This is a genomic window from Campylobacter concisus (assembly GCF_001891085.1).
GTDB classification, from domain to species: domain Bacteria; phylum Campylobacterota; class Campylobacteria; order Campylobacterales; family Campylobacteraceae; genus Campylobacter_A; species Campylobacter_A concisus_O.
The window spans coordinates 1-57671 of record NZ_JXUP01000004.1 but is presented as its reverse complement, the minus strand read 5'-3'; the positions used below and the strand labels follow the sequence as shown (position 1 = coordinate 57671).

Here is a 57671-nt window from a genome sequence, read left to right as displayed (position 1 = left end):
AGAGTGGCTCATGGATACAAATGAGCCGGGCTGGTAGCTGGTCGAAGAGTGGCTAAATAAGCTAAGAACGAGTGGAAATTTTGCCCAGTGATAAGGGCGGGGCGCAAAGCGAGCTTTTAGGACTTCTCAGGTAACTACTTATTCACCGATGGGAGCACTTGTTTATGGGTGTGGTGGCATCGTGATAGACGGAGGTTAGCTACGCCTACTTGGCTCAGGATGCGAGCAGATGAAGCGGGGAATACAGCTTTAACCTTGGCAAGAGCTTTAGCGAAGCAGGGCAGATGTCTAGCAATTTGCTCGCGGCAAACGATGTTTTGGATGGATTTTTCGCGATAAACGGCGGTGCCTTTGGTGGCAAAGCTGGCAATGTCTTTTACTGCGTGCCAGATAGCGGCAAATGGGAGGATGCACAGCTTGGCTACTCGTAGTTTTTACTGGGTGCTTTGCGACGATATATCTAAATTTTACAAGCTTTGTCACTAGGATGGCTGGCCTGAGGATGTAAGAAATTTTAGCCTTGATAAGGTGATGTTTGCATTGCTGCCGATACTTTGGCAAGACACCAACGTAAGTCTAAGACTAAAAAATATGAAAAAGGATGATATTTGCATGAATGAATTTTTCATTTTTGCCTTCAATGGCGTCTAGTAAATTTATATGATACTTCCAGCAGATCCAAGAGTTTTGCTCTATCTTATTTAAAATTTATAAAATTTTTTCATAATCTACTTAAGAGTGTTTATAAAAACAATTCTGAGCGCTAAAAAAAGCAAAATTTATTTTAGATTTCTTAAGCATTTCTTGATAAAAATTATCTACAAAATTTAAGAATTTTTATACTTATAATAATTTTTTATTAAAAATTAACCTTATTTACTATCTTGATAAAATTATATAATTTTGTCCTTTATCTCAATATTTAATTAATTTATTAGATAATTAAAATTTAAAAATAGTTTATATTTTTGCCAAAAAAATCAAAAATTTATCCAAAATTTATACTTAAAATTATAATATTCAATCTCAAAATTATGCTATAAAATTAAAATAGTAATTTTAATAACCAAAATAGGAGAAAATATGAGATTTAAAAGCTTATTTAAACTCTCTCTTGCAGCAAGCATAGCAGTTTGTGCAAATGGGGCAGACGAGAGCGTATTAAGCGGAGTTGAGGTAACAAGTAGCAGTGGCGGATACGGCGTTGATGATATCAAAATTTCAACTAGAAACGCTGGCCTAGTAAAAGACGTGATGAGAGATATTCCTGGTGTTTATGTTGGCGGAACAAACGGCATGAATCAAAAAATTTACATGAGGGGCGTGAGCGACCGCGGTCTAAATATCACGATAGATGGCGCGAAGCAAAACGGAAATACATTTCACCACAACGCTGACTTGCTGATCGATCCAGATCTTATAAAAGCTGTTGATGTCGAGGTTGGCTCAAGATCAGTGGTAAACGGCTCAGGTGCACTTGGCGGTTCGGTCGCCTTTAAAACGGTTGATGCAAAAGACTTGCTTGATGATGGTGAGATCATCGGCGCAAAGATAAAGACAGGATACGCCTCAAATAACAGCGAATTTTCTCAAGGTCTTATGCTCTTTACTGCACCGGTTGAAGGGCTTGATTTTATAGCCGCTATTAATCACAAGGGCTACGACTACGGCAAAAGTGGCAACAAAGCAAAGATAGGTGGCGATGGCAACGACCTTAGCTATCTTTTAAAGCTTGGTTATAGCTTCCTTGATGCGCATAGAATTTCTATCTCAAGAGAGCATAATGAGTTCAAGGGCATTTATCCATTTAGAGCAGAATTTGGTAGCTGGCATAATGGAGTAAATGTTGATGACTACCGCAAATATGAGCGTGATACGATAACGCTAAAGTATGAGTATAAGCCAAGCGATCTTTTGAATTTAGAGGTAACGGCATATAATACCGAGCACAAAAAAGATGACCCTATATTAAAAATTTTAGGCGTAAAGACAAATGGCATAAATGCAAAGGCTAAAAGCGTAGTCGAGAGTGGCGCTTTGACACAGACTTTTAGATATGGCGCTGAGTTTTACCAAAGTAAAAATTTTAACAAACCAGACAACCACTACCCAGAAAAAGTAAATAACTACTCAATATATGCAGAAGATGCGCTAAATTTTAGCTCGCTAACTATCATTCCAGGTATCAGATATACGCACCATGAGCTAAAAAGCTATGATGGCAGGGCTGGAAATGTAAAGAGCTATACCTATAAATACAATGAATTTACCCCAGCGCTTGCGCTTGATTATGAGATCATTAAAGGGCTTAACGCATTTGCAAGCTATGCAAGAGTCTTTAGAGGGCCTGACGTTATGGAGTCGATGTATGCTAGTAGGGCAAAAAATTTTGAAGCAAATAAAGATCTAAAAGCAACGACTGGTAATAGCTATGAAACTGGTCTTAAATATCATGGCGACATAAATGAAGCTAGCTCATATAGCCTCTCTGCAAAATACTTCAGACAAAATATAAAAACTTAATCGTAGATAATGGCTCTTATGTGACTGGAACGCCGCCAAATGAAATAACTATATCCAGACGTATAAACGCTGGTGGAGCTGATATAAGTGGCGTCGAGCTACTTGCAAGGCTAAATTTAGACGCACTAAGCCTAGCTGCTAGCTACACTCATCAAAATGTAAAATACAAAGATAGGGTCGCTAAGGCAAGCGGTGGCTACTATACCTCAAATATCATTGGTTACCGCGATCAGGGCGATAAATACACATTTAACGCAGAGTACGCATTTTCAAGGATCGATACGCTAATAGGCTACAACCTAATCTACTTTGCTTCAAAAAATACCGTCTCAGCTGGCGACGATAAAAATGTCAAGATACCAAGCTACGCAGTTAGCGACATCTACGCTACCTATGCGCCAAGTAGCGGTAAATTTAAAGGGCTTGAAGTAAATGCGGGAATTTATAATCTATTTGACAAAGCCTATGTTTCTCAATCTCAGAGACTTTTTGACAACGAAATAACTTATGACTGGGAGCCGGGTAGAAATTTCAAAGTAAACGTATCTTATAAATTTTAACTTCAAGGCAAGGTGAGAACCTTGCCAAATTTCACTTTTATATAAAAATTCTAGCTTTTTTAACTATGCTGTTTGTTTTAAAATTAATATAGTATCATTTTGGCGACTAAACTTTTTTGGGAGAAAAAATGAGGCAGAAGCACTTTGAAGTGGTAATTGTCGGAGCAGGCATTAGTGGGACGGCGCTCTTTTATGAGTTGGCTGCATTTAGTGATATAAAAAAGGTCGCACTTTTAGAAAAATATGACGGCGTAGCTACTCTAAATTCAAACGGCAAAGGCAACTCACAAACCATTCATTGTGGTGATATCGAGACAAACTATACACTAGAAAAGGCAAAAAAAGTCTCTCGTGTGGCAAATATGCCAGTAAAATATGCTCTAAAATACAATCTTGATGGCAAATATATGTTCGCTCATCAAAAGATGGCACTAGCTATCGGAGATGCCGAAGTAGAGTGCATGAAAGAGAGATATGAGAGTTTTAAAGAGCTTTTCCCTTATCTTGAAATTTATGACAAAGAGAAGTTAAAGCAAATCGAGCCAAACGTCGTTTTTGACGCAAATGGCAATGAGAGGCCAGAAAATATCATCGCCATAGGTACGCAAAATGGGCAGTTTACGACGATGGACTTTGGCGGCTTAGCAAATTCACTCGTGCAAAATGCGCTAAATTTAGGCGCAGATGGTTATGAGATCAGCCTAAACTCAGAAGTAACTGATATAAAAAAGGCTGGCGATACATTTCACATAAAGATAAATGATGGCGAAGTGATCACTGCAAACTACGTCGTAGTCGATGCTGGAGGCCACTCGCTATTTTTGGCTCACAAAATGGGTTATGGGCTTCATCTTAGCACACTGCCCGTTGCTGGAAGCTTTTATTTCGCAAAAAAACGCCTGCTAAACGGCAAAGTTTATATGGTGCAAAATGATAAGCTACCATTTGCCGCGCTTCACGGCGATCCAGATATCCTAGCTAATGGAAATACCCGCTTTGGACCAACAGCTCTAGTCATACCAAAACTAGAGAGATATCACGGCTGTTCAAGCTTTTTTGACTTTTGTAAATGCCTAAAATTTGATAAAAACGTCTTTGAAGTCTTTACAAATCTCTTAAAAGATAGCGACATTAGATCTTATATTTTAAGAAATTTCTTATTTGAAGTGCCATTTATCAATAAAAAAGAATTTGTAAAAGATGCTAGAAAGATCGTGCCAAGCCTAAGTGAAAACGATCTTAGCTATGCTGTAAATTTTGGCGGCGTAAGACCGCAAGTTATCGACCGTAATAAAAAGTGCCTTGAGCTTGGCGAGGGCAAGATAAGCACAGGCGAGGGCATAAGTTTTAATATGACTCCAAGCCCTGGGGCTACTAGTTGCTTTGAAATAGCAAGAACTGATATGATCGAAGCCTGTAAATTTTTAGGTAAAAATTTTAACGAAGAGAAATTTAGCGCCGAGTTTTTTGGGTAAAAATGGGAGTGTTTGATATTTTTAAAAAAGGTGCGGATATGCCAAAAACAGCGCAACAAAGAAAAGATGAGAGCATAAAAATTTTAAAAAAAGAGGGCGTGGCTGTGCTCGAGAGTCTGCCACTAAGGTATGACAATAGTGAAGTTACGCCAAGAAGCGTTGATGAGATCATTGCTCGTGCGGTTTGCTCATTTACGGCCATTATGTGTGCCTGCACGATCCGCGACAATGGCCACTTAAGTGAAGATGAGATAGCCTGGGCTAAAGACTTTTTGGGCGATTTTTATGATGACCTAAGTGCAAAAGAAAAAGAGGTCGTAGAGGGCAGGGCTGATATAAATTTGGCCGTAAATATGGGCTGGAAATATGAGTCGCTTTGGATCTTGCTTTGGGCGCTTGGCATTGCCGAAGATATCGGTAAGATGGATAAAATTTGCGACTGCGATTTTGTGATGGATGTCTTTAGAGAGGGTGGGTTCAAAAATCGCTCAAAACTACGCAGTTTGGATGAAATTTTAAGCAAGCTTGACCTAGTTTATCGCTATCACTGGGCGTGTGTTGATGCAAGGATAAACGGTAAAAAGGTTGCCGGACTTGACGAAGAGGTCGTTATGGAGAGACGTGCAGGGCTTGAGTGGCTATGTTGCAAAGGTTGGGAGAACGACGACTTAAGAGCTGAATTTAACGCTTGGGACTACCCTGATCTAAATACGTAAATTTACATTTTTGCACTAAAATAAGCCAAAAATGAAAGGAAAAATATGAAAATTTTAGTAACTGGAACAGCTGGATTTATAGGATTTCACCTTGCAAATGCCCTTGTAAAAAGAGGCGACGAGGTCGTCGGATATGACGTGATAAATGACTATTACGACGTAAATTTAAAGCTTGCACGCCTAAAAACGGCTGGCTTTGATACGAGCGAGATAGACTATGGCAAGCTTATCACCTCAAAAACGCATCCGAATTTAAAATTTATAAAAGCAGATCTCGCTGATGAAAAGACGATGAAAAAGCTTTTTGATAAAGAAAAATTTGACGTAGTAGTAAATTTAGCCGCACAAGCTGGCGTTCGCTACTCGCTCATAAACCCAAAAGCCTATATAGACAGTAATATCACGGGCTTTGTGAATATCCTCGAGTGCTGCCGCCACAATGAGATCAAAAACCTAGTCTATGCAAGCTCTAGCTCGGTTTATGGACTAAATGAGAACATGCCATTTTCTACGCACGAGGCGGTCAATCACCCAATAAGCCTCTACGCAGCGACTAAAAAGAGTAACGAGATGATGGCACATACTTATAGTCATCTATTTAACGTGCCAACGACTGGACTTCGCTTTTTTACGGTGTATGGACCATGGGGACGCCCTGATATGGCGCTATTTTTGTTTGTTGATGCTGCGCTTAAAGATAAGAGTATCGACGTCTTTAACTACGGCAAGATGAAGCGCGACTTTACCTACGTGGACGATATCGTAAAGGGTATCATTAAGTGCATAGATAATCCTGCTAAGCCTAATCCAAACTGGGACGCAAAGCATCCAGATCCTGCCACTTCAAAAGCGCCGTTTAAGGTCTATAATATCGGTAACAACAGCCCAGTCGAGCTCATGGACTACATCAAGGCGGTTGAGATAAAGATCGGCCGCGAGATTAAGAAAAATTTTCTCCCACTTCAAGCAGGCGATGTGCCAGCAACATTTGCTGATGTGAGCGATTTGGTGGCTGACTTTGACTACAAGCCAAATACAAAAGTAAACGACGGCGTGGCTAAATTTGTTGAGTGGTACTGTGAGTTTTACGGAGTTAAGATTTAAGGGACGCAGATGAGGCGATGTGGATGGGCAAAAGGCGAGCTTGATATAGCTTACCACGATAATGAGTGGGGCAAAGTCGTAAAAGATGATAGAAAATTTTTCGAAATGATAGTTCTGGAGGGCTTTCAGGCGGGACTTTCGTGGCATGGAGTGCTTCAAAAAAGAGAGGCCATGAGAGAGGCGTTTGATGGCTTTGATCCAGAGAAGATCAAGCATTACGGCGAGGCTGAGATAGCTAAATTTATGCAAAATGAGAGGCTGATTCGTAACCAATTAAAACTAAAATCACTTTCTGCAAATGCCATTGCATTTTTATCCGTAACTCAAGAATTTGGTAGTTTTTATGACTATTTGTGGGGGTATTTGCTAAGAAAATTTGATCCCAAATTTGACGGCAAGCAGATCATAAATCACTATCAAGATATCAAACAAGTGCCAGCCACTACGCCTATGTCAGACTTTGTGGCAAAGGAGCTAAAAAAGCGAGGGTTTAAATTTTTAGGCTCTGTTAGCACCTATGCATTTTTGCAAAGTGTGGGCGTTGTAGATGATCATATGGACTATTGCTTTTGCAAGGCAAAAGCTTGATTAGAATAATTTTTGTGGCTTTAGCCCTTTTAAATTTTGCATTTTCTCTTGATTTGCTGCGCCTTAGCGAGTATAAAGATCAAAATGTTAGTGGCTGGCTAGCTAGCGAGAAGCTTGATGGCGTGCGTGCCTACTGGGACGGAGAGAATTTACTATCAAGACAGGGCAAAAAGCTAAATGCACCGCTAAGTTTTACTAAAAATTTCCCAAAATTTGCACTCGATGGCGAGCTTTACGCAAAGGAGCTTAAGTTTGAAGAAATTCAAGCGACCGTTATGGATAAGCTGCCCGATGAAAAGGCGTGGAGAAGGCTTAAATTTCACGTTTTTGATGTGCCTGAGGCAAGTGGTGGTTTGCTTACCAGACTTGAGGTTTTGGCTAAATTTCTAAAAAATGAGCCAAATAACAATTTAATCATCATAAAACAGATAAAGATGCGTGATAACGCCCAGTTTTTGAAATTTACTGAAAGTATCATCGCAAAAGGCGGAGAGGGATCAGTCGTGCGTGAGCCAAATGCGCCATACGAGAGAAAACGAAGCAAAAATGCACTTAAATTTAAGAAATTTAAAGATGCCGAGTGTGAAGTGACCGCTATAAACAAAGGCAGCGGTAAATACGCTAACCTTGCTGGCTCGCTTACTTGCAAGGCGCTTGGCGGTAAAGATAAAGAAGAAAAAGCTAGCGAGCCAAAATCTGGCACTATCTTTAAAATAGGCTCAGGACTAAGCGATGAAAAGCGCCAAAATCCCCCAAAGATAGGCTCTATCATTACATATAAATTTCAAAATTTAACAGCCAAAGGCAAGCCAAGATTTCCAATATTTTTAAGGGTTAGAGAAGATTAAAATTTATTCAAAAGCCTTGCTTTACTTTTGCTTTACCCTATTTTTGATAAAATTAACCACTTTTTACGAAAGGCTTAAACTTGAAAATTTTAGTAACAGGTGGTGCTGGATACATCGGCAGCCACGTAGTAAAAGCACTTTTAAAGCAAGGCAATGATGAGATAACCATCATCGATAATCTCTGCAAGGGCTCACAAAAAGCACTTGAGGTGCTCCAAAAAATCGGAAATTTTAAATTTATAAACGCAAATTTAGAAGATGATCTAAGTGAAATTTTTGAAAATGGTAAATTTGATGCGATCATCCATTTTGCAGCGTTTATCGAGGTTTTTGAGAGTATGAGCGAGCCACTAAAATACTATCTAAACAACACCGCAAACGTTGCGAGGGTGCTAAGATACGCAAAAACTTATAATATAAATAAATTTATATTTAGCTCAACTGCCGCAGTTTACGGCGAGCCAGACGTGGCGGAGGTGAGCGAAACAACGCCTACAAATCCGATAAATCCATACGGCAGAAGTAAGCTTATGAGCGAGCAGATCATCAAAGATTATGCCTCTTCAAATGAAAATTTTAAATTTGCGATTTTACGTTACTTCAACGTAGCAGGCGCAGACGAAGAGGGGTTAATCGGTCAAAACTATCCAAATGCCACGCACCTTATCAAGGTGGCTGTGCAAACTATACTTGGCAAGCGCGAGAGTATGGGTATCTTTGGCGATGACTACGCGACAAAAGATGGTACATGCGTTAGAGACTACATTCACGTTAGTGACCTAGCAGACGCCCACATAAGTGCGCTAGAGTATATCGGCCAAAATGGCAGCGAAACTTTTAACGTGGGATACGGCAGAGGATTTAGCGTAAAAGAGGTCATCGAGACCGCAAAAGAGGTGAGTGGAGTAAATTTCAAAGTGCTAAATGCGCCAAGAAGAGACGGCGACCCAGCTATTCTTATCTCAAACGCAAGCAAACTGCGCTCGTTAACAAGCTGGAAGCCAAAAAGAGACGATCTAGCGCTCATCATAAAAACCGCCCTTGAGTGGGAAAAGAAAATTTAAGGATAAACATGAGGGTAGCAGTAATTGGAACCGGATATGTTGGACTAGTAAGTGGTGCATGCTTTGCTAAAATGGGCAACAGCGTGATCTGCGTCGATGTCGATGAAAAAAAGATCGAGGCGCTAAAAAACGGTATCGTGCCTATATATGAGCCAGGGCTTGCTGATATCGTGAGTGAGTGTTACAAAAATGGCTCGCTTAAATTTAGCACGCAGATAACTGAGGCGCTAGAGCATGCAGATGTGCTATTTATCGCGGTTGGCACGCCTATGGGCGCTGATGGGCAGGCGGATTTAAAATATGTGCTTTCAGTTGCTAAATCGATTGGAGAAAATTTAAGCAAACCGCTAATCGTAGTCGATAAATCAACCGTTCCAGTAGGCACAGGAGCTAAGGTGCACGAGGTGATCGAGGCTGAGCTTAAAAAGAGAAATGTAGAGGTTAAATTTGAAGTAGTCTCAAACCCAGAGTTTTTAAAAGAGGGTGCGGCAGTCGAGGACTTTTTAAAGCCAGATCGCGTAGTTATCGGAGCTAGTAGTGAGTGGGGCTTTAGCGTGATGAGGGAGCTTTATGAGCCGTTTATGAAAAATCACGACAGGCTCATTTGCATGGACGTAAAATCAGCCGAGATGACAAAATACGCTGCAAATTCGATGCTGGCAACCAAAATAAGCTTTATAAACGAGATAGCAAATATCTGCGAACGCGTGGGTGCAGACGTAAATTTAGTACGAAAAGGCATCGGTAGCGACTCAAGGATCGGATATAGCTTCATCTATCCCGGCTGCGGATACGGTGGTAGCTGCTTTCCAAAAGACGTCGAGGCGCTTATCTATACCGCCAGACAAAACGGATTTGAGCCAGAGCTTTTAAACGCGGTTGAGTCAAGAAATAAGGCTCAAAAAAGAGTTCTGTTTGATAAAATTTATAACTTCTTTGGCGGCGATCTAAAGGGCAAGACGATTGCGCTTTGGGGGCTTGCGTTTAAGCCAAACACAGACGATATGCGCGAGGCTAGCTCGATAACTTTGATAAAGCTTTTGGATGAAGCTGGCGCAAAAGTGGTCGCTTACGATCCAAAAGCAAGCGAAGAAGCTAAAAAATATATGCCAAATTTAGATATAAAATACGCTAAAAATAAATATGACGCGCTTAATAACGCCGATGCTATGGTGCTTGTGACTGAGTGGAGTGAGTTTAGATCGCCTGATTTTATGGAGATCAAAGAGAGGCTAAAAAAATGCTGTCATATTTGACGGGCGCAACCAATACAACGCTAAAATTTTAGCCGAGCATGGATTTAAGTATTTTCAAATCGGAGTAAAGGCATGAGAGAATTTTTACTTTTTATCGTATCTTGCGTACTTCCGTTTGCGCTTTTTGCAGGCGAAAACGCGCCAAAAACCGAGGAAAATATCTTTGAGCTACCTATCTCGAAGATGCCACCTGATTATTTTAAATACGAAGTCGCATTTTTTAAAGAGATAGAAATCGACTGCAACTTCGCCTTTTTACTCGGCGGAAAGCTCGAGGAAAAAGAGGACGCGCGCGGGATTTATTACGAATTTAGCGGCGGCGACGAGCTAGCGCAAACGATGATGCTCTGCAAGGACGGAAAGAAAAAGAGGCGGGTTTATTATGAATTCACTAAAATTTTACCAGGCGTTAGCCCTATTAGAATCATAACTCCAAAAGGTGTAAGTGCGGAAATAAGAATGTATGAACGCGTAAAAAAGATAGAAGCAAAAAAGAAAGGAAAAAGTAAATGAAAATAGCAGTAGTAGGACTTGGATATGTTGGACTTCCACTCGCAGCAGCTTTTAGTGAAAAGTACGAGGTTGTAGGCTTTGATGTAAATGCAAAACGTATAGAGGAGCTTAAAAATGGCTACGATAGAACGCTTGAACTTAGCAACGAGCAGATGAAAAAAGCAATCGATAATGGCATGAAATTTAGCCTAAATTTAGACGATATTAGAAGTTGCAACTTCTTCATCGTAACCGTCCCAACTCCGATAGATAAAAATAAACGACCCGATCTAACCCCAGTGGTAAAAGCAACCGAGAGCGTAGCAAAAGTGCTTAAAAAAGGCGACATCGTTGTTTATGAAAGTACCGTTTATCCAGGCGTTACAGAAGAAATTTGCGTGCCACTTCTTGAAAAAAGTGGGCTTAAATTTAACAAAGACTTCTTCTGCGGCTACTCTCCAGAGCGTATAAATCCGGGTGACAAAGAGCACACTGTAACTAAGATCAAAAAAATCACAAGTGGCTCAACCCCAGAGATCGCTGACAAGGTTGATGAAATTTATCGATCGATCATCACAGCTGGCACTCATAAGGCCTCAAGTATCAAAGTAGCCGAGGCTGCAAAGGTAATCGAAAACACTCAGCGTGATATAAACATCGCCTTTATAAACGAGCTTGCGATGCTGTTTGAAAAGCTTCATATCAACACCATTGACGTGCTTGAAGCTGCTGGCACGAAATGGAATTTCTTAAATTTCCGTCCAGGTCTAGTTGGCGGACACTGCATCGGAGTAGATCCATACTACCTCACTCACAAAGCTCAAGAGGTAGGCTATCATCCTGAAATGATCCTAGCAGGCCGTCGTATCAACGATGATATGGGCAGATACGCAGCTGATCAGGTTATAAAACTAATGATAAGAAAAGGCGTGCTTATCAACAAAGCCCGCGTGCTTGTTCTTGGTATGACATTTAAAGAAAACTGCCCAGATATAAGAAATTCTCGCGTTATAGACGTGGTTGATGAGCTAAAAGACTTTGGCTGCAAGGTCGATGTGACTGATCCTTGGGCTGATAGTGCTGAGGTAAAACACGAGTACGGCTTTGATCTAGTAAAAGAGTATAACCTAGATGACTACGACTGCATCGTGATCGCCGTAGCTCACAATGAGTTTAAAAAGCTAAATTTAAAAGGCCATTTAGTTTATGATATAAAAAATATCTACCCAGAGGCTGACGCTAGACTGTAAGGAATTTAGTGCACAAAGTAAGCATGAATTGTAAAATTTTACTTATATTTCTGGCTGCTTATCTGTTTGGATTTGCGGCTAGGATGCTCTGGGTATTGTGGGCAAAGGATATGCCAGAGTTTTACTTTAATGGCGAATTTATGCTTACGACAAATGACGCATATTATTACGCAGAGGGCGCTAGAGATATGCTGGCTGGCTTTCATCAGCAAAATGACTTTAGCCCCTTTAATCACCCAATCTCAACCATAGTTTTTTATATTTGCAAAATTTTTCCTTTTAAGATCGAAAGCGTGATGTTTTACATGAGTATCTTTTTAGCTCCTCTTATCGCGCTTCCAGTTATTTTGATATCAAATGAGCTTAAGGTGCTAAAAGCTGGGGCTGTGGCGGCATTTATGAGCGTTATCTTGCCAGGCTATCTTGTAAGGACATCACCTGGATATTTTGATAGCGACATGTTAAATGTCACATTTGCGCTTTTTATCATCTATTTTTTGATCAGGCTTTTAAACACAAATGAACAAAAATTTATCGTTTTGCCTGGAGTCTTTGTATCGCTTTATCTTTGGTGGTATCAAAGCTCATATGCACTTATTTTAAGCATTTTCTTTATGTTTTTACTATATACGCTAGTTTTTATGCGAGATAGATTGCAAAATTATCAAGCGATATTTTTTATGTTTATAAGCATCGTAAGCTCAAATATTTTTACTAAAGATCCACTAATAGCAAATAAAATTTTGATTTTTAATTTAGTGGTTATTGCTTTATTTTTCTCTCTTTTTTGTAAATATAAAAATTTACTCTCAGCTAGAAATTTAGCCATTTTTCTTACTTTAATGCTAGCTATTTTTATCTATTTTGGTGGTTTTGATTTCATTACCTCAAAAATGGGCATTTATGTTTTTAAAGGCAATGAAATTCTTAGCGATAAATTTCACTTCATAAATGAGCATAATTTCATCAGTGAAGTAAAAAGTGCTAGCCATTTGTATTTTATCTATTTCATGTCGGGAAATATTCTTATACTACTGGCGGCTATTATTGGATACTTGCTACTTTGCTTTAAATTTCGTCCATTTTTACTTACTTTGCCAATGCTTGGACTTGGACTCCTCTCTTTCTTTGGTGGAGTTAGATTTGTTATGTACGTAACACCACTTGTTGCGCTTGGTTTTGGGTATTTCTTGCATTTTTTTTTAAATTTATTTGATCTTAGAAATTCTATTAAAAATTTATCACTTTTGGTTTTTGTCGTAGCCGCTCTTGCTATAAATTTAGATTTTGCTTATTCATATAGGCCAAAGACTGTAATTAGCCGTGATGAAGCAGTAGCGCTTGATGGGCTCAAAAAGCTCACTAAGCGCGATGATTATGTATTTTCATGGTGGGATTACGGGTATGCTATAAGGTATTTTGCTGATGTTATGACTTTAAACGATCCTGGCAGACAAGGTGGCGAAAATAATTATTTTGTTAGCCTTGCTTTGAGAAAAGATGAGGCATTTTCAGCCAAACTTGCAAGAGTAGCAGTTACATATAATGACATCTCGCTTGAGCAAAATATAAGGCCAATAGATAAAATTTTAAAAGACTACAACACAAGCGATATAAATACTTTTTTGAGCCAGCTTGAGAGTGAAAATTTTTCTCAGCCGGTGGCAAAGAAGGCGGTTTATTACTATCTTGTGCCTAATATGATTGACATTGCACCAAATATCTTTAGATATAGCTATATCGACATTACAACTGGTAAAAGGCAAAAAGAGGATTTTTATCATGTTAGCGCATTAAATGGCATTAGCGAAGCTAGTATCGACCTTGGAGACGGCTATACTTTGCCTACAAATGAGCAAAAATTTATCATACATAACGGTGAAAAAATAGCCGTAAAATCATTTTATAAGGTAAAAGGATCCGGAAAAGATTTGCGAATAGATGAAAAAATCATAGATGAAAACGCTAAAATTTATGTGGTTTTTTTAGAAGACTATGCGCGGATATTGTTGCTTGATGAAAATGCTTTTAACTCATCTTTTGTGCAGCTTTTTATATTTGAGCGAGCTGATGAGCGGTACTTTGAGCCATTTGTCATCTCAAGTGGCGTAAAAATTTATAGGTTAAAAGTCTAATGCTAATCAATCTAATAAGCTCGATCGTCGTTTTTGTCGTATCTATGGGTATAAATTTCTTTCTTACGCCATTTATCTTAAAAAGTCTTGGCAACGAGGCATTTGGCTTTGTAGGCCTTAGCAACGCCATCGTTAGCTACGCAGCAGTCATAAGTGTAGCGATAAACTCGGTCAGCGGGCGCTTTGTCGCTCATGCGTGGCACAAAAAAGATCTAAGCCTTGCAAACACCTACTACTCATCAGTGCTTGTCGTAAATATCTTCTTTTGCGCCGTTGTTGTGGTGCTTAGCTCCATTTTTATACTAAATTTGCAAAGCCTTTTAAATGTCCCTGAAAATCTACTCTTTGATGTGAGAATGACCCTTGTTTTTTACTTTATAAATTTCTGCGTTGGGCTATTTAACGGCGTTTTGACTGTCTGCGCCTTTGTGACAAATAAGCTCTATCTACTCTCCATCAGAAATGCCATCTCAAGCGCGATCCTGGCAATCCTCATCGTGGCGCTCTTTTTCTTTTTTAAGCCATTTATCTCATATATCGCCATTTCAGCGCTAGTTGCTAGCCTTTTTGTCTTTTTTAGCACCATTTTTATGTCAGCTCGCATCACGCCAGAGCTAAAATTTAGCCTTAGTAAATTTGACTTTTCTAAGATCAAAGAGCTTTTAAGCTCTGGCATTTGGAATAGCTTTAATGCGCTAAACCGCATACTTTTAACAGGCATGGACCTATTTATTTGCAACATTTTTGTAAATGCAAACGCCACTGGCCTTCTTTCAGTCGCTAAGGCCGCTCCTATCATACTTGAGAGCTTTGTAGCGCAGCTTAGTGGTATCTTTGCGCCAAAATTTGTCGAACTTTACTCTAAAAATTTGATCACGGACCTAATAAAAGAGGCTAAATTTTCAATGAAGGTGATCGCCTTTGTGATGAGCGCTCCAGCTGCATTTTTTGTCGTTTTTGGACTTGATTTTTACACACTTTGGCTACCTTTTAAAAGCGCATATGAGGTCAAATTTATCTACAACGTCTCGATGATCACGCTTGTGCCTATCGTCTTTATAAGCTTTGTTTTTTCGCTTTTTAACCTTGATAGCGCGACAAACAAGCTTCGCCGCCCAGCCATTGCCAACACTATCCTTGGCGTTAGCACGATCATAGCGCAGATCGCGCTACTTAAATTTAGTGACTACGGCGTTTATGGCATCGTCATCGTCGCAGCCATTTTTTATAGCATAAGAATTCTTGGCTTTGATCTCATAAATGCTGCTTTAAATTTAGAGGTGAAACTCACCACATTTTACGGGGTTTATTTTAAAAATTTAGCCGTTTTTGCGCTATGCGTGCTTGCGATGTTTGCCTGCAAGGACTTTGTGAGCTTAGATAACTGGCTAAAATTTGTTATCTTTGCTGCGATATACGCCGGCGCAGCTTATATTTTGGGATATTTTTTATTTTTTAATGCCTTCGAGAGAGGCATAGTCTGGCGTAAAATTTTAAAAAAATTTAAAAGGTCTTAAATGAATGAAATTTATCTGATCTCTTTGGCCAAAGACAGCAAAAGGCGTGAGCTTTTGCAGCAGAAATTTGCCTCTTACGATAGCTTTAAGCTAATAGACGCAGTCGATGGTAGGGAGCTAAACGCGAGGGAGTACTACAAGATCATTTCGCCATCATTTAAAGCTTACGGCAAGGTTTTAAGCCCGGCTGAGGTTGGCTGTTCGCTCTCGCACGTAAAAGCTTATGAGGCGTTTTTGGCAAGTGAGGCTAAATTTGCCCTCATCTTTGAAGACGACGTGATAGGCGATGATGAGGACATAAAAGAGGCCTTTTTGGCAGCTAGCAAGATGCCAGAAAACAGCGTGCTCATATGTGGCATGCAAGATGGGCTAGAGGGCAGGTTTAGCGCCTTTGGCAAAAAGGTGGATAGTAGCCTAAGTAAGCCACTTTGGCAGGTATCAAAGCACTCATTTTCAAGTATTTATAGAGCAGGAGCATATGTGCTAACTAAAAAAAGTGCTAAAAATTTGCTTGAAATCCACAAAAATGCGCTTTGCACGACTGATGTTTGGGACTATTTGCTTGGCGTTAATGATATGCAGATGTATTTTTGCGATCTTTTTGCGCACCCAACTGATCTTAGTGGCTCAAACATCGAGGGCGAGCGCCTTGAGAGAGGATACAGCGCAAATTTAAAGGCCTACATAAAAACAATTAAATTTATATTTTTCTCACGGCTTGAAAAGCTTCAAGGCTATGAGAGAATTTTTAAAAGGGGCTAAATGAGCGAGCCATTAATCAGCATCGTAACCGCGACCTACAAGCGTCCAGAGCTTTTAAAAAAGGCCATAAAAAGCGCTCTAGCTCAAAGCTATAAAAATTTAGAAATAGTTGTAACCGACGACGGCGATGACGAGAGTGCGAGTAAAATTTGCAAGAGTTTTAATGACGCAAGGATCAAATTTGTAAAAAACACCGCTCACAAAAAGAGCCCAAATGGCAACAAAAATAACGGCTTTGACAACGCAACAGGCGAGTTTGTCTGCTTGCTTGATGATGACGATGAGCTAATGAGCGAGGCGATTGCTGAGTGCTATGAAATTTTAAAAAGCGGCGAGTATTCGTGCGTTTTTGCAGATGCGATCTGCGAAAAAGATGGCGTGATGACTGATATGATGGCTGGTAGAAGCCCATATAGCAAGAGTGGGGCGATGAGCAAGGTTGATTATCACTGCGGACGGATAAATGGCGAGTATTTTAAGCTTTTTTCGCGTGAATTTATAGATGGCTTTAGGTTTGATGAGAGCAGTTTTGGCGGCGAAAATGAGCTTTATATCCGCTTTTTTGAAAAAAATGTCTTTTATCTTAAAAAGCCACTTTACATCTACCGCATCGCAAGAAGTGATAGTGCGACGCTAAATGCCGGCAAACACGCGTTAAGCGTAGCAAAAGCCTACATAAAAACAGCGAATTTGCACTACGACATTGCTATAAAAAATGAGCCAAAATTTCTAGCTATACAGTATAAAAATGCCGCTTACTACGCCAAAATAGCAGGCGAATATGGCCTTATGTTAAGGTGTATCTTTAAAAGCCTTAGCATTAAATTTAGTAAAGAGGCGTTTATTTTCTTACTGCTTAGCCCACTTCCAAGTGGCATTTTGCCGGCACTTTCAAAGCTTAGAGTGAAGATAAAACAAAGGTTTGGCGTATGAGGATATTATTTGTCACATCAACGCTTAGAAGTGGCGGTGCGGAGCGAGTTTGCGCGGTGATCGCATCAAGATTTAGCTTGGATCACGATGTAAGCCTTGTTAAATTTGATAAGGACGAGCCATTTTACGAGCTAGCAAGCGGCGTGAAGCTCATAAATTTAGGCGTTGGGGCTGATGAGCTTGGCTTGATTGGAAATTTAAAAAAGAGAGTTTTAAAGGTGCTTGCTTTAAGAGCGCTCATACGAGAGGGTAAATTTGACGCTGTGATATCCTTTTTAGATGCCGTAAATACCTTGGTTCTCTTTAGCTCAGCTGGACTAAAAACGCCTATAATCATAAGCGAGCACACAAACTACCTTGCGCCAAAAAGAGCCATTTTTAAGGTGCTAAGACGCATAAGCTATCCATTTGCAAACGCACTTAGCGTCTTAAGCGATGAGGATCTAGGGCATTACTCGAAATTTTGCAAAAATGTGATGAAAATTTACAACCCACTCTTTGAAGAGGTGTGCAGTGAGAGCTTTGCTAAAGAAAATTTAGTCATCTTTGTTGGCAGGCTAAATAAGATAAAAAACTGTGAAATGTTTGTAAGAGTGGCTGCAAATTTAAAACAAAGTGGCTACAAATTCGCTGTTGCTGGAGATGGCGGCGAGAGGGCAAATTTAGAAAATTTAGCCAAAAATTTGGGTGCAAATGTCGAATTCTTAGGCAGCGTTAGCGACATCGCCTCGCTTTATAAAAGAGCAAAAGTGCTGCTCTCTTGCTCAAATTTCGAGGGTCTTGGAAACACCTTGATAGAAGCTATAAACTATGACTGCGTGCGTGTTGCGACAAGAACTAGCGGAGCAAAAGAGCTTATAAAAGATGGCTTTGATGGCTTGCTTTGCGAGATAAATGACGCTGATCAGATGAGCAAAAAGCTTGCAAAAATGCTCCAAGATGAGGCAAAAATGGGCGAATTTGCTAAAAACGCAAGGGCTAGACTTGATGAGTTTAGCGTGGAGCAAATTTATAAAAAATGGCTGGAACTTTTAAGGCTTGGAGGTGTGAAGTGAAAATTCTTTTTGTCATCGCCGCACTTAGAAACGGCGGAGCTGAGCGAGTGCTAAATGTGCTTGCAAATGAGCTTAGCAAGGACAATGAGATCACTATCGCTCTTCTTGAAGAGGACCTTGGGTTTTATAAATTTAATGAAAAGATAAATATCATAAACCTTAACGTCACTGGCTCAAGGCTCGCTTTAAAATTTAAAAAAATCCTAGCTCTTAGAGCGCTTTTTAAAGAGCAAAAAGCTGATCTCATAATTAGCTTTATCGACTGGACAAACGTCGCTTGCGCGCTGGCAAATGCTGGACTAGATAGCAAACTAATAGCGACCGAACATCACGAACACAGCTACTTAAAAAGCAAAATCGCAAGCGCTATGCGTGATTTTGCCTACCGCTTTGTAGATGGCTTAAGCGTGCTAAGTAAAAGTGACTTCAACTACTATAAATTTGCCAAAAATTGCGAGATCATCCACAACCCGCTTTTTATCGACATACCTGAAATTTATGAGAAGCAAAACGTCATCTTAAGCGTGGCAAGGCTGGAGGTGGTAAAGGGCTATGATCTCTATTTTGAGGCGCTTAGCAAGGTGGATAAGAGCTTGCTTGATGGCTGGGAGATAAAGATCGCAGGCAGTGGCAGACAGGAAGCCGAACTGAAGCAAATGGCGTCAAATTTGGGGCTTAACGTAAAATTTCTAGGTCACATGAGTGATGTCACAAAGCTTTATAGTGAGGCAAAAATTTTTACTCTTTGCTCAAGAAGCGAGGGGCTTTCAAACGTACTAATCGAATCAGGCGCCTTTGGCTGTGCTAGGCTAAGTAGCGACACCGTGGGTGCAAGAGAGCTTATAAATGACGGCACGGACGGGCTTATCTTTAAAAATGGCGATGCAAATGATCTTAAAGATAAGCTTGAGATGCTTTTAAAAGATGAAAATTTAAGGCAAAAACTAGCAAAAAATGCCAGCGAAAGTGCAAATTTATTTAGCAAAGAAAATATTATCAAGCAGTGGCGAGAATTTATAAAAAAGGTTGTTAGCAAGTGAAAAAATTAGCCGTTTTTTTATACTCGATGGGGCCTGGTGGTGCTGAGCGAAATGTGGCAAATTTACTGCCATTTTTAGTTAAACTTTATGAAGTTCATCTCATCTTAATGAGTAAGGTCATCGCCTACGAGATCCCAAGCGAGGTGCAAATCCACTTTATAGAAAATAGTGATCCTTACGAGAGCGGGCTAAAGAAGCTCGCAAGGCTCTTTTTAGCGATGCCAATGCTTGCTTTTAAATATAAAAAGCTTTGTCAAAATTTAGGCATCGACACGCAGTTTGTGCTGATGAACCGCCCATGCTATATCGCTTCAATAGCTAGAATTTTGGGCTTTAAAAAAAAGCTAGTTATCAGCGAGCGAAGCTGTCCATCGGTCCTATATAAAGACGATCTAAGCGGCAGGGTTAATAAATTTTTACTCACTCATCTTTATAAAAAAGCAGATCTCATTCTTGCAAATGCAGTTGGTAACAAAGAGGATCTAGTGCGAAATTTTGGTATGAGTGATACTAAAACAAAGGTGCTTTATAACGCCCTTGATCTAAAAACTATAAATTTGCTAAAAGATGAGCCACTTGAGAGTGACTTTAAGCCATTTTTCATAAACATTGGCCGCCTTGATAGTGGTAAAAATCAAACCATGTTAATAAAAATAATAGCTTCTATTAATGACCCTCGTGCAACGCTTGGCATTTTAGGGAAAGGGCCTTTAAAGGACGAGCTGCAAAATTTGATAGATAAATTTGATGTGGGTGATCGAGTAAAGCTTCTTGGCACTGATAAAAATCCATTTAAACATATAAAAAACGCCTCTTGCTTGCTTTGTGCTTCGCGTTTTGAGGGCTTTTCAAATGTCTTGCTTGAAGCACTAGCATGCGAAAAAACAATCATCTCAACCGAGCACAAAAGCGGCGCAAAGGAGCTTTTGGGCGATAGCGAGTTTGGCATCTTAGTGCCAGTTGATGACGAAAATGCGATGAAAGAAGCGATGATAAAGGTGCTTAACGAGCGTGAAATAAGGCAAAATTTTGAAAATGTTGCGTATAATCGGGCTAAATTTTTTGATAGTGAAAATATAGCGAGCAAGCTTATAAATTTTTTGGAAAATCCTAATGAATAGAAATTTATTTTTTAAAAATTACTCTTTATACCTTATGATATTTGTCGCGGTCCTTTTTGGCATGGTTTGTAGGCTTTACTGGGTCTTTTGGGCGAGTGAGTATCCAGTCTTTTTTTGGAACAACGAGCTGATGATCAGCACAAACGACGGTTACGCATTTGCCGAGGGTGCAAGGGATATGTTAGCTGGTTTTCACCAAGAAAACGACCTTAGCTACTACGGCTATCCGCTCTCGACGCTTACTTACTGGATCGTGAAATTTCTAGGCGTCAAGCTTGAGACGGCGATGATTTATATGAGCGTATTTTTCTCGTCGCTTGTGGCTGTGCCTGTTATCTTGATCGCAAATGAATACAAAGTAAAAATGGCTGGCTTCATCGCTGCACTTCTTGCAGTGATCGCAAATAGCTACTACAACCGCACGATGGCTGGTTACTACGACACCGACATGCTCATCATCACTCTTAGCGTCTTTGTCGTTTGGGGGCTTGTTAGAGTGCTTGAGAAAAAGGATGCAAAGAGCCTGATAATAGCACCTTTAAGCGTGCTTATCTATATGTGGTGGTACTTAAGCGCCTTTTCGCTTATTAGCATTTTAACTGGGTTATTTTTACTTTATACGCTCATTTTTGATAGGAAAAATCCACTTTTTTACCTTGAAATTTCGCTGCTTTTACTTGCTATCTCAAACCTTGATCTAACGCTTAAATTTATCGCTATCATCGCTATTTGTGCGTTTTGTCTTTTTAAAAAAGAGGTGATAAATTTAAAAATTGCTCTTGGCGTTTTGGCAATTATCTTTGTTATTTTTGTCATCCGTGGCGGGCTAAATCCGATTATTTTTCAGCTTAAATTTTATGTTTTCAGAGGAAGTCCAGAACTAAGCGGCATGAGCTTTCACTTTTTTAATGTCAATCAAACCATCCAAGAGTCAAGCATCGTTGATTTTACGCTATTTTGCGAGAGGATCAGCGCAAATATCATCACATTTTTGATCTCGCTTGCAGGTGTTACTCTGTTTTGCTACAAGCACCGCTCATTTGCCGTATCGCTTGGCATGCTAGCTCTTGGCTTTTTGGCATTTAAAAGTGGCCTTAGATTTACCATTTACGCTGTGCCTATCATGGCACTTGGTTTTGGCTATTTAGTGGAATTTATACTTTCAAATTTAAAGCTAAAAGGAGCGGTGCTAAATCTTGCGAGAGCCTTTGTAACCGTGCTCGCCTTAACTCCAGCACTCATTCATATCTATGGTTACAAAGCTGAGCCGGTTTTTGTACACAAAGAGGTTGAAATTTTAAATAAGCTAAAAGGCATCGCGGATCGCGAGGACTACGTGGTTGCGTGGTGGGACTATGGATATCCGATCAGATATTACAGCGATGTTAAGACGCTCATTGACGGCGGAAAGCACCTTGGACGTGAAAATTTTGCCGTGAGTTTTGCGCTTGGAAGCGATGAGATAAGCTCAGCAAATATGGCAAGGCTTGATGTTGAGTACACAGAGAGAAATTTTAAAGAGCGATTTAATGGCAATTTGGCTCAAATTTTAAAAGAGAGAAATGCAAGCATCGATCAGTTTTTTAGTGATATAAAAGAGGCAAATTTTAGCTTACCAGCAAAGACAAGGGATATTTATTACTATCTTCCAGATAGGATGCTTGGTATTTTTCCAACCATTTTGCAGTTTAGTAAGATCGATCTAAAAAGCGGTAAAAATTTAAATAACGGCCTTTTTATCGTCACAAGAGCGATCTCTCAAAATGAAAATGGCATTAGGTTAAATGGTGGTTTTACGCTCACAAGCGATGTCACAAATTTAATCTATGATGGCAACATCTTGCCTCTTAAATCTTTCATAGAGACTGATTATAACGAGGCTGGCAAGCTAAATGTCAAAGAGTATAAAAATAACGAAAGCTCAAATATTTCTGTCATTTTTATGAGAGATTATGGTAGGTTTATCATCCTTGATGAAAGTATTTTAAATAGCGCATACATCCAGCTTTTTGTGCTTGAAAGGTACGATCCAAAAATTTTTGAGCCAGTCATACTTGATGGGGCGGCAAAAATTTATAAACTAAAGAGGTAAAAATGGCAAGGATAGGGTTTTTAAGCCACGCTGACATGAGTATACACTTTTTTAGGCGTCCAATAATGCAGGCTTTAAAAGATATGGGACATGAAGTTTTTGCTATCGCTCCAAAAGGTGACTTTACTGACGAGCTTGCTAAAAGCTTTCACTCCGTCACTTACGAGCTTGACAAAGCCAGTCTAAATCCACTAACTGTTATAAATAACTCAAAAAAACTATCTCAAATTTTGGGCGAGCTAAATTTGGACCTGCTGCAAACTGGCGCTCATAAGTCAAATGTATTTGGCACATTTGCCGCTAAAAACGCTGGTATAAAGCATGTGATAAATTTAGTTGAAGGCCTTGGTAGCTTTTATATCGATGATGATATTAAGACGAAGGCTGTGCGTTTTGTCATGGAGCGCCTTTATAAATTTTCATTCGCAAAGGCCGATGTTTGCGTGTTTGTAAACGACTCGGATGCTGATTATATGATCTCTCGTAATTTGATAGATAAAAGTAAAGTTTACCGCATAAAAAGTGTCGGCGTGGATACTGCTAAATTTGATCCAGCTATCACGCAGGCAGCGGACTTGGGTGAAAAAAAAGTCATTTTAATGATCGCAAGAGCCATGTGGCACAAGGGCGTTCGTGAATTTTACGAGGCAGCTGAAATTTTAAATGGCTACAAAAACTGCGAATTTGTCTTTGTGGGCGAGGGCTTTGCTGGTAATAAATCAACCGCAGATGAGAGCTTTTTAAAAGGTGGCAAGGTGCGGTATCTTGGCGCTAGAAACGATATACCACAGCTTTTAAAGGCTTCTTACTTGCTAGCACTCCCTAGCTACAAAGAGGGCTTTCCAAGAACGGTTTTAGAGGCGATGAGCATGGCTAAAGCAGTCGTTGCAAGTGACGTGACAGGCTGTAATGAAGCTGTAAAAGAGGGCTACAACGGACTTTTATGCAAGGTAAAGGACGCAAGTGATCTAGCAGAAAAGATAAAAATTTTGCTTGATGACGAAGCGCTTTGCGCTAAGCTTGGAGCAAATGGCAGGGACTGGGCGGTAAGCGAGTTTGACGAGAAGCAAATCGCAAAAAGATATATAGAAATTTATAGGAAATTTATAGATGTATAGAAATTTTTTAAAGAGGGTGATTGATATTTTAGGAACTTTGTTTTTGCTTATTTTAACATCGCCTATCATCATAGCAACGGCTATCTTTATCTATTTTAAAGTAAGCCGTGATGTCATTTTCACTCAGGAAAGACCAGGTCTTAATGAGAAAATTTTTAAAATTTATAAATTTAAGACGATGAGTGACGAGCGTGACGAAAATGGTAATCTCTTGCCAGATGAGCAGCGTCTTGGTAAATTTGGCAAACTGATCCGCTCTCTTAGCCTTGATGAGCTACCACAGCTCTTTAACGTGCTAAAAGGCGATATGAGTTTCATCGGACCAAGGCCGCTTTTGGTCGAGTACCTACCCATCTACAACGAAACGCAAAAGCACCGCCACGACGTGCGCCCTGGTATCACGGGCCTAGCACAGGTAAATGGTAGAAATGCCATAAGCTGGGAGAAAAAATTTGAATATGACGTCTATTACGCTAAAAATTTAAGCTTTATGCTTGATGTAAAGATCGCTTTGCAGACCATCGAAAAGGTGCTAAAACGAAGTGGTGTCAGCAAAGAGGGGCAGGCGACGACGGAGAAATTTAATGGCAAAAACTAAGAAAATTTACATATACGGAGCGAGTGGGCATGGCCTTGTGGTTGCTGACATCGCTAGAAATAGCGGCTATGATGAGATAGTTTTTTTAGATGATGCTAGTGAGCGTAAATTTAGCCCAGAGCTTGAAAAAGCTGACATCATAATAGCTATTGGCGAAAACAAAACTAGGCAAAAGATCAGTCAAAAGGTAGAGACTGCTGGCTTTGAGATAGTAAATTTGATCCATAAAAGCGCGGTTGTGAGCGAAAGTGCTGTGATAGAAAAAGGCGTAGTAGTCATGCCAAATGCCGTGATAAACGCAAAAGCTCGCATAAAAGAGGGCGCTATCATAAACTCTGGCGCGGTGATAGAGCATGAGTGCGACATAGGTAAATTTGCTCACATCAGCCCAAATGCAGCCCTTGCTGGAAACGTTAGTGTAGGCGAATTTACGCACATAGGTATTGGCTCAAGTGTCATTCAAGGTATAAGTATCGGCAGCAACTGCATCATCGGCGCTGGAAGTGTGGTGGTAAGAGATATAAAAGATGGCACAAAGGCGTACGGAGTGCCAGCATGCGAGCGCGCTAAGATATAAATTTAAAAATAAGTGCTAAAATCGCCAAAAAATCACGAAAGGGATGAAATGGATAGGGTTTTTTTATCTCCACCAAATATGAGCGGAAAAGAGCAGGAATATATAAAAAAAGTTTTTGAAAGCAACTATATAGCGCCACTTGGCGAGTATGTAAATAAATTTGAAGAAAGTATAAAAAGCTACACCGGAGCCAAAGATGCTCTTGCGCTAAGCGCTGGAACGGCGGCACTTCACCTAGCACTTCGCGTCCTTGGTGTAAAAGAGGGTGATTTTGTGCTGGCTTCTAGTTTTACTTTCATGGCTTCAGTCTCGCCTATACTTTATGAAAAAGCAACTCCAGTATTCATAGACTGCGATGAGAGCTGGAATTTAAGCCCTGAACTACTTAAAAAAGCGATCTCAAATTTACCTAAAAAGCCAAAGGCATTAGTCGTTACTCATCTTTACGGTCAAGCTTCAAAGATGAAAGAAATTTGCGAAATTTGCCAAAACGAGGGCATCGCTTTGGTTGAAGATGCAGCTGAAGCACTTGGCGGATTTTACGGCGGTAAGGCGCTTGGTACATTTGGCGTGATGGGCGCATATAGCTTTAACGGCAACAAGATAATCACCACTTCAGGCGGAGGTATGCTAGTTGGCGACAAGGAATTTGTAGAAAAAGCTAGATTTTACAGCACTCAAGCAAGAGAGCCTTTGCTTCACTACGAGCACAAAGACTATGGCTATAACTACCGCTTAAGCAACGTGCTAGGCGCTATTGGCGTGGCACAGATGGAAGTTTTAGAAAAAAGAGTCGAGCAAAAGAGAAAAGTCTTTGAAATTTATGAAAAAGAGCTTGGCGATATTTTAGAATTTATGCCAGAGCTGCCAAATTCTCGTGGCAACAGATGGCTCACAACTGGCGTTTTTGCTAAAAAAGATGCACATTTAAAAGTTATCAAAGCACTAGCTGATGAAAATATTGAGAGTCGCCCACTTTGGAAGCCTATGCATTTACAGCCTGTATTTAAAGGTGCATTAAGCTTTGTCGATGGATATAGCGAAGACCTATTTTCAAGAGGAATTTGCTTGCCAAGCGGTAGCGATATGAGCGAGGAGACGCAAGCAAGAGTGATCAAAATAGTCAAGGAAAATGCGTAAATGTTTCATGCAACGAAGTTAAAAAGGCTCGTATTTTTCCTTCTTGGCGATGTTTTTATATTTGTTTTTTCGATATATGCGGCTTATCTTTTAAGATTTAACGCCGACATCCCAGATATCTATGTGCAAGGGCTTTTTGTAACGGCTGGATTTTTGATCGTATTTAAACTATTTTTTATGTGGATGTTTAAAATTTACAAGGTACCGTGGAGATTTTTTGGATTAAACGAAGCAAGAAAAATTTTCCTAGCTCACGTTTGCTCAGCGGTTTTATTTACGATCATATTTTTTATCATTCAAGATTTTTTAAATCCATACCCAAGAAGCGTCATTTTCATTGATCTTCTTATTTCATGCTTGCTTGTTGGGCTTTTAAGAATTTCAAAACGCATGGTGCTTGACTTTTCAAATAGACCTCACAAAGGTGAGCCTTGTATCGTTATAGGCGCAACGTCAAAAGCGCTTCACGTCTTGCGTGGCTTAAAACAAGGGTATCTTGATTATTACGCAGTTGGTGTGGTAGATGGCAGGAGTGATCTTGTTGGCACTTATTGTGATGGATTTTTAGTTCAAGATAAAAAAGAGATACCAAGTCTTATAAAAGATTATGACGCAAAGACCGCTATCATCGCGCTTGCATTAGATCAAGATGAGCTTCAAGCTCTAGTTGATGAGCTAAGTGGATATGGCATAAGAGATATGAAGCTCTTCTCTCTTATCGAAAATGAGCCGATCAAGGATATCTCTATTGAAGACTTGCTAGCTAGAAAGCCAAAAGATTTAAACCCAGAGGCTATTTCAAATTTTTTAAAAGATAAAAGAGTGCTTGTCACTGGAGCTGGCGGTAGCATAGGAAGTGAAATTTGTAAGCAATGCTTAAAATTTGGTGTAAGTGAGCTTATAATGGTCGAGCACAGCGAGTTTAACCTTTATAAAATAGGCGAAGATACAAAAGATAAAAGAACTGTTAGCAAGCTTGTAAATATCACAAATTTAAAAGACTTTGAAGAGGTTTTTGAAGAATTTAGACCAGAGATCGTCATCCACGCTGCAGCCTACAAACACGTGCCACTTTGCGAGCTAAATCCTCGCTCAGCAGTTGAAAACAACATCCTTGGCACAAAAAATGCGGTCGATCTTTCTAAAAAATATGGTGCTAAGAAATTTGTCATGATCTCTTCAGACAAGGCTGTGCGCCCAACAAACATAATGGGTACAACTAAGCGTGTTTGCGAGCTTTACGCACTAAATTCAAACGAAGCAGGTGTGTGCGAGATAGTTTGCGTGCGCTTTGGTAACGTCCTTGGCTCAAGCGGCTCTGTCATACCTAAATTTAAAGCGCAGATCGCTGCAAATAAGCCACTAAGTGTCACTCACCCAGAGATCACAAGATACTTTATGCTTACATCTGAAGCGTGTCAGCTAGTCCTTCAAGCAGCCTCTATCGCAAAAGGTGGAGAGCTTTTCGTACTTGATATGGGCGAGCCTGTTAAGATCGTTGATCTTGCTAAAAAAATGCTTCTGCTTTCAAACAAAGAGCATCTGGGTATCGAATTTGTAGGGCTTAGACCTGGCGAGAAGCTTTATGAAGAGCTACTTATCAACAAAGATGACGTTCAAACCAAATATGAGTCGATCTTTGTAACGCATTCAGAGCCTTATGATTTAGTGCTTTTAAACTCGCAGATAAGTGAGCTTTTACAGCTTGAGGATAATGAGATCGCACCTGCACTTAAAAAGATCGTTCCTGAGTTCAATCACGCATTAAATTTAAAAGGTTAAATTTGGTTATTAAAGATATTAAGAGATTTAGTGATACGAGATATAAGGCAAGAGCATATATTTGCTATTTATTTAGTAGAAATTTGCCAAATAGACTGCCTGGAGTTTGTTTGGAGAACATAAAAGCTGGCTTTGATAAGATCAGTCACGAGATAGAAAATTTTGATGCACTATACATCTTAGACGAAAATGGCGTGCAGATCGAAGACTCGATCAGCCTAAATGAGAAGTATAAAATTCCAAAGGGCGAAAACCGTGCAAATAAGGCATACTATTATACTGCAGTGCGCGAGAAAAGGTGTGTTTTAAGCGATCCCTATCCATCAAGTCTAAATGGAAATTTATGCGTCACAGCAAGCGTGCCTATCTATAATGAAAAAAGTGAGCTTAAATTTATTGCCTGTATTGACATAAGCTTAGAAAATATCCTAAAAATGGTTGATGGTGGCTTTGTCGAGGAGCACTTTGGTAGATTTTTAAAGACTGTTTACACACTATTTTGTGCCTCACTTTTTATGATCTGTGCGTTTTTGTTTTGGCACGGTGTGAAGAGCTTTATATCAAAGAGTATCGAGCATATAAATGTTGAAGAAATTTTTGAATCAACTATTATTTTAACGCTGGCTCTTGCCATTTTTGATCTTGTTAAGACGATATTTGAAGAAGAGGTTTTAGGTAAAAATCACGAGGAAAATAGCGTTATTTATAAGACGATGGTGAGATTTATCGGCTCAATTATTATCGCACTTGCAATCGAGGCGCTAATGCTAGTCTTTAAATTTGCTATCACTGCACCTGAAAATATTATAAATGCTATCTATCTAATAGGCGGTGTGGCGATGCTGATGGCGGCACTTAGCTTTTATCTTTTCAGCGTAAAAAGACAAGAGAACAGATGATCGCTATTATTGATTATGGTGCGGGCAATATCAAAAGCGTGATAAATGCTTTTAAATTTCTTGGACATGAGTGCGTTTTAGTAAGTGAGCCTGATAGTTTAAAAGAGTACTCTCACATCGTTTTGCCAGGCGTTGGAGCTTTTGGTGAGGCGATGACAAAGCTAAAAAATAACGGCATGGACGAAGCTGTAAGAGAAGCCGTAAAAAGCGGCAAAGTATTTATTGGTATTTGTCTTGGCATGCAGCTTTTATTTGAGCGAAGCTTCGAGTTTGGTGAGCATAAGGGACTTTCTCTTTTACCTGGTGAGGTCGTAAAATTTAATGAAGCTAATTTCGATAAACCATTAAAGATACCCCACATTGGTTGGAATGCTTTGGAATTTAAGCAAAATAGCCCATTAAATTTAGGACTAAAAAGGCTTGAGTATTTATATTTTGTACATAGCTATCATGTGGTTTGTGATGATAAATTTGCACTGGCAAAGACAACTTATGGATATGAATTTACAAGTGCGGTTTGGTATGAAAATGTCTTTGGCTTTCAGCCTCATCCAGAAAAAAGTCATGAAGCTGGACTTAAAATTTTAGAGAATTTTGCGAGGTTGTGATGGAAATTTTTCCAGCAATAGATCTAAAAGAGGGGCAAGCAGTTAGACTTAGCAAAGGTCTTATGCAAAGTGCAAAAATTTATAGCAACGAGCCAAGTGAACTTGCTAAGAAATTTGAAGATTATGGCGCAAAATGGCTTCATGTGGTTGATTTGGATGGTGCATTTGCTGGAGAGATGATAAATTTTAAAACAATTGAAAAGATTACAAAGGCTACGAATTTAAGCGTCCAAGTGGGTGGTGGCATAAGAGATGAAGAGCGAATAAAACGCTATTTAGACCTTGGAGTTAGCAGGGTGATCCTTGGCTCAGTTGCCCTTCGTGATCCAGAATTTACAGCAAAAATGGCTGAAATTTATAGAGTTGTAGTCGGCATTGACGCAAAAGATGGCTACGTAGCCGTGCAAGGTTGGGGCGAGATCTCAAATATAAAAGCAATTGATCTTGCAAGAAAATTTGCAGATGTTGGCGTGGAAGCTGTGATTTGCACCGATATTAACAAGGATGGAATGCTTGGCGGAGTTAATGTTGAGTTTAGCTTGCAAATAGCTAGAAATAGCAAGCTTGAGACAATAGCAAGTGGTGGCGTGAGTGATATAAATGATATTTTGATGCTAAAAGCCACAAATGAGATTAGTGGCGTAATAGTTGGAAAAGCCTACTATGAAGGGTTGCTTGACTTAAAAGAGGCCTTTAAACTACTTAGATAGCGTTAAAGCTTTTATAAATTTAAATTAGCTAGAATAGGGCAATTTTTACTAAAAGGATATTATGTGAAGATTTTGGTTGTAGATGACAGTTCAACAATGAGAAGAATCATAAAAAATACTTTACAAAGGTTAGGACATCAAGAAATTCTTGAGGCTGAGCACGGTCTTGAGGCCTGGAATATCTTAACTCAAAATGAAGGTATCGAAGTTCTTATCACTGACTGGAATATGCCTGAGATGAATGGTCTTGAGCTTGTTAAAAAGGTAAGAGCAGAGCAGAAGTATGTTGATATGCCTATCATAATGGTAACAACAGAAGGCGGAAAAGCCGAAGTTATAACAGCTTTAAAAGCAGGTGTTAATAACTACATCGTTAAACCTTTTACGCCACAAGTTTTAAAAGAGAAGCTTGAAGACGTTCTTGGTTAATGAAAGATAAATTCTACGAATTAAGCATAAAAACATCAAATTTTTATGATGAAATTTTAGAGCTAGTTTTCTCTTTTGGGGTCACCTGTGTAGAAGAGCTAGATCACGAGATCATCATCAGGGAAGAATATGATCTAAAAGATATAGCTTGGGGTATCGAAGAGTATGCAAAAGGGCTCTCTAGTGTTCGTAAAATTTCAAATGATTTAAAAATTTCTCTTAATTTAAAAGAAAATAAAGACTGGCTAGGTGAATATAAAAAGGCAGTTAAGCCTATTTTGGTTGATAAAATTTATGTTAGACCTAGCTGGGAAGAGCCACTTAATGGCGTAACAAATATCATAATCGACCCAGCTCTAGCCTTTGGCTCAGGGCACCATGAAAGCACAAATTCTTGCTTGCAGCTTTTACAGAAATATGCAAAAAGTGGCGATAGCGCTTTAGATGTGGGATGTGGAAGTGGAATATTAAGCATAGCTTTGGCAAAGCTTGGCTGCAAGATCGATGCTTGTGATACAGACGAGCAAGCCACGCAAAGCTCACTTAGCAACGCCAAGTTAAATGAGGTTAAATTTAATAAAATTTGGACAGGTTCTATCGCAAATTTAGAGCAAAAATATGACATTGTCGTAGCAAATATCATCGCTGATGTCATTTTTATGCTCTCAAATGACTTAAAAAAATCGCTTAAAAAAAGCGGCTATTTGGTATTGTCAGGAATTTTAAACAAATACGAAGATAGAATTAAAGATGCATTTAAGGATTTGGAGCTAATTGAGATAAAACAAAGTAACGATTGGAGTAGCTTTGTTTATAAGGAAATAGATGAATAACCAAAATAATAACCAAAATAATGGCAATAATAACGGTTTTTTTAATAAAAATCCTATTTTCATTTTTGCCATTTTCGCAATAGTTATAGTTTTAGCTTTTAGAAGCTTTAGTGGAGACGGACTTGGTGGCTCTTTTGGGCTAAATAGCAATGCTCAGAGTAAAATGGTAGCTTATTCTGAGTTTAAAGATATGTTAAAAAATAAGCAACTAAATGAGGTTGCTATCTCAGAGACTACCATAAAGGGCATAGGTAGTGACAAAACCATCTACCTCGCAAAGCGCATAAATGATCCAACGCTCATTGGCATACTTGAGCAAAATGGCATAACTTACAGCGTTTATAGCGAAAATAACTGGTTTGGAGATCTTATATTTTCATGGATCATCCCAGTATTTATATTTTTTGCCATTTGGATGTTTATTGCTAGTCGTATGCAAAAGAACATTGGCGGTGGCATACTTGGTATCGGAAGTGCAAAAAAACTTATAAATTCTGAAAAGCCAAAAGTTAAATTTGACGATGTTGCAGGCGTTGAAGAGGCAAAAGAAGAGGTTCAAGAGATAGTTGATTATCTAAAAAGTCCTGATAAATATCTAAGGCTTGGGGCAAAAATTCCAAAGGGAATTTTGCTAGTTGGCCCTCCAGGCACAGGTAAAACACTTCTTGCAAGAGCAGTTGCAGGCGAGGCTAGTGTGCCATTTTTCTCTATGTCAGCATCAAGCTTTATAGAGATGTTTGTCGGTGTTGGCGCAAGTAGGGTTAGAGATCTTTTTGAAAATGCTAAAAAAGAGGCTCCAGCGATCGTTTTTATAGATGAGATCGATGCGATCGGTAAAAGTAGAAATTCTGGTCCGATGGGCGGCAATGACGAGAGAGAGCAAACGCTAAATCAGCTTCTTTCTGAGATGGACGGCTTTGATGCGGATAAATCGCCAGTCATCGTTATAGCTGCTACAAATAGGCCTGAAGTTTTAGATGCTGCGCTTTTAAGACCAGGTAGATTTGACAGGCAAGTACTTGTTGATAAGCCTGATTTTAAAGGACGTTGCGACATCTTAAAAGTTCACATGAAAGATGTAAAGATTGGCAAAGATGTAAATATCGAAGATATCGCAAGGCTTACGACCGGCTTAGCTGGTGCTGATCTTGAAAATATCATAAATGAGGCAGCACTTCTTGCAGGACGTAAGTCAAAGACCTTTGTCGAGCAGGCCGATCTTGTGGAGGCTGTCGAGAGATCGATCGCTGGACTTGAGAAAAAGTCTCGCCGCGTAAATCCAAAAGAAAAAAGAATCGTCACTTATCATGAGTGCGGCCATGCCTTGATAGCTGAGCTAACAAAAGGTGCAAAAAGGGTAACAAAAGTCTCAGTCGTACCACGCGGTCTTGCAGCGCTTGGCTATACTCTAAACACGCCTGAAGAGAATAAATTTATGATGCAAAAGCATGAATTGATAGCAGAAGTGGATGTACTTTTGGCTGGTAGAGCTGCTGAAGAGGTGTTTATTAAAGAAATTTCAACTGGAGCTAGCAACGACCTAGAGCGTGCAACCGATATCATAAAAGCCATGGTTAGTATGTATGGTATGAGTGATGTTGCTGGTCTTATGGTGCTTGAAAAACAACGTGCTACGTTTTTAAATGGCGGTCAAAGTATCAAAGACTATAGTGATAAGATGGCTGAAAAGGTTGATGAGTTTGTAAAAACACTTCTTCATGAAAGATACACAGCTGTACTTGGTTTGCTTGAAATTTATAAAGGCGCTATTGAAAATATGGTATCAGCACTTTATGAAGAAGAAACGATCGAAGGAAAAAGAGTTAGAGAGATCATTAAAAACTATGAGATCGAAAATGATCTAGAGAGCAGACTCGTAGAGACCGAAGAAGACGAAAAGAGTAAAAAAGAGGAATAAAAATGAGTGGCTATATCGCGAAAGCAGGATATAAATTTATATTATTTTTTTTAATTTTATTTGTTTTATCTTTGCTGTTTGGGATCTTGCCACTACTTTTTGCTATTTTACTTTTTTTGGGTCTTTATTTTTTTAGAGATCCTGAGAGAGAGCCATTTTCTGATGATAAATTGGCTTTACTATCGCCGATTGATGGCAAGATAAAAGAGATCAGTGCTTCAAATTTTGACAATAATGAAGTAGCTAAGATCGTCATAAAAAAATCTTTTTTTGATGTTGGTACATTAAGGGCTGTAAGTGATGTAAAAGTAGCTGAAATACGAAAAAGACATGGTTTATTCTTATGTCAGGCTATGAAAATTTCAGAATTTTTAAATGAAAGAGCTATTATTCGCTTTGAAAAAGAAAATATAAAATTTGTTATGAAAATTATAGCTGGAGCTTTCAGCCGAAGTTTTGAAATTTCAAATGTTACTAGCCTAAAAGCATCCAGAAAATTTGGTTTTTTAGGAAGTGGTGAGGTGATTTTATACTTACCAAGAGATACTAAAATATGTGTAAGCGTTGGAGAAAGCGTAAAGGCTGCTTCACTTTTGGGATATTTTGAAGAGGGAAAAAGAGATGAATAACATACAAAAGATGCAACTAATGTATATCTTGCCAAATTTATTTACAGCAGCTAGTGCTTTTTTGGGTGTTATTAGTATTATTTCATCTATTCAAGGCAACTATTTTAAAGCCATTATTTATATAATCTTATCGCTTATTTTAGATGGACTTGATGGGCGTGTGGCCAGACTTACAAAGACAACTAGCAAATTTGGGGTAGAGTTTGATAGTCTTGCAGATCTTGTTGCTTTTGGTGTAGCGCCAGCGATTTTATTTTATTTGACTATTGGTAAAAATTTTGGCAGATTCGGAGCACTTATAGCTGCTATGTTCGTGGTTTTTGGAGCTATTAGGCTTGCTCGCTTCAATGTCACTACTGGTACATATGAGCCAAATGTTTTTATTGGGCTTCCTATACCATCAGCAGCTATTGTGAGCGTACTTTGGGTTGGTATTTATATAGACTATACATTTTTAGAAGGATTTGAGTGGTGCTTGATGCTACTTGAAGCTACTTTGGCAGCTTTAATGGTTAGCAACATCCGCTATCCAAGCTTTAAAAAAATAAATTTAAAACAAACCCACGTGATAAGAATTTTAGTAGCTCTTGTAGTTGCGTTTTCGATGCTTTATTTATATCCATTTGAAAGTGCGACTTTGGTTATGAGCGTCTATATGCTTTATGGTATAGTAAGAGCCACTATAATGTTTAGTAAAAATTCTAAAAAAAAGGAGAGCGAATGAGCGAAAATGGCGTCATAAAATCACGTAAATTTTTACCAAAAATCGAAATCAAAAACTCTCTACTGCTGCTACTTAGGTAGCAAATTTCTCTTTACTTAACTCATCAAATTTAAAATTTAAATATAAAAAACAAAAAAGGACAAAAATGGATAAGAATAAAATTATAATCTTTGATACGACTTTAAGAGATGGTGAGCAAAGCCCTGGTGCATCGATGAATACAGCTGAAAAACTACAGATCGCACTTCAGCTTGAAAGGCTTGGTGTGGATGTTATGGAGGCTGGATTTGCAGCAGCAAGCCCAGGGGATTTTGATGCGGTAAACCAAATAGCAAAGCAAGCCTCAAATATCACGGTTTGCTCTCTTGCACGCGCAGTTGAGCGTGATATTAAGGCAGCTGGCGAGGCATTGGCTCCAGCTAAAAATAAGAGAATTCATACATTTATAGCGACAAGTCCAATTCATATGGAGTACAAGCTAAAAATGAGCCCAGATGAAGTAATAAAACGTGCAGTCGAGTCTATAAAATACGCAAAAACCTTTTGCGATGATGTGGAGTTTAGCTGCGAGGACGCTTGTAGAAGCGAAATGAGCTTTTTAAAAGAAATTTGTGATGCTGCCATAAATGCGGGTGCAAAAACTTTAAATATCCCTGATACAGTTGGTTATTTATATCCTGAAGAGATAACTGCTCGCATTAGTGAAATAGTAAAATTTGTAGGCGATAGAGCGATAATCTCTGTGCATAATCACAATGACTTAGGCATGGCTACAGCAAATTCATTAGCGGCCATAAAAGCTGGTGCAAGGCAGGTCGAAGGTACGATAAATGGCATAGGTGAGCGCGCCGGAAATGCTGCGCTTGAAGAGATCGTGATGGCTATTAAAACTCGCCAAGACGTCTTTGCTCCACTTTATACAGATATTATTTCAAAAGAAATTTATCCAACTTCAAGACTGATCGCTAGTATTATAGGCATTGAGCCTCAACCAAACAAAGCTATCGTTGGTAAAAACGCATTTGCTCATGAGAGTGGCATACATCAAGACGGCGTGCTAAAACACAAAGAGACCTATGAAATAATTAGCGCTGAGAGCATAGGCCTTGAGAAAAATTCTCTCGTTCTAGGTAAGCATAGTGGTCGTCACGCATTTAAAGATAAGCTTGCTAGCCTTGGATTTGACCTTGATAGCGATGCTCTTAATAAGGCATTTGAAAAATTTAAAGAGCTAGCTGATAAGAAAAAAGAGATATTTGATGACGATATTAGGGCTCTTGTGGCTGAAGAGATTACAAAAATTCCACAAGCTTATGAGATCACGGCTCTTCTTCAAAGTAGTGGCGGAAGCCTTGCAAGTGCTTCAATTAGCATAAAACACAATGATGAGATCATCAGTGACTCAGCTCTTGGTAATGGCACAGCAGATGCGATATTCAAGGTAGTTGATCGTATTAGTGGCATTAGTGGCACACTAAAAGACTATAAAGTGGCATCTGTTTCCCAAGGTAAAGACGCACTTGCTAAGGTTGATGTAAAGGTCGAGTTTGAGGGCAAAACGGCTGTAATAGGCCATGGACTTGACATAGATACTATGATGGCAAGCGCAAAAGCCTATGTTGGCGCACTAAATAGCTACATTCGCATACATAAAAACTAAAATTTTAGCCGGCTGCTAAATTTACAGCTGGCTATTTTAAATTTAATCCAAAAACTATATAAATTTTTAAAATTCAAAGTCTTTATTTAAAAAAAAATAGATTTTACTATCTTTACAAATTTTAAAATCTTACTCACTCACCTTAGCAACTTACTAATTTTAGGGCTCATAAACATTCGCCACTAAATTTAGAAGCGTGATATACTCGCTCGTAAATTTTTAAAATTTTATAGAGTTTAGACCGCATGCAGTGCGAAGTACTAGCGCATGCCCCTTGAATGTGCGAGGGATTTGGAGGATTTCTTAAAAAAAGGAGGGGGACAAGGGGATGGACTTCGCGTCTACCACGCAGTTGCGAGTCTGAGAAGTAAAAATTAAGTCCACTTGCCTTCCTTTCGAATAAAAAAATGAAAATTTAATCAAGCCATTTTGTAAATTTTAAAATATTACACACTCGCCTTAGCAGACTACTAAATTTATATCCAAAAAATGCCAGCTTTAATTTGAAATTTTGCTCGGATAATAAATGTTTGACTTACTGCCCAACTATCTTTTTAACAGCTAGTGAAGCTAAATTTAGTCCAAAGCAAGCAGTTACACCCATGAAGCTTCCAAGTGGCTTGCAAAGTGGCTCTTCTGTCGAAAAGACCACGTCAAATTTACCGCTAAAGCCTGATTTTTTGAGCTCATATCTATATTTTCTAGCTAGCGGATCGATCGATGTTTTCCATACGCTAGCCACCTTTATCTTGGTTGGATCAACCCTTTTTGCCCCACCCATCGAGGCTATAAATTTGCTAGGATCTACCGCATTTGCAAGGGCGATCTTGGCAGTGATATCATCGATTGCATCGATCACCACGTCAAATTTACTAAAGTCAAAACCAGCAATAAATTCTGGCGTGACCAGCGTCTGTATAGGCGTGATGCAAGGATAAATTTTGGCAAACTCCTCCACCTTTACGCCGCCTACATTTTCGCTGTAAATTTGGCGATTTTGGTTTGTTATGTCAAAGATGTCTTTATCGATTAAAGTGATGTGTCCAACCCCGCTTCTAGCAAGCGCATCCACGCACATCCCACCAACGCCTCCAGCTCCGCAAACTAGCACTTTTGCGCTTTGAAGCTTGCTAAAACCATCCTCACCAAAGAGCCATCTTATCCTTGTAAATCTATCATTTTGCATCAAATTTCCCCTTTAAGCCCTCCAAACTTTCATACGAAGTCATATTTAGTTTTATGGGCGTTATCGTGGCAAAGCCCTCATTTACCTTGCTGATGTCGCTTGGCTCGCCTTTTTCGTATTCAAGCGCAGCGTTTCCAAGCCAGTAGTACTCGATGCCTCTTGGGTTGCGATTAAGCGTAGCATGCGTAGCGTAGGTGCGTTTGCCAGCTGGTACTACGGAGTAGCCTTTAAAATTTTTGCTAGTTACAGCCGGGATATTTACATTTAGAAATTCTCTTTGATTTAGTAAAATTTCACCCTCTAGCACCTTTGGTACGATAAATTTCACCACTTCTTTTGCTAGCTCAAAGCCAAGTTCATTTAGCGAGTTGTTTGCATAAAACTGCGAAAAGGCGATACTTCTAATGCCTTGCAAAACCCCCTCCATGGCAGCTCCGCACGTGCCAGAATAGGTGATGTCTTCGCCTAAATTTGCTCCGTGATTTATACCACTTATCACTAGATCTGGCTTTTTGTTATAAAGTGCGTGAAGTGCGAGATAGACGCAGTCGCTAGGCGTTGCGTCATCGAGTTTAAAAAAGTTATCATCAAGTTTTATAAATCTAAGTGGCCTTGTGAGCGTCAAAGAGTGAGCGCAGGCTGATTTTTCAGAGCTTGGAGCTACGATCGTGACATTTACGCCATCTAGCTCGCTTAAAGCTTCTTTTAAAGCAAGCAAGCCAGTCGCTTCAAATCCATCGTCATTTGTTATCAAAATTTCTTTCAAATTTTATCCTTTAGAGGCTTGGATTTTATCACAGCTTTCTTAAAATTTTAAAGAATTTTTGCGTATAATGCCCCTAAAAAAGACATGATGAAAGTGTGTAAATGAAAATTTTAGTCTCCGCTCTTGAGCCATCGGCAAATTTGCATTTAAAAGAAATTTTGAAAAATTTCGAGGGCGAATTTGAGCTTATGGGAATTTTTAGCGAAGAGCTTGGCACGCCATATATGAAAAGTAGCGAATTTTCAGCGATGGGCTTTGTCGAGGTTTTGCCGCTCATCTTTAAAGCCAAAAAAGCGATGAAGGTGATGAGCCAGATGGCAAAAGATGCTGATGCCGTGCTTTTAATAGACAGCCCAGCTTTTAACTTACCTCTTGCAAAAGCGATAAAAGAGTCTGGCACAAAAGCAGCCGTGACATATTACATCTTGCCTCAAGTTTGGGCATGGAAGCCAAAAAGAGTGAGCGTGGTTGAGAGGTACTGTGACAACCTAGCTTCGATCTTGCCATTTGATGCCAAATTTTATAGCCGATCGACCTACGTGGGACATCCTTTGATGGATGAGATAAAGCTTAAAAAAACTAGCCTAAGTAGCAGCGGCAAAGTGGCGTTTTTACCGGGATCAAGAAGGTCAGAGATTTCAAGACTGATGCCAGTTTATAGAGAGCTTGCTAAAAAGATAGAAGCAAAAAGACTGCTTGTTGTGCCGCCATTTTTGCTTGAAAAAGTGGATGAAATTTATGGGGATGTTAGCGATTTTGAGATCGTTTCAAACACGCCTGAAGCCTTGTATGAGAGCGACTTTGCCTTTGTTTGCTCAGGTACGGCTACTCTTGAAGCAGCACTTATTGGTACGCCATTTGTGCTAGCATATAAGGCAAAAGCGATAGACGTTTTCATCGCTAGGAAATTTGTAAAGATCAAGCATGCAGGACTTGCAAATATAATGTTTGACTTCATGGGCAAAGAGCCACTTCATGAGGAGTTTATCCAAGAGTTTGCAACGGCTGAAAATTTGCTAAGGGCTTATGAGGACTGCGACAGGCAGAAATTCTTAAAAGGCTGTGATGAACTAAGGGCTTATTTAGGGCATGGCAGCAGTAAAAATGTAGTAAAAATTTTAAAGAATATGGAGTAAAAAATGAGTGAACCAATGACAATGCATGGATATGAGAAGATAGAAGCTGAGCTAAAGGATCTAAGGCTAGTACAGCGCCCTCAAATCGTAACTGAGATAGATATCGCAAGAAGTCACGGCGACCTAAAAGAAAACGCCGAGTACCACGCTGCAAAAGAGAAGCAAGCCTTTATAGACGCTAGGATCGCTGAGCTTAGCGCACTTCTAGCAAACGCTGAAGTGATCGATCCAAGTAGCTATGAGCACGATAGAGTTAGGTTTGGCTCGAGTGTGACGATAATGGACGAAGAGACCGAAATAGAGCATACATATACGATAGTTGGCATTAGTGAAAGCGACATCGATAAAGGCTATATCTCGATAAACTCACCTCTTGCAAAGCAGCTTTTGGGTAAGGCCGAAGGTGATGAAGTGGTGCTAAATTTACCAAAAGGTAGAAGCGACGTTGAGATCGTAAAAATTTGCTATAAGCCTATAAAATTTGACTAAAAAGATGAGACAAAGAGCCAAAAACTACTTTTTGGCTCTGCTAATTTTTAATTAAGGCAAAATTTGAGTGAATATCTATATGCCCCCGTTATAAAAGAAGGTGCGATCTTTTTAGCTGATGCGCATGAAAACGTAAACCGAAATGGCTTTTTAAAATTTTTAAGAGCCATTGATAGCGGGGAGATCAAAGAGCCGCCACAGATTTTCTTGCTTGGCGATATGTTTGATTTTTTAACTGGTGAAGGCGAATATACAAGAGAATTTTACGCCGAGCACTTAAGCCTTATAAATAAAATTTCACAAAAGGTGGAAATTTTTTACTTCGAGGGCAATCACGATTTTAGGCTTTCAAATTTATTTAATAAAACAAGAGAAATTTGGGATGGGCACGAGATGCTGCGCTATAAAAGTGTTAGAGTTTATGATATTTACGATCAGCCAGCAAATTTTAAGACGATCAATGAAGAGCGCGTTCAGATCGCACATGGTGATATATTTTTACCTTTTATAGATAAATATGCACTTAGATTTTTGCGCGTAAAATGGTTTTTAAAATTTATGAATACATTGGATAAATTTTTACATTTTAAAATATCAAAAGCAATACTAGCCAAACTTACTAAGAAAAATTTAGACTATAAAATTCCTAATTTTAAGGAGCTAATGAGTAAGCATTTGCAAGGATATGAGGCTAATATCGTGATAGAAGGACACTATCATCAAGGCGAGCAATTTAATATTTATGATAAGTTTTATATAAATTTACCTTGTTTTGCATGTGAGCAAAGTTATTTTGTTGTAGAATACGCCCAGCAAAAGTTAAATTTGCTCAAAATGAGTTTGAAAGGACATTGATGTTTGGAGATAACGTACTAAAAACGGACTCAAACGAGATGGAACTTGTTGATTTTCGTATCTTTAAAAAGACCGAAAACAAAGTATATGAAGGAATATACGGAGTCAATGTCGCAAAGGTGCGGGAGATCATTAAGATGCCAAATCTTACAGAGCTTCCAGGCGTTCCTGAGTATATCGAGGGAATTTTTGATTTAAGGGGCGTGGTGATCCCTGTCATAAATTTGGCAAGATGGATGAATATTATCGAGCCAACTGAAGGCGTAGTTATAAAGCCACGTGTTATTATTGCTGAGTTTAGCGGTATTTTGATCGGTTTTATCGTCCATGAGGCAAAAAGGATCAGGCGTATAAGCTGGAAAGATATCGAGCCAGCAAATTTTGCTTCAGGTTCTGGCGCTTTAGACAAAGGCAAAATAACAGGCGTGACAAGAATAGAAAATGATGAAGTTTTACTTATCCTTGATCTTGAAAGCATAGTAGAAGAGCTTGGAATTTACTCACCAAAGATCGAATTTGATGTAACAGACGATCAAAAATTAAAAGGTGCTGCTTTGGTTTTGGATGATAGCTCGACTGCTAGAAAACTGGTAAAAGACGCACTTGAGAAGATGGGACTTAGCGTAGTAGAGGCTAAAAACGGCGTTGAGGGCTTAGAGAGAATGGAAGAGCTTTATCAAAGATACGGAGATAACCTATCAAGAGAGCTTAGAGTTATCTTAAGTGATATTGAAATGCCACAGATGGATGGCTACCGCTTTGCTTCAACTCTTAAAAACGATGAAAGATTTAAAGAAGTACCAATAGTATTTAACTCCTCATTGAGTAATGATTTTAGTGAAATCAAGAGCAAAGAAGCTGGTGGTGCGGCGTATCTTACGAAATTTGATGCGAGTATATTTTATCAAGAAGTGCTAAAAGTTATTGAAGCACATTCTAAATCTGCAAAATGAGGTGAAACATGGATGATATGAAAGAAATAATGGAAGACTTTTTAATAGAGGCTTTCGAACTTATTGAGCAGATAGATCATGACCTTGTTGAGCTTGAGTCAAACCCTGAAGATTTGGAATTATTAAATAGAATTTTCCGCGTTGCTCACACAGTAAAAGGTAGCTCAAGCTTTTTAAATTTTGATGTTTTAACAGAGCTTACTCACCATATGGAGGATGTTTTAAATAAAGCTAGAAAAGGCGAGCTAAAGATCACTCCAGACATTATGGACGTAGTTCTTGAGTCAGTTGATATGATGAAAGGCTTGTTAAGCAGCATTAGAGATCATGGAAATGATACAGCTGCTGGCATTGATATTAAAAACATTTGCGCAAGACTTACTCAAATTTCTGAAGGCGAAGCTCCAGCAGCAGCTCCTGAAGCTCCTACCACACCGGTAGCTGAGCCAACACCAGAGCCAGAGCCAGCCGCGCCTGCCGAAGAAGCACCAGAGATAAGTGATGCTGAGCTTTCAAAGCTAAGCGACTCTGAAGTAGAAGCAGAGATAGAAAGACTCTTAAAGGTTAGAAAGGCTGAGGATCAAGCAAGGCGTGCTTCAAAAGGTATAGCTCCAAAATCTCCTAGTGAGATAGCTCCGGCTGCAAGTAGTACTTCAGCTCCAGCTGCAAAAGCAGAGAGTAAAGAAAAAGACGGAGATAAAAAGGTCCCAGCAGCAAGCAGCGGTGCAGTAGCACAGGAACAAACTATACGTGTTGAGGTAAAAAGACTTGACCACTTAATGAATCTAATCGGTGAGCTTGTTCTTGGTAAAAACCGCTTATTAAAAATTTATGATGACGTGGAAGAGAGATATGAGGGTGAGAAATTTCTTGAAGAGCTAAATCAAGTAGTCTCAAGCCTAAGTCTAGTTACGACTGACATTCAGCTTGCAGTTATGAAGACAAGAATGCTACCAATAGCAAAAGTCTTTAATAAATTCCCACGTATGATACGCGATCTTAGCCGCGATCTTGGCAAGCAAATCGATCTTGAAATTTCAGGTGAAGAGACTGAGCTTGATAAGTCAATCGTAGAAGAGATCGGCGATCCATTAGTTCACATCATCAGAAATTCATGCGATCACGGTATCGAGGATCCTGAGACAAGAAAGGCAGCAGGTAAACCAGAAAAAGGCCTTGTTCAACTAAAAGCTTACAATGAAGGTAATCATATCGTTGTTGAGATAGTTGATGATGGTAAAGGCTTAGATGCTGACATGCTTAAATCTAAATCGATAGAAAAAGGCATCATCACTGAACGCGAAGCTGATGCGATGAGCGAAAAAGAGGCATTTGGCCTTATCTTTAGACCAGGGTTTTCAACTGCGGCAAAGGTTACAAACGTATCTGGTCGTGGCGTTGGCATGGACGTTGTTAAGACAAATATTGAAAAGCTAAATGGCATCATTGATATTGAAAGTGAAGTTGGAAAAGGCACGGTTATGAAGCTTAAAATTCCACTCACGCTTGCGATTATTCAGTCGTTACTTGTTGGAACGCAAGAAGAATTTTATGCCATTCCACTTGCTAGCGTTCTTGAAACTGTTCGCGTGCCGATTGATGATATCTACACGATCGATGGCAAAAATGTACTAAGGCTAAGAGATGAAGTCTTGTCTCTTGTTAGACTCTCTGATGTATTTGGTGTAGAAAAGGCATTTGATGGTGGAGATCAAACTTATGTCGTAATAATCGGTGTTGCTGAAGCAAAACTAGGTATTATCGTCGATACTTTGGTTGGACAAGAAGAGATTGTTATTAAATCAATGGGCGATTATTTACAAAATATCCCAGGTATTGCCGGTGCGACTATTAGAGGTGATGGCCGTGTAACATTGATTATTGATGTTGGTGCTATGATGGAGATGGCAAAAGATATCAAGGTAGACATTAGAGCCGAAATAGAAGATAGCACAAAAGCAAAGGAAAAACCAAGCGATTATAAAGTCTTGATAGTTGATGACTCAAAAATGGATAGAACTATCATGCAAAAAGCACTTGAACCAACTGGGGTAACAATAATAGAAGCTACAAATGGTGTTGAGGCACTAAATATCGTAAAATCCGGAGAGCACTCTTTTGATGCGATCTTGATAGATATTGAGATGCCAAGAATGGATGGATATACACTGGCTGGCGAAATTAGAAAATACTCTAAGTATAGAAATTTACCGCTTATTGCTGTTACATCAAGGACGTCAAAAACAGATAGATTGCGTGGTGTAGAAGTTGGAATGACTGAGTATATTACAAAACCATATTCAGCCGAGTACTTAGAAAACGTCGTTAGAAAGAATATAAAATTAGCTTAGGGGTAAGGGATGAACAATAAACTAAATCAAGTTTTAAGCAAACAAAAACAGCAAATGAATGGTCCTGAGTTAAAAAATAATGAGGATATAGTTCAGCTAGTAGGATTTGTTGTCGGTGAGGAAGAGTACGCAATACCTATTTTAAATATCCAAGAGATAATCAAACCTATTGAATATACACGTGTTCCTAGTGTACCTGATTACGTTCTTGGCGTGTTTAACCTACGTGGAAATGTTATTCCTCTTATTGATTTGCGTAAGCGTTTTTCACTAAATGTCACAAAACAAAGCCCAAGCACAAGATATATCGTTATGAAAGATGCTGATAATATCGCTGGCTTTGTGATAGACCGCTTGACGGAGGCTATTAGAATAGACCGCAACAGGATCGATCCGCCACCAGAGACTTTAGTAAAAGACAAAGGCATGATTTATGGTATCGGAAAGCGCGACCAAAATATCCTTACGATCTTAAAGGTCGAAAGTCTTTTAAAACGTGATTTTTAGGGTATAGCTTGATAAAACTTTGTGTTTTTGACTTTGACTCTACAATAATGGACGGCGAGACGATAGATATTCTCGCCGCCGCTAATAATGCTAGTGAAGAAGTAGCTAATATAACTAAGCGTTCAATGAACGGTGAGCTTGATTTTTTTGAAAGTCTTACAAAAAGAGTAAAATTTTTAAAAGGATTGCCGCTTTTAAAAGTAAATGAAATTTGCAAAAATTTACCCATAATACCAGGAGCTGGCGAGCTAATAGAAGCTTTAAAGCAAAAAGGTATCAAAGTTGTGGTTTTTAGCGGTGGATTTCACAATGCAACCGATGTAATGCAAAAAAAACTTAATTTTGATGCAAATTTTGCAAATATTTTGCACCACAAAGATGGAATTTTAACAGGCGAAGTTGGCGGAGAAATGATGTTTAGTAGTTCAAAAGGAGATATGATTGACCGCTTATGTGGACTATTAAATTTAGGCAAGGACGAGATAATGTGCGTTGGGGACGGGGCCAATGACATATCGATGTTTAGAAAGTGTGATCTTAGCATTGCATTTTGTGCAAAAGATATCTTAAAAAAAGAAGCGACACATTGTGTTGATGTTAAAGACTTGCGTGAAATTTTAAAATTTATAAGGTAGAAATTAATGTATGACAACGAAGCTAAATTCTCTCTTTGGTGTGATTTTATAGAGAGAAATTTTTTACAAAGTGAATTTAACTCTTTATTGGAAAATAATATTATAAACGGCGCTACAAGCAACCCAGCTATTTTTAAAACAGCATTTGCTTCACCTGCTTATAAAAAGATCATAGAAACTAGCAATAAACGCCACCCAAAAGATCTTTATGAAATTTTGGCTACTCAAGATATAAAAATCGCCGCATGTAAAATGTTAAAAAATTATGCAAATGGCGATGATGGCTTTGTAAGCATTGAGGTTGATCCAAATTTAAGTGATGATACAGCCGCAACGATAGAAGAAGGTATCAGGCTTTATAATCTAATATCAATGCCAAATGTTATGATAAAAATTCCAGCTACAAAAGATGGTTATGAGGCGATGAGCGCACTTATGGCAAGGGGAATTAGTGTAAATGCTACGCTTATATTTTCACCAGATCAGGCTAAAAACTGTCTTGAAGCATTTAAAGAAGGTAGTAAGGCTTATACAAGTCGCTTTATAGATACTACTATGCCAAAAGGTGTGATAAGTGTTTTTGTAAGTAGATTTGATAGAAAGCTTGATGAAGTTATGGCTGCAAAGAGCTTGCCAACGGGACAAATCGGCATAATGAATGCTGCAAATATATACCACCTGATTGAAGATTTTGGACTAGAAAATGTAAGAACACTTTTTGCAAGTACAGGTGTAAAAGGCGGCGATTTAAGAGGGGATTATTACGTTAGAGAGCTAATGTATAAAAATTCTATAAATACAGCACCAATAGAGACGATAAAAGAATTTATAAAAGAAAAAGCAGAGGCAAAAAATGTGCCTAGTAAAGAAAATATCTCAAGCTTTTTTCAGATTATAAAAAATAATGATATAGATATAAATGTCGTTTATAAAGATTTATTAAGCGATGGTTTAAAGCAGTTTGTATCAGCATTTGATGATATTATGAAATCACTTTAAACAAAGAAGCCTAAGCTAATACACAAACAGTAAAAGCGATCATTTTTAAATAAGCTTTATGTGAAATTTATAAAGCATTGGATAAAATCAGCACCTATTTTTTATGAAAGGAAAACGATGTTAGAAGGAATCGTTAGAGAGAGTATCGGTAAGAAGTCTGCAAAGGCTTTGAGAAGAGATGGTTATCTAATCGCCAACATTTATGGCAAGGGATTAGAGAATGTTGCAGCTGCTTTTAAAGTAAATGACTTTATTAAAGAAGCACGCAAAAAAGAGAGCCTTGCTTTTGATGTAAAAGTAGGCGGAAAAGTTTATAATGTCGTTATTGTTGATTACCAAAGAGATGTTGTTACGAGCGATCTTAAACACGTAGATCTAAAAGTAGCACTTCCTGGCGTTTTGTCAAAATATATGATCCCAGTTAAGCCAGTTGGAACACCTATTGGTCTTAAAAATAAGGGCGTTTTGATCCAATCAAAAAGACGTCTTTGCGTAAAATGCACAGCTGAAAATTTACCAAATTCATTTGACGTTGATGTAAGTAAACTTGACATTGACGATACTATTTTGGTTCGTGATATCACAGCTCCTAAAGGCGTTACTATTGTAGACGCTGACCGTGTTGCGGTACTTGGAGTTATTAAAGCTAAATAAAAAGGGCTTTTGTGACACTAATAGCGGGGCTGGGAAATCCTGGCTCCAAATACGAAAACACTAGACATAATATAGGCTTTATGCTTATAGATCTCCTAAAAGACTCAAATTACAAAGATGTTAGCTCAGCTAAATTTCAAGGCGAAGTTTTTAAATTCAATGACATTATCTTACTAAAACCAACAACCTTTATGAACCTCTCGGGACAAAGTGTAAAAGCGGTCAAAGATTTTTATAAACCAGATAGAATAATCGTAATACACGATGACCTTGATCTTAGTTTTGGTGCAGTTAAATTTAAAAAAGGCGGCAGTAGCGGCGGCCATAACGGTATAAAATCGATCGATGGACTAATAGGCAACGACTACGAAAGGGTGCGTGTTGGCATTGGACACCTTGGTGATGCTAAAAATTTTGTCCTTGGAGAGTTTAGTGATGAGGAAAAAAAGGCTTTAGATGAAATTTTGACCTACACAAAAAATGCAGTTTGCGAGCTACTAAAGAGCGACATCAACGAAATCTCGCAAAAATTTACGATAAAAAAAGGTCTTATCAAATGAAACTATACGCCAGATACGTTGGCTGGGTCTATATAAAATCTTTTCTTATCGTGTTTTTAGCGCTTGAGCTATTTTATGTTGGCATTGATCTGCTTACAAATTTAAAAGATCTGCCGCCATCTGCAAACCTTCAGCTCCTTTATGTTGGGCTTACATCGCTTAGCGCTATTGGCTATGTTTTACCACTTTCGCTCATTTTTGCACTCATTATTTTACATGTAAATATGGTCAGATCAAACGAGCTAATCAGTTTTTATGCGCTTGGCATTAGTAAAAATAGCTTAATTTTTCCACCATTTTTTATTGCACTTTTTGTAACTATTTTTTATGTTGGCTTAAATTTTACTCCATTTGCCTATGCACACGACTATCAAAAAAGTATCGCTAAAAATACAGCTTTCTCAAAAAGTACGACCGATTCATTTTTAAAATTTGAAGGCAAATTTATCTATATAAAGGAGCTAGATTCTGTTAATCAAATAGCAAATGATGTTAGAATTTTTGAGATAAATGGCACAAATTTACTCTCAACTACATTTGCAAATCATGCTAATTTTAAAGACAATGAGTGGATTTTAAAAGATGTTAATCAAACTCTTTTGCCGCAAATTTTAGAGCTTGGTGAAGTCGGTTTTAATAAGATACAAAGCGAGAACTTAGATGCATTAAAAGGCTTTAAGCCAAAGAGTATTGAAAGCGCTGTTAGTGTTGAAAACTCAAAATTTAACATACCTGATGCGATAAATTTTATAAAGACATTTAAGAATGAAGGCATCGGTCTTGATAGTGCAAAAACAGCTTTTTACAACCTTGCTATTGCACCATTTTTTGCACCATTTTTGTTGCTCATTTTTTACTATCATTTGCCTGTAACTGGTAGATTTTTTAATCTTGCGCTTTCGACTTTTATTTTTGTTGTGATAACTCTTGTCGTTTGGGGACTGCTCTTTATTCTTGCAAAATTTGCACAAACTTCCGTGATCTTGCCAGAAATCGGCATAGTTTTGCCAGTTATTTTACTTTTTGTATACGCCATTTATCTCATAAAATCGCATCGTTAAGCCAAATTTTGGCAAGCTTTTTGTAAAATCAAGCCATTTTAATAAAGGCTATTTTATGGATTTTAAAGAGCTTGCACGTAGATACAAAACCCCACTTTACATTTATGATTTTAACCACATAAAAAACCGCTATGAAGCACTAAAGAATGCATTTTTTGCTAGAAAATCTCTCATTTGTTATGCGGTGAAAGCAAACTCAAATCTAAGTGTTTTGAAATTTCTAGCCGACCTTGGAGCTGGATTTGATTGTGTTAGCATTGGCGAAGTAAAAAGAGCACTTTTAGCAGGCGCAAAGAGATATCAGATCATTTTTAGTGGCGTTGGCAAGAGCGATGATGAGCTAAAAGAGGCTTTGAAAAATGAAATTTTGCTCATTAATGTCGAGAGTTTTGCTGAACTTTTAAGGCTTGAAAAGATCGCAAAAGGGCTAAACTTAAAGGCAAGGATCAGTATTAGGGTAAATCCAGGTGTCGATGCAAAAACTCACCCATATATCTCAACAGGGCTAAATGAAAATAAATTTGGCGTTGATGCCGAAACAGCTAAAAAAATGTACATTCACGCTAAAGTTTCAGACTCTCTTGAGCCAACTGGCATACACTTTCACATCGGATCTCAGCTAACATCACTTAGCCCGATAATCGATGCTGCAAATATCGTTAGCGAGCTTTTAAGAGAGCTAAGAGCACTTGAGATAGATATCAAATTTTTCGATGTTGGCGGCGGACTCGGTATCATTTATAACGATGAAAAAGAGATAAATTTATACGACTATGCTCAAGGAATTTTAGCTGCACTAAAAGGCCAAGACGTGACTATCGTATGCGAGCCAGGACGCTTTATCGTAGGTAATGCTGGCTACTTTGTTGCAAGCGTTTTATATGAAAAATTTAACGGCAAAAAGAGATTTGTCATCACTGATGGCGCGATGAATGATCTTATAAGACCAAGCCTTTATGGTGCTCATCATGAAATTTTTGTTTGTGGCAAGGATAAAAATTTAGGTGTTTGCGACGTGGTTGGTCCAGTTTGTGAAAGTGGCGATTTTTTAGCAAAAGATATAGAGTTGCCAGAGTGCGATAGTGGCGATATTATCGTTGTAAAAGGTGCTGGAGCTTATGGTTTTAGCATGAGCTCAAACTACAACACAAGAAACAGAGCCGCTGAAGTTTGCGTGCTTGATGGCAAAGACAGACTTATAAGAAGACGTGAGAGCTTTGAAGATGTCGTGGCACTTGAGAGAGAATTTTTGGAGAGCGCTGATGCAAGAGCTAAATGAGCTTAGAAAAGAGATCGATGCGATCGATGATCTCATCTTAAATAAACTAAATGAGAGAATGAAGCTTGTTGAGCAGATCGGTAAGCTAAAACAAACTAGTGGGACGCCTATATATCGTCCTGAGCGCGAGCGAGCTATCATAAACCGCTTAACTAGTCTTAGCAAAGACAAAGCCTTAAATAAAGCTGCGATCGAGGCCATTTATCTTGAAATTTTTGCTGTGAGTAGAAATTTAGAGATGCCTCAAAAGATCGTCTATCTAGGGCCTGAAGGCACTTACACGCATCAGGCGGCTCAGAGTAGATTTGGTGCGATGAGTGCCTATCTGCCACTTGCTACGATCGAGGCAGTTTTTACTAAGCTAGCTCAAAAAGAGGCAAAATACGGCGTCGTGCCTATCGAAAACAACACTGAAGGCGCTGTTGGAGCTACGCTTGATTGTTTGAGTAAATTTGATGATATAAAGATAGTGGCAGAGCTCTACGTAGATATCCATCACAGCTTTGTTAGCATAAATGAAAATTTAAAAGAGATAAAGCGAATTTACTCACATCCGCAAGGCTACAACCAGTGCCGTAAATTTTTAGAAGATCACATGCTAAATGAGGTCGAATTTGTCCCAGCCAAATCAACCGCAGCAGCTGCATATATGGCATCTATGGATAGAGAATCAGCCGCCATTTGCTCAAAAATCGCAGCTAAAATTTACAACGTGCCAATCGTCTATGAGACCATTGAAGATAATATGGCAAATAGAACGAGATTTTTGATCTTAAGCGATTTTAAAAATGCCAAGGTTGAAAACTCAAAAACTTCGATCCTAGCAAAGACTGATCACAGTCCAGGACGCCTTGCTGATCTGCTTTCTATCTTTAAAAATGAGAATATCAATATCACAAAACTTGAGTCACGTCCTATAAAGCAGCGCGAATTTAAGTCAATTTTTTACCTTGACTTTGAAGGGCATATCGACGATGAGAAGGTGCAAAACGCCTTTGAACTCGCAAAAGAGAGCGGCGCTGAGATAACGTGGCTTGGAAGCTATTTAAACGGAGAAGAGTAATGAAATTTAATGACTTTTTAGATGGTCTAGTAAATTACGAGGCTGGAAAGCCGATTGAGCTTGTAGTTAGAGAGTTTGGTATCGAGGCAAAAGATGTGATAAAGCTAGCTAGCAACGAAAATCCTTTTGGCACTAGCAAACGCGTAGAGGAGGCACTAAAAGAGGCCGCTAAAAAAGCGCATCTCTATCCAGACGATAGCTACTTTGAGCTAAAAGATGGGTTGGCTAAAAAATTTGGCGTAACTAGCAAAAATTTAATCATCGGCTCTGGAAGCGACCAGATCATAGAGTACGCACTTCACGCAAAGGCAAATAAGCAAAGTGGCGTTTTGATGGCTGGCGTGACATTTGCGATGTATGAAATTTATGCAAAACAAACAGGGGCTAAAATTTACCGCACAAAGAGTGTGGAGCATAATTTGAGCGAGTTTTTAGAAATTTATAACGCGCACAAAGATGAAATTTCTGTCATTTTTCTTTGCTTGCCAAATAACCCATTAGGTGAGTGTTTGGACGCAGATGAGGTCTTTAAATTTATAAAAAGCGTTGATGAAAATACGCTTGTTGTGCTTGATTGTGCCTACAATGAATTTGCAAAATTTAAAGATAGCAAAAAAGAGATAAAGCCAAGCGAGGTGGTGAAATTTAAAAATGCCATCTATCTTGGCACTTTCTCAAAAGCCTACGCACTTGGCGGCATGCGCGTTGGATACGGCGTGGCAAATGAAGAGATCATAGGCGCTCTCTCAAAACTAAGAGCTCCATTTAACATCACAACTCCAAGCCTAAGAGCAGCGATAGTAGCGCTTGATGATGATGAATTTGTGCAAAAAACTATGCAAAATAACTTCGAGCAAATGAGGAGATATGAAGAATTTGCAAAGCAAAATGGCATAGAATTTATCCCAAGCTATACGAATTTTATAACTTTTAAATTTAACGAGCCAAAATCAAGCCAGATATGCGAAAAGATGCTAAAAAAGGGTATAATTTTGCGAGATCTAAAAAGCTACGCCTTAAATGCGGTGAGAATCACCATCGGTCAGGCATGGCAAAACGATAGAGTTTTTGAAGAGTTAAAGCAAATTTTAAAGTAGGGATATGGATTTTAAGGCATTACTTCATCAAATAAGTCAAATTTATCAAAAGCTTTCACTAAAACAAAAGATCGTCGCAGGTAGCTCGATCGTCTTAGTTGTAGCTTTTTTGGTATTTTTAACGCTTTATAAAAGCAAAAGTGATAGCTTTGCAGGATATAGCGTCCTTTTTGAAAACATCAGCCCAAGCGACTCAGCCTTAATAGTCGATCAGCTAAACAAAGATGGCATCAAGTATAAACTAGCAAACGAGGGCACAATACTGGTGCCAACTAGCGATGTATATAAAGAGCGTATCGCTGTTGCAACGCTTGGCATACCAAAAGAGAGCAAGATCGGTTTTGAAATTTTTGACAAGCAAGAATTTGGAGCGACTGATGCCGAGCAGAGAGTAAAATTTCAAAGAGCGCTTGAGGGCGAATTAGCTAGAACGATCGAGAGTCTTTCTTCTATCCAAAAAGCGACTGTTCGTATCGCTATCCCTAAAGAGAGCGTTTTTACTGAGCGTCAAGCACTTCCAACAGCTTCTATCGTTGTTGAGTTAAAGCCAGGCGTTAGCCTAAACGCAAAGCAAATTTTTGGTATTAAAAACCTTGTCGCTGCCTCTGTTACAAATTTAAGCACAGAAAATGTAAAGATCGTCAATCAAGACGGCGTCGCACTTGGCGATGAAGATGGTGAGTTTGATAGTGACGCTATAGCTCAGCAGATACGCTATAAACGTGAGTTTGAAAATAACTATGAGCAAAAGATCGTAAATGTACTAGCTCCTATCGTGGGCGGAGCAGATAAGGTCGTAGCAAAGGTAAATATTGACTTTGACTTTGACAAAAAAGATACAAAAAGTGAAGTTTATGACCCAAATAACGTTGTTAGAAGTGAAAGCAACATCGAGGAAAAACGCCAAGGCTCAGCACCAAATGAAGTGGGCGGCGTACCAGGTGCGGTTAGCAACATTGGCCCTGTTCAAGGGCTAGATGACAGCACTTTAAAAGAGCAGTACAATAAAAGCTCACAGCAGACAAACTATGAAATTTCAAAGAAAGTAACAAGCATCAAAGGGCAGTTTGCTAGCATAAATAGAGTGAGTGCGGCTGTCGTTATAGACGGACTTTATCAGAGCAAAAAAGACAAAGACGGCAAGCCAACTGGCGAGCTTGAATTTGCCCCACTTACCAAAGAGCAAAGAGAGTCAATCACAAATTTAATCAAACAATCAATCGGCTATAACCAAAATAGGGGCGATGAAGTAAGCTTAGATAACTTTGAGTTTAAAACCGGCAAAGATATAAGCACTAGTGAGAAGATGGATGGCTTTGTGAATAACTATGTAGTGCCATTTATGCCGCTACTAAAATATATTTTTGCAGCATTGTTGCTTTATATTTTCTATAAAAAAGTCATTGTGCCATTTATGCAAAAGATGCTTGAAGAGACAAAAGAAGAAGAGGAGCAAGTTCAAGATGGACTTGAAGATATTGAGGTAGATGCTGAAGATACACTTGAGAAATTTAAAGCTGCTCGTAAAAAGGTCGAAGAGCAATTAGGGCTTAGTGGCGAGTTTAATGAAGATGAACTAAAATACGATGTTTTACTTGAGAAAATGAGAACGGTCATCACAGAGAGAAATGAAGAGATAGCAATGCTACTTCAAGATATGGTAAAAAATGACAGCGACTTTAATATGCGTAAGGAAATTTGATGTCAATAAAGCTAAATGATAAGCAAAAAATGATTTATGATGATCTATCGATGCCTGAAAAGATTGCTATTTTGCTGATTCAGCTTGGCGAAGAGGCAACTGCTCTTATATTTTCTCATATGGATGTTGATGTTATCACTGAAATTTCAGGCTATATCGCAACTGCGAAAAACATTGACAAGCAAGTCGCAAGTGCTGTGCTAGAAGAATTTTACGCGCTAATGCAGTCAAATCAATATATGAGAAGTGGTGGTTTGGAGTACGCAAAAGAAATTCTTTACCGCACATTTGGTCCAGAGGCTGCTCAGAAAATTTTAGACAAGCTTGCAAAAAGTATGGAAAACTCAAAAAGCTTTGGCTATCTTGATAAGATAAAACCACAACAGCTTGCAGACTTTATCATAAAAGAGCACCCTCAAACCATCGCACTAATACTAGCTCACATGGACTCAACGAGCGCTGCTGAAACGCTTAGCTTTTTCTCAGATGAGCTAAGAAGCGAAGTTGTCATTAGAATGGCAAATCTTGGTGATATTAGCCCATCGGTGATTAAGCGTGTTTCAACCGTACTTGAGGGTAAACTCGAAAGTCTTACATCTTATAAAGTCGAAGTTGGCGGTCCAAGAGCTGTGGCAGAAGTGCTTAATAGACTTGGACAAAAAGCCAGCAAAAGTACGATCGAACGCATCGAACAAAGTGATGATAAGCTTGCAACAACGATTAAAGAGCTTATGTTTACCTTTGAAGATATTATCAACCTTAACGCAACTGCGATTAGAGAAATTCTTAAAAATGTCGATAAAAAAGACCTTATGGTCGCATTTAAAGGCTCAAGCGATGGCATAAAGGATAAATTTTTATCAAATATGTCTCAGCGTGCAGCAGAAGCCTTCAAAGAGGAGATGCAATATCTTGGTGCGGTGCGTGTAAAAGATGTTGAAGAGGCTCAAAGACGCATAGTAGAGACAGTACAAACTCTAGCTGATCAAGGTGTGTTCCAAGTCGGCGAAGCAGATGAGATGATAGAATGAAAAGCAGCGTAATAACCAGTGAAACTTCTCCAGCTCACTTTATAGAAAATTACAGATTTAAAGTACTTGGAGTTGGAGAGCGAGCTGCAGATAGTGCTCCTGTATTGATAGAAGAAAATAATCTTAGTGAAGAGCTAAGTGAGCAAAATTTTGGGCAAAAGGGTGAAAATTTCATTCCTCAAGCTAGCCACCAAACGCAGACAAACTCACAAAACCACTTTGCTTCTCAGGCTCAAAGTCCACAAATACAGCAAGCAGGCGAGTCAAGCTTTGTCGAAGAACTGCTTAAAAAAACAGATGAGCTAAGCAGCAACATCATCAAACTTCAAATGCAAATAGAAAACCAAGAGAGCGAATTTGCTAAACGCCTTGAGGCTGAAATTTCTCGTGCAAAAGAAGATGGTAAAAATGAGGGCATCGCCCAGGCAAATGCAGCAAATGAAGCAAGGATAAATGAGTTAGAGGCTAGATTTAGCGCTTCAGCTGCAAAGCTAGATGAGCAGTATGTTAAATTTGATGAGTTTTTAAAGAAGATCGAAGAAGAGCTTGGGCAAACTGCTATAAAAATCGCAAAAGAAGTAATCGATAAAGAAATTTCAACCTCTTCAAGTCAGATCGCTCATCATCTAGCAAGCTCGCTTATAAAAGAGCTAAGTAATGTTAAAAATATAGAAATTCGCGTAAATCCCGAAGATAGCGAATATATAAAAGAGCAATTTAGCAATAATGAACATGTCAAGATAAGCGCTGATGATGCTATAAGCAAAGGCGGTGTGGTTATTATAAGTGATGGTGGCAATATCGATGCAACTATGCAAACAAGGCTAGAAAAACTAAAAATGCTGGTAAATAATGAATAAAGACGTTAAAAGTTTAGATGTTGATGAACTAAACGCACTTTGTCATGACATCAGGGATAAAATTTTAGCTACTGTTAGCAAAAATGGCGGTCACCTTAGCTCAAACATCGGTGCAGTTGAGATCATTGTGGCGATGCATAAAATTTTTGATGTGACAAAAGATCCATTTATTTTTGATGTGAGCCACCAAAGCTATGCACATAAGCTGCTGACTGGACGCTGGGAGAGCTTTGATACGCTTAGAAAATTTAACGGCATCAGTGGCTATACAAAGCCAAGCGAGAGTAAATTTGACTACTTTGTGGCAGGTCATAGCTCGACATCCATTTCACTTGCAGTTGGTGCTGCAAAGGCGATAAAACTTAAAAACGAAGATCGTATCCCAATAACTGTCATAGGTGATGGCTCACTAAGTGGCGGAATGGCGTACGAGGCGCTAAATGAGCTGGGAGACAGAAAATATCCTTGCGTCATCATCCTAAACGACAACGAGATGAGTATAAGCAAGCCTATAGGCGCGCTTAGCAAGTATCTAAGCCAGATGATGGCTGGGCAGTTTTATCAAAAATTTAAAGGCAGAGTTGAGAAATTTCTAAGTTATATGCCAGACTCTGCAGCATATATGGCCAGGCGCATGGAGGAGGGTATTAGGCTAATTACTCCAGGCATGTTTTTTGAAGAGCTTGGACTTGAATATATAGGCCCAGTCGACGGACACGACCTCTCAGCGCTTCTTAGCACCTTTGCGACAGCTAAAAGTATGAAAAAGCCAGTTATAGTACATGTGCAGACGCTAAAAGGCAAAGGATATGAATTTGCCGAGGGTTATTATGAAAATTGGCACGGAGTTGGGCCATTTGATCTAAAAAGTGGCGAATTTATCAAAAGACAGTCAAATAAGTCAGCCACTGCGATCTTTAGTGAACAGCTTTTAAAGATGGCAAGAGAACATAGCGATATCGTAGGCGTCACAGCAGCTATGCCAACAGGCACTGGCATGGATGCTTTGATACAAGAATTTCCAGACCGCTTTTGGGATGTGGCGATAGCCGAGCAACATGCAGTCACATCGATGTCAGCTATGGCAAAAGAGGGATTTAAGCCATTTGTTGCGATATATTCGACATTTATGCAAAGAGCTTATGATCAAGTCATTCACGACGCTTCTATTTTAAATTTAAACATCACCTTTGCGATGGATAGGGCGGGCATAGTGGGCGAGGACGGCGAAACGCATCAAGGTGCGTTTGACATTAGCTTTTTAAATGCTGTGCCAAATATGGTTCTTTTTGCCCCAAGATGCGAAGAGAGCATGAAAAATGTTATGGAATTTGCCTACCCTTACAAGGGTGTTAGCGCATTTAGATATCCGCGTGGGGCATTTATCTTAAGAGATGAGTTTGAAGCTAAACCGCTTGAGTTTGGCAAGGGTGAAATTTTAGCTGACGCAAAGAGTGATATTGCATTTTTAGGCTATGGTAACGGTGTTGGCAAGGCAAATTTGGTCAGAAATTTACTTGCTAGTAAGCTTGATACGATATTGGTTGATCTTGTCTTTGCAAAGCCGCTTGATAGTGAGCTTTTATTAGGTCTTGCAAAACGCACTAAAAAGTGGTATATCTTTAGTGATAGTGCCAAAAAAGGCGGTATTGGCGAGATAGTAAGTGCATTTTTACAAGAAAATAAAATTTCAAATATAAGCGTCATTAGCTTTGAGTATGAAGATAAATTTATCCCGCATGGTTCAACTGCTGAGGTCGAAAAGTATCTTGGTATAAGTGCCGAGCAGATTACCAAAAATTTACTAGAAAATAATTAATATCATTTAATAAAGTAACGTTTAATATTATTTTTGCTAGCATAAGCCAAAATAAAAGTAAGGAAAAGCACTATGCAATACGTATCATTATTAAAGCAATCTGGGCTAAAAGTCACGCCACAACGCCTTAGCGTTTTAAGAATTCTTGATCGCCACACGCATCCAACGATTGATGAGCTTTATGATGAAATTTTAAAAGAGAGCCCATCGGTTTCTCTAGCAACGGTTTATAAAAATTTAAATACTTTAAAAGACGAAGGTCTTGTAGTTGAAGTAAATATCGTCAATCAAAAGGCTAGATATGACATCTACGAATATCCACATATTCATGTAGTTTGCGAAAGCTGTGGAAGCGTCGAGGATGTGAGCTACGATGATGCTGAGCTTGGCAAATACCAAGAAGCACTAGAAAAGAAGATCGGAAATATAATAGAACGTCTAAATATCGTAGCTAGCGTAAAAAGCTGTAAACACTGTAAATAAATTTATGTTGCTAAATAGCAACATAAATT

The 57671-nt window shown here is 38.9% G+C and carries 52 protein-coding genes and 3 pseudogenes; 53 read left to right on the top strand and 2 right to left on the bottom strand.

What is annotated here, in order from left to right; translation table 11 throughout:
- Nucleotides 1–145: 145 nt before the first annotated feature.
- From TH67_RS10785 to TH67_RS03790, 34 genes and pseudogenes are all read left to right on the top strand, one after another.
- Nucleotides 146–199: pseudogene (locus tag TH67_RS10785) on the top strand (hypothetical protein); the annotation flags it as partial.
- 85 nt (nt 200–284) lie between these two features.
- Nucleotides 285–431, top strand: coding sequence for a DUF2625 family protein (locus tag TH67_RS10625; protein ID WP_257638033.1), 147 nt, complete (start codon nt 285–287; stop codon nt 429–431).
- Between the two features lie 652 nt (nt 432–1083).
- Nucleotides 1084–3083 (top strand): annotated as a pseudogene (locus TH67_RS03945) (TonB-dependent receptor domain-containing protein).
- 128 nt (nt 3084–3211) lie between these two features.
- Nucleotides 3212–4558, top strand: a complete 1347-nt coding sequence (locus TH67_RS03940; RefSeq protein WP_072594459.1) for an FAD-dependent oxidoreductase — start codon at nt 3212–3214, stop codon at nt 4556–4558.
- Nucleotides 4559–4596: 38 nt separating this feature from the next.
- On the top strand, nt 4597–5274 hold the full coding sequence (locus tag TH67_RS03935; RefSeq protein ID WP_072594562.1) for a DUF4272 domain-containing protein: 678 nt from the start codon (nt 4597–4599) through the stop codon (nt 5272–5274).
- A gap of 45 nt (nt 5275–5319) precedes the next feature.
- Complete coding sequence (locus TH67_RS03930; protein ID WP_072594458.1) at nt 5320–6378, top strand: NAD-dependent epimerase; 1059 nt, start codon at nt 5320–5322, stop codon at nt 6376–6378.
- A 9-nt stretch (nt 6379–6387) separates the two neighbouring features.
- Nucleotides 6388–6966: a DNA-3-methyladenine glycosylase I gene (locus tag TH67_RS03925; protein WP_072594457.1), complete on the top strand. Its 579-nt coding sequence runs from the start codon at nt 6388–6390 to the stop codon at nt 6964–6966.
- Entirely contained in the window at nt 6966–7814 is an 849-nt protein-coding gene (locus tag TH67_RS03920; RefSeq protein ID WP_072594561.1) for a DNA ligase, read from the top strand. The genes TH67_RS03925 and TH67_RS03920 overlap by 1 nt, the downstream gene beginning before the upstream one ends.
- Nucleotides 7815–7894: 80 nt before the next feature.
- Complete coding sequence (gene galE, locus TH67_RS03915; protein WP_072594456.1) at nt 7895–8878, top strand: UDP-glucose 4-epimerase GalE; 984 nt, start codon at nt 7895–7897, stop codon at nt 8876–8878.
- An 8-nt stretch (nt 8879–8886) separates the two neighbouring features.
- Nucleotides 8887–10210 (top strand): annotated as a pseudogene (locus TH67_RS03910) (UDP-glucose dehydrogenase family protein).
- Nucleotides 10207–10647 (top strand): ecotin family protein, encoded by a 441-nt coding sequence (locus TH67_RS03905; RefSeq protein WP_072594455.1) that lies wholly within the window; start codon nt 10207–10209, stop codon nt 10645–10647. Before TH67_RS03910 ends, TH67_RS03905 begins: the two are co-directional and overlap by 4 nt.
- Nucleotides 10644–11876 (top strand): nucleotide sugar dehydrogenase, encoded by a 1233-nt coding sequence (locus tag TH67_RS03900; protein WP_072594454.1) that lies wholly within the window; start codon nt 10644–10646, stop codon nt 11874–11876. Before TH67_RS03905 ends, TH67_RS03900 begins: the two co-directional genes overlap by 4 nt.
- Before the next feature lie 8 nt (nt 11877–11884).
- A complete protein-coding gene (locus TH67_RS03895; protein WP_081370907.1) occupies nt 11885–14011 on the top strand; it encodes an STT3 domain-containing protein in 2127 nt (708 codons plus the stop codon).
- Entirely contained in the window at nt 14011–15528 is a 1518-nt protein-coding gene (locus TH67_RS03890) for an MATE family efflux transporter (RefSeq protein WP_072594453.1), read from the top strand. The genes TH67_RS03895 and TH67_RS03890 overlap by 1 nt, the downstream gene beginning before the upstream one ends.
- The gene (locus TH67_RS03885; RefSeq protein WP_072594452.1) at nt 15529–16290 is read left to right on the top strand and encodes a glycosyltransferase family 25 protein; all 762 of its coding nucleotides are present in this window, start codon (nt 15529–15531) and stop codon (nt 16288–16290) included.
- On the top strand, nt 16291–17223 hold the full coding sequence (locus tag TH67_RS03880; RefSeq protein ID WP_072594451.1) for a glycosyltransferase family 2 protein: 933 nt from the start codon (nt 16291–16293) through the stop codon (nt 17221–17223). It begins immediately after the preceding gene.
- Nucleotides 17220–18278 carry a glycosyltransferase gene (locus TH67_RS03875; RefSeq protein ID WP_072594450.1) on the top strand — a complete coding sequence of 353 codons (1059 nt, stop codon included), beginning with the start codon at nt 17220–17222 and terminating at the stop codon, nt 18276–18278. Before TH67_RS03880 ends, TH67_RS03875 begins: the two co-directional genes overlap by 4 nt.
- Complete coding sequence (locus TH67_RS03870) at nt 18275–19318, top strand: glycosyltransferase (RefSeq protein WP_072594449.1); 1044 nt, start codon at nt 18275–18277, stop codon at nt 19316–19318. Before TH67_RS03875 ends, TH67_RS03870 begins: the two co-directional genes overlap by 4 nt.
- Nucleotides 19315–20439: an N-acetylgalactosamine-N,N'-diacetylbacillosaminyl-diphospho-undecaprenol 4-alpha-N-acetylgalactosaminyltransferase gene (gene pglJ / locus TH67_RS03865; protein WP_072594448.1), complete on the top strand. Its 1125-nt coding sequence runs from the start codon at nt 19315–19317 to the stop codon at nt 20437–20439. The genes TH67_RS03870 and pglJ overlap by 4 nt, the downstream gene beginning before the upstream one ends.
- A complete protein-coding gene (locus TH67_RS03860; protein WP_072594447.1) occupies nt 20432–22531 on the top strand; it encodes an STT3 domain-containing protein in 2100 nt (699 codons plus the stop codon). The genes pglJ and TH67_RS03860 overlap by 8 nt, the downstream gene beginning before the upstream one ends.
- 2 nt (nt 22532–22533) lie before the next feature.
- A complete protein-coding gene (pglA, locus tag TH67_RS03855) occupies nt 22534–23649 on the top strand; it encodes a N,N'-diacetylbacillosaminyl-diphospho-undecaprenol alpha-1,3-N-acetylgalactosaminyltransferase (protein WP_072594446.1) in 1116 nt (371 codons plus the stop codon).
- On the top strand, nt 23642–24247 hold the full coding sequence (gene pglC / locus TH67_RS03850) for an undecaprenyl phosphate N,N'-diacetylbacillosamine 1-phosphate transferase (protein WP_072594445.1): 606 nt from the start codon (nt 23642–23644) through the stop codon (nt 24245–24247). Before pglA ends, pglC begins: the two co-directional genes overlap by 8 nt.
- A complete protein-coding gene (pglD, locus tag TH67_RS03845) occupies nt 24234–24824 on the top strand; it encodes a UDP-N-acetylbacillosamine N-acetyltransferase (protein WP_072594444.1) in 591 nt (196 codons plus the stop codon). Before pglC ends, pglD begins: the two co-directional genes overlap by 14 nt.
- A gap of 48 nt (nt 24825–24872) precedes the next feature.
- A complete protein-coding gene (gene pglE / locus TH67_RS03840) occupies nt 24873–25964 on the top strand; it encodes a UDP-N-acetylbacillosamine transaminase (protein ID WP_072594443.1) in 1092 nt (363 codons plus the stop codon).
- Complete coding sequence (pglF, locus tag TH67_RS03835; RefSeq protein WP_072594442.1) at nt 25965–27746, top strand: UDP-N-acetylglucosamine 4,6-dehydratase (configuration-retaining); 1782 nt, start codon at nt 25965–25967, stop codon at nt 27744–27746. It begins immediately after the preceding gene.
- 2 nt (nt 27747–27748) lie between these two features.
- Nucleotides 27749–28645 (top strand): PDC sensor domain-containing protein, encoded by an 897-nt coding sequence (locus tag TH67_RS03830; protein ID WP_072594441.1) that lies wholly within the window; start codon nt 27749–27751, stop codon nt 28643–28645.
- Entirely contained in the window at nt 28642–29253 is a 612-nt protein-coding gene (gene hisH, locus TH67_RS03825) for an imidazole glycerol phosphate synthase subunit HisH (RefSeq protein ID WP_072594440.1), read from the top strand. Before TH67_RS03830 ends, hisH begins: the two co-directional genes overlap by 4 nt.
- A complete protein-coding gene (gene hisA / locus TH67_RS03820; protein ID WP_072594439.1) occupies nt 29253–29963 on the top strand; it encodes a 1-(5-phosphoribosyl)-5-[(5-phosphoribosylamino)methylideneamino]imidazole-4-carboxamide isomerase in 711 nt (236 codons plus the stop codon). The genes hisH and hisA overlap by 1 nt, the downstream gene beginning before the upstream one ends.
- A gap of 63 nt (nt 29964–30026) precedes the next feature.
- Nucleotides 30027–30392: a chemotaxis response regulator CheY gene (locus TH67_RS03815; protein ID WP_002939933.1), complete on the top strand. Its 366-nt coding sequence runs from the start codon at nt 30027–30029 to the stop codon at nt 30390–30392.
- A complete protein-coding gene (locus TH67_RS03810) occupies nt 30392–31225 on the top strand; it encodes a 50S ribosomal protein L11 methyltransferase (protein WP_072594438.1) in 834 nt (277 codons plus the stop codon). The genes TH67_RS03815 and TH67_RS03810 overlap by 1 nt, the downstream gene beginning before the upstream one ends.
- Nucleotides 31218–33143 (top strand): ATP-dependent zinc metalloprotease FtsH, encoded by a 1926-nt coding sequence (gene ftsH / locus TH67_RS03805; protein WP_072594437.1) that lies wholly within the window; start codon nt 31218–31220, stop codon nt 33141–33143. Before TH67_RS03810 ends, ftsH begins: the two co-directional genes overlap by 8 nt.
- A 2-nt stretch (nt 33144–33145) precedes the next feature.
- Entirely contained in the window at nt 33146–33772 is a 627-nt protein-coding gene (locus TH67_RS03800; RefSeq protein WP_072594436.1) for a phosphatidylserine decarboxylase, read from the top strand.
- Nucleotides 33765–34496 carry a CDP-diacylglycerol--serine O-phosphatidyltransferase gene (gene pssA / locus TH67_RS03795; RefSeq protein ID WP_072594435.1) on the top strand — a complete coding sequence of 244 codons (732 nt, stop codon included), beginning with the start codon at nt 33765–33767 and terminating at the stop codon, nt 34494–34496. Before TH67_RS03800 ends, pssA begins: the two co-directional genes overlap by 8 nt.
- A gap of 145 nt (nt 34497–34641) precedes the next feature.
- The gene (locus TH67_RS03790; RefSeq protein ID WP_072594434.1) at nt 34642–36156 is read left to right on the top strand and encodes a 2-isopropylmalate synthase; all 1515 of its coding nucleotides are present in this window, start codon (nt 34642–34644) and stop codon (nt 36154–36156) included.
- 535 nt (nt 36157–36691) lie between these two features.
- Here TH67_RS03790 and TH67_RS03785 read toward each other — a convergent pair.
- Nucleotides 36692–37342: a tRNA threonylcarbamoyladenosine dehydratase gene (locus TH67_RS03785; protein WP_072594433.1), complete on the bottom strand. Its 651-nt coding sequence runs from the start codon at nt 37340–37342 to the stop codon at nt 36692–36694.
- Nucleotides 37332–38108: a 5'/3'-nucleotidase SurE gene (gene surE, locus TH67_RS03780; RefSeq protein ID WP_072594432.1), complete on the bottom strand. Its 777-nt coding sequence runs from the start codon at nt 38106–38108 to the stop codon at nt 37332–37334. Before surE ends, TH67_RS03785 begins: the two co-directional genes overlap by 11 nt.
- Nucleotides 38109–38209: 101 nt before the next feature.
- Here surE and lpxB point away from each other — a divergent pair, with 101 nt between their 5' ends.
- The 19 genes from lpxB to TH67_RS03685 all read left to right on the top strand — a co-directional run bounded on the left by lpxB (nt 38210) and on the right by TH67_RS03685 (nt 57642).
- The gene (gene lpxB / locus TH67_RS03775; RefSeq protein WP_072594431.1) at nt 38210–39244 is read left to right on the top strand and encodes a lipid-A-disaccharide synthase; all 1035 of its coding nucleotides are present in this window, start codon (nt 38210–38212) and stop codon (nt 39242–39244) included.
- Nucleotides 39245–39247: 3 nt separating this feature from the next.
- Nucleotides 39248–39733, top strand: a complete 486-nt coding sequence (gene greA, locus TH67_RS03770; protein WP_072594430.1) for a transcription elongation factor GreA — start codon at nt 39248–39250, stop codon at nt 39731–39733.
- Nucleotides 39734–39796: 63 nt separating this feature from the next.
- Nucleotides 39797–40588, top strand: coding sequence for a UDP-2,3-diacylglucosamine diphosphatase (locus TH67_RS03765; protein WP_072594429.1), 792 nt, complete (start codon nt 39797–39799; stop codon nt 40586–40588).
- A complete protein-coding gene (locus TH67_RS03760; protein ID WP_021091802.1) occupies nt 40588–41541 on the top strand; it encodes a chemotaxis protein in 954 nt (317 codons plus the stop codon). The genes TH67_RS03765 and TH67_RS03760 overlap by 1 nt, the downstream gene beginning before the upstream one ends.
- An 8-nt stretch (nt 41542–41549) precedes the next feature.
- The gene (locus TH67_RS03755) at nt 41550–43892 is read left to right on the top strand and encodes a hybrid sensor histidine kinase/response regulator (protein ID WP_072594428.1); all 2343 of its coding nucleotides are present in this window, start codon (nt 41550–41552) and stop codon (nt 43890–43892) included.
- A 9-nt stretch (nt 43893–43901) separates the two neighbouring features.
- Entirely contained in the window at nt 43902–44399 is a 498-nt protein-coding gene (locus tag TH67_RS03750; protein ID WP_072594427.1) for a chemotaxis protein CheW, read from the top strand.
- A gap of 8 nt (nt 44400–44407) precedes the next feature.
- The gene (gene serB / locus TH67_RS03745) at nt 44408–45034 is read left to right on the top strand and encodes a phosphoserine phosphatase SerB (protein ID WP_072594426.1); all 627 of its coding nucleotides are present in this window, start codon (nt 44408–44410) and stop codon (nt 45032–45034) included.
- A 6-nt stretch (nt 45035–45040) separates the two neighbouring features.
- A complete protein-coding gene (locus TH67_RS03740; RefSeq protein WP_072594425.1) occupies nt 45041–46033 on the top strand; it encodes a transaldolase in 993 nt (330 codons plus the stop codon).
- Between the two features lie 117 nt (nt 46034–46150).
- A complete protein-coding gene (locus TH67_RS03735; RefSeq protein ID WP_021091684.1) occupies nt 46151–46687 on the top strand; it encodes a 50S ribosomal protein L25/general stress protein Ctc in 537 nt (178 codons plus the stop codon).
- A gap of 11 nt (nt 46688–46698) precedes the next feature.
- Nucleotides 46699–47247 (top strand): aminoacyl-tRNA hydrolase, encoded by a 549-nt coding sequence (pth, locus tag TH67_RS03730; protein ID WP_072594424.1) that lies wholly within the window; start codon nt 46699–46701, stop codon nt 47245–47247.
- On the top strand, nt 47244–48308 hold the full coding sequence (locus tag TH67_RS03725) for an LptF/LptG family permease (RefSeq protein WP_072594423.1): 1065 nt from the start codon (nt 47244–47246) through the stop codon (nt 48306–48308). The genes pth and TH67_RS03725 overlap by 4 nt, the downstream gene beginning before the upstream one ends.
- A 55-nt stretch (nt 48309–48363) precedes the next feature.
- Nucleotides 48364–49587 (top strand): diaminopimelate decarboxylase, encoded by a 1224-nt coding sequence (gene lysA, locus TH67_RS03720; protein WP_072594422.1) that lies wholly within the window; start codon nt 48364–48366, stop codon nt 49585–49587.
- The gene (pheA, locus tag TH67_RS03715) at nt 49571–50650 is read left to right on the top strand and encodes a prephenate dehydratase (protein WP_072594421.1); all 1080 of its coding nucleotides are present in this window, start codon (nt 49571–49573) and stop codon (nt 50648–50650) included. Before lysA ends, pheA begins: the two co-directional genes overlap by 17 nt.
- Nucleotides 50650–51747, top strand: a complete 1098-nt coding sequence (hisC, locus tag TH67_RS03710) for a histidinol-phosphate transaminase (RefSeq protein WP_072594420.1) — start codon at nt 50650–50652, stop codon at nt 51745–51747. The genes pheA and hisC overlap by 1 nt, the downstream gene beginning before the upstream one ends.
- A 4-nt stretch (nt 51748–51751) precedes the next feature.
- Nucleotides 51752–53449 carry a flagellar basal-body MS-ring/collar protein FliF gene (gene fliF, locus TH67_RS03705; RefSeq protein WP_072594419.1) on the top strand — a complete coding sequence of 566 codons (1698 nt, stop codon included), beginning with the start codon at nt 51752–51754 and terminating at the stop codon, nt 53447–53449.
- Entirely contained in the window at nt 53449–54480 is a 1032-nt protein-coding gene (gene fliG, locus TH67_RS03700; protein ID WP_021091747.1) for a flagellar motor switch protein FliG, read from the top strand. Before fliF ends, fliG begins: the two co-directional genes overlap by 1 nt.
- Nucleotides 54477–55340, top strand: a complete 864-nt coding sequence (gene fliH, locus TH67_RS03695) for a flagellar assembly protein FliH (protein WP_072594418.1) — start codon at nt 54477–54479, stop codon at nt 55338–55340. The genes fliG and fliH overlap by 4 nt, the downstream gene beginning before the upstream one ends.
- Entirely contained in the window at nt 55333–57159 is a 1827-nt protein-coding gene (gene dxs / locus TH67_RS03690) for a 1-deoxy-D-xylulose-5-phosphate synthase (RefSeq protein WP_072594417.1), read from the top strand. Before fliH ends, dxs begins: the two co-directional genes overlap by 8 nt.
- A gap of 72 nt (nt 57160–57231) precedes the next feature.
- Nucleotides 57232–57642 (top strand): Fur family transcriptional regulator, encoded by a 411-nt coding sequence (locus tag TH67_RS03685; protein ID WP_054197019.1) that lies wholly within the window; start codon nt 57232–57234, stop codon nt 57640–57642.
- Nucleotides 57643–57671 lie beyond the last annotated feature (29 nt).

Bases quoted from the DNA above. Each gene is read 5' to 3' on its own strand.
- TH67_RS10625 (WP_257638033.1), top strand. From the start codon at position 285: ATGTCTAGCAATTTGCTCGCGGCAAACGATGTTTTGGATGGATTTTTC.
- TH67_RS03940 (WP_072594459.1), top strand. From the start codon at position 3,212: ATGAGGCAGAAGCACTTTGAAGTGGTAATTGTCGGAGCAGGCATTAGT.
- TH67_RS03935 (WP_072594562.1), top strand. From the start codon at position 4,597: ATGCCAAAAACAGCGCAACAAAGAAAAGATGAGAGCATAAAAATTTTA.
- TH67_RS03930 (WP_072594458.1), top strand. From the start codon at position 5,320: ATGAAAATTTTAGTAACTGGAACAGCTGGATTTATAGGATTTCACCTT.
- TH67_RS03925 (WP_072594457.1), top strand. From the start codon at position 6,388: ATGAGGCGATGTGGATGGGCAAAAGGCGAGCTTGATATAGCTTACCAC.
- TH67_RS03905 (WP_072594455.1), top strand. From the start codon at position 10,207: ATGAGAGAATTTTTACTTTTTATCGTATCTTGCGTACTTCCGTTTGCG.
- TH67_RS03900 (WP_072594454.1), top strand. From the start codon at position 10,644: ATGAAAATAGCAGTAGTAGGACTTGGATATGTTGGACTTCCACTCGCA.
- TH67_RS03890 (WP_072594453.1), top strand. From the start codon at position 14,011: ATGCTAATCAATCTAATAAGCTCGATCGTCGTTTTTGTCGTATCTATG.
- TH67_RS03885 (WP_072594452.1), top strand. From the start codon at position 15,529: ATGAATGAAATTTATCTGATCTCTTTGGCCAAAGACAGCAAAAGGCGT.
- TH67_RS03880 (WP_072594451.1), top strand. From the start codon at position 16,291: ATGAGCGAGCCATTAATCAGCATCGTAACCGCGACCTACAAGCGTCCA.
- TH67_RS03875 (WP_072594450.1), top strand. From the start codon at position 17,220: ATGAGGATATTATTTGTCACATCAACGCTTAGAAGTGGCGGTGCGGAG.
- TH67_RS03860 (WP_072594447.1), top strand. From the start codon at position 20,432: ATGAATAGAAATTTATTTTTTAAAAATTACTCTTTATACCTTATGATA.
- pglA (WP_072594446.1), top strand. From the start codon at position 22,534: ATGGCAAGGATAGGGTTTTTAAGCCACGCTGACATGAGTATACACTTT.
- pglC (WP_072594445.1), top strand. From the start codon at position 23,642: ATGTATAGAAATTTTTTAAAGAGGGTGATTGATATTTTAGGAACTTTG.
- pglD (WP_072594444.1), top strand. From the start codon at position 24,234: ATGGCAAAAACTAAGAAAATTTACATATACGGAGCGAGTGGGCATGGC.
- pglE (WP_072594443.1), top strand. From the start codon at position 24,873: ATGGATAGGGTTTTTTTATCTCCACCAAATATGAGCGGAAAAGAGCAG.
- pglF (WP_072594442.1), top strand. From the start codon at position 25,965: ATGTTTCATGCAACGAAGTTAAAAAGGCTCGTATTTTTCCTTCTTGGC.
- hisH (WP_072594440.1), top strand. From the start codon at position 28,642: ATGATCGCTATTATTGATTATGGTGCGGGCAATATCAAAAGCGTGATA.
- hisA (WP_072594439.1), top strand. From the start codon at position 29,253: ATGGAAATTTTTCCAGCAATAGATCTAAAAGAGGGGCAAGCAGTTAGA.
- TH67_RS03810 (WP_072594438.1), top strand. From the start codon at position 30,392: ATGAAAGATAAATTCTACGAATTAAGCATAAAAACATCAAATTTTTAT.
- ftsH (WP_072594437.1), top strand. From the start codon at position 31,218: ATGAATAACCAAAATAATAACCAAAATAATGGCAATAATAACGGTTTT.
- TH67_RS03800 (WP_072594436.1), top strand. From the start codon at position 33,146: ATGAGTGGCTATATCGCGAAAGCAGGATATAAATTTATATTATTTTTT.
- pssA (WP_072594435.1), top strand. From the start codon at position 33,765: ATGAATAACATACAAAAGATGCAACTAATGTATATCTTGCCAAATTTA.
- TH67_RS03790 (WP_072594434.1), top strand. From the start codon at position 34,642: ATGGATAAGAATAAAATTATAATCTTTGATACGACTTTAAGAGATGGT.
- TH67_RS03785 (WP_072594433.1), bottom strand. From the start codon at position 37,342: ATGCAAAATGATAGATTTACAAGGATAAGATGGCTCTTTGGTGAGGAT.
- lpxB (WP_072594431.1), top strand. From the start codon at position 38,210: ATGAAAATTTTAGTCTCCGCTCTTGAGCCATCGGCAAATTTGCATTTA.
- greA (WP_072594430.1), top strand. From the start codon at position 39,248: ATGAGTGAACCAATGACAATGCATGGATATGAGAAGATAGAAGCTGAG.
- TH67_RS03760 (WP_021091802.1), top strand. From the start codon at position 40,588: ATGTTTGGAGATAACGTACTAAAAACGGACTCAAACGAGATGGAACTT.
- TH67_RS03755 (WP_072594428.1), top strand. From the start codon at position 41,550: ATGGATGATATGAAAGAAATAATGGAAGACTTTTTAATAGAGGCTTTC.
- TH67_RS03750 (WP_072594427.1), top strand. From the start codon at position 43,902: ATGAACAATAAACTAAATCAAGTTTTAAGCAAACAAAAACAGCAAATG.
- TH67_RS03740 (WP_072594425.1), top strand. From the start codon at position 45,041: ATGTATGACAACGAAGCTAAATTCTCTCTTTGGTGTGATTTTATAGAG.
- TH67_RS03735 (WP_021091684.1), top strand. From the start codon at position 46,151: ATGTTAGAAGGAATCGTTAGAGAGAGTATCGGTAAGAAGTCTGCAAAG.
- TH67_RS03725 (WP_072594423.1), top strand. From the start codon at position 47,244: ATGAAACTATACGCCAGATACGTTGGCTGGGTCTATATAAAATCTTTT.
- lysA (WP_072594422.1), top strand. From the start codon at position 48,364: ATGGATTTTAAAGAGCTTGCACGTAGATACAAAACCCCACTTTACATT.
- pheA (WP_072594421.1), top strand. From the start codon at position 49,571: ATGCAAGAGCTAAATGAGCTTAGAAAAGAGATCGATGCGATCGATGAT.
- hisC (WP_072594420.1), top strand. From the start codon at position 50,650: ATGAAATTTAATGACTTTTTAGATGGTCTAGTAAATTACGAGGCTGGA.
- fliF (WP_072594419.1), top strand. From the start codon at position 51,752: ATGGATTTTAAGGCATTACTTCATCAAATAAGTCAAATTTATCAAAAG.
- fliG (WP_021091747.1), top strand. From the start codon at position 53,449: ATGTCAATAAAGCTAAATGATAAGCAAAAAATGATTTATGATGATCTA.
- fliH (WP_072594418.1), top strand. From the start codon at position 54,477: ATGAAAAGCAGCGTAATAACCAGTGAAACTTCTCCAGCTCACTTTATA.
- dxs (WP_072594417.1), top strand. From the start codon at position 55,333: ATGAATAAAGACGTTAAAAGTTTAGATGTTGATGAACTAAACGCACTT.
- TH67_RS03685 (WP_054197019.1), top strand. From the start codon at position 57,232: ATGCAATACGTATCATTATTAAAGCAATCTGGGCTAAAAGTCACGCCA.